At 68.4% G+C, this 56460-nt stretch carries 57 protein-coding genes (2 of these 57 running past the window's edge); 19 read left to right on the top strand and 38 right to left on the bottom strand.

Annotated features, from left to right (window positions below):
- Positions 1–924 carry the start of a translation elongation factor 4 gene (gene lepA / locus AU072_RS10285; RefSeq protein WP_120270994.1) on the bottom strand. 990 nt of this gene lie to the left of the window's left edge, so only the first 924 of its 1914 coding nucleotides appear in the window; its start codon is at positions 922–924; its stop codon lies off the left edge, out of view.
- 33 nt (positions 925–957) lie between these two features.
- On the opposite strand from lepA, the gene AU072_RS10280 reads away from it, so the two are divergent.
- Complete coding sequence (locus AU072_RS10280) at positions 958–1557, top strand: type II toxin-antitoxin system PemK/MazF family toxin (protein WP_064413680.1); 600 nt, start codon at positions 958–960, stop codon at positions 1555–1557.
- Positions 1558–1659: 102 nt separating this feature from the next.
- Here the strand turns inward: AU072_RS10280 and AU072_RS10275 are convergent, their stop codons facing one another.
- Positions 1660–2265, bottom strand: a complete 606-nt coding sequence (locus tag AU072_RS10275) for a GNAT family N-acetyltransferase (RefSeq protein ID WP_064413679.1) — start codon at positions 2263–2265, stop codon at positions 1660–1662.
- The gene (locus tag AU072_RS10270; protein WP_064413678.1) at positions 2258–2686 is read right to left on the bottom strand and encodes a CBS domain-containing protein; all 429 of its coding nucleotides are present in this window, start codon (positions 2684–2686) and stop codon (positions 2258–2260) included. The genes AU072_RS10275 and AU072_RS10270 overlap by 8 nt, the downstream gene beginning before the upstream one ends.
- A gap of 208 nt (positions 2687–2894) precedes the next feature.
- Here AU072_RS10270 and AU072_RS10265 point away from each other — a divergent pair, with 208 nt between their 5' ends.
- Positions 2895–3755, top strand: a complete 861-nt coding sequence (locus AU072_RS10265) for a ribonuclease Z (protein WP_064413677.1) — start codon at positions 2895–2897, stop codon at positions 3753–3755.
- Positions 3756–3759: 4 nt separating this feature from the next.
- Here AU072_RS10265 and AU072_RS10260 read toward each other — a convergent pair whose 3' ends face one another.
- Genes AU072_RS10260 through AU072_RS10250 form a run of 3 tightly spaced genes read right to left on the bottom strand, consistent with a single transcriptional unit; the run spans position 3760 to position 7267 of the window.
- Complete coding sequence (locus tag AU072_RS10260) at positions 3760–4599, bottom strand: transglutaminase family protein (RefSeq protein WP_064413676.1); 840 nt, start codon at positions 4597–4599, stop codon at positions 3760–3762.
- 34 nt (positions 4600–4633) lie between these two features.
- The gene (locus AU072_RS10255) at positions 4634–5605 is read right to left on the bottom strand and encodes an alpha-E domain-containing protein (RefSeq protein ID WP_064350437.1); all 972 of its coding nucleotides are present in this window, start codon (positions 5603–5605) and stop codon (positions 4634–4636) included.
- 15 nt (positions 5606–5620) lie between these two features.
- Positions 5621–7267, bottom strand: coding sequence for a circularly permuted type 2 ATP-grasp protein (locus tag AU072_RS10250; RefSeq protein ID WP_174523731.1), 1647 nt, complete (start codon positions 7265–7267; stop codon positions 5621–5623).
- Positions 7268–7415: 148 nt separating this feature from the next.
- Between AU072_RS10250 and rpsT the strand changes: the two genes are divergently transcribed.
- Entirely contained in the window at positions 7416–7676 is a 261-nt protein-coding gene (gene rpsT, locus AU072_RS10245; RefSeq protein ID WP_064350435.1) for a 30S ribosomal protein S20, read from the top strand.
- A 69-nt stretch (positions 7677–7745) separates the two neighbouring features.
- On the opposite strand, the gene holA is transcribed toward rpsT, so the two are convergent.
- The 3 genes from holA to AU072_RS10230 are packed head-to-tail and all read right to left on the bottom strand — an operon-like array spanning position 7746 to position 11073.
- Positions 7746–8705, bottom strand: coding sequence for a DNA polymerase III subunit delta (holA, locus tag AU072_RS10240; RefSeq protein ID WP_064413675.1), 960 nt, complete (start codon positions 8703–8705; stop codon positions 7746–7748).
- A complete protein-coding gene (locus AU072_RS10235; protein ID WP_064413704.1) occupies positions 8702–10246 on the bottom strand; it encodes a ComEC/Rec2 family competence protein in 1545 nt (514 codons plus the stop codon). The genes holA and AU072_RS10235 overlap by 4 nt, the downstream gene beginning before the upstream one ends.
- Positions 10247–10251: 5 nt before the next feature.
- The gene (locus AU072_RS10230) at positions 10252–11073 is read right to left on the bottom strand and encodes a ComEA family DNA-binding protein (protein WP_064413674.1); all 822 of its coding nucleotides are present in this window, start codon (positions 11071–11073) and stop codon (positions 10252–10254) included.
- 112 nt (positions 11074–11185) lie between these two features.
- Between AU072_RS10230 and AU072_RS10225 the strand changes: the two genes are divergently transcribed.
- The 3 genes from AU072_RS10225 to AU072_RS10215 are packed head-to-tail and all read left to right on the top strand — an operon-like array spanning position 11186 to position 13846.
- Positions 11186–11926, top strand: a complete 741-nt coding sequence (locus AU072_RS10225; protein ID WP_064413673.1) for a hypothetical protein — start codon at positions 11186–11188, stop codon at positions 11924–11926.
- Positions 11927–11963: 37 nt separating this feature from the next.
- The gene (locus AU072_RS10220; protein WP_235629841.1) at positions 11964–12770 is read left to right on the top strand and encodes an SDR family NAD(P)-dependent oxidoreductase; all 807 of its coding nucleotides are present in this window, start codon (positions 11964–11966) and stop codon (positions 12768–12770) included.
- A 23-nt stretch (positions 12771–12793) separates the two neighbouring features.
- Positions 12794–13846 carry an NAD(P)H-dependent amine dehydrogenase family protein gene (locus AU072_RS10215; RefSeq protein WP_064413672.1) on the top strand — a complete coding sequence of 351 codons (1053 nt, stop codon included), beginning with the start codon at positions 12794–12796 and terminating at the stop codon, positions 13844–13846.
- A gap of 81 nt (positions 13847–13927) precedes the next feature.
- Here the strand turns inward: AU072_RS10215 and AU072_RS10210 are convergent, their stop codons facing one another.
- From AU072_RS10210 to AU072_RS10160, 11 genes are all read right to left on the bottom strand, one after another.
- On the bottom strand, positions 13928–14536 hold the full coding sequence (locus tag AU072_RS10210; RefSeq protein WP_064413702.1) for a maleylpyruvate isomerase family mycothiol-dependent enzyme: 609 nt from the start codon (positions 14534–14536) through the stop codon (positions 13928–13930).
- An 8-nt stretch (positions 14537–14544) separates the two neighbouring features.
- Positions 14545–15030 carry an SRPBCC family protein gene (locus AU072_RS10205; RefSeq protein ID WP_064413671.1) on the bottom strand — a complete coding sequence of 162 codons (486 nt, stop codon included), beginning with the start codon at positions 15028–15030 and terminating at the stop codon, positions 14545–14547.
- The gene (locus AU072_RS10200; RefSeq protein ID WP_064413701.1) at positions 15027–15311 is read right to left on the bottom strand and encodes an ArsR/SmtB family transcription factor; all 285 of its coding nucleotides are present in this window, start codon (positions 15309–15311) and stop codon (positions 15027–15029) included. The genes AU072_RS10205 and AU072_RS10200 overlap by 4 nt, the downstream gene beginning before the upstream one ends.
- A gap of 97 nt (positions 15312–15408) precedes the next feature.
- Positions 15409–16245, bottom strand: a complete 837-nt coding sequence (locus AU072_RS10195) for a DegV family protein (protein WP_064413670.1) — start codon at positions 16243–16245, stop codon at positions 15409–15411.
- On the bottom strand, positions 16236–16958 hold the full coding sequence (gene octT, locus AU072_RS10190) for a diglucosylglycerate octanoyltransferase (protein ID WP_064413669.1): 723 nt from the start codon (positions 16956–16958) through the stop codon (positions 16236–16238). Before octT ends, AU072_RS10195 begins: the two co-directional genes overlap by 10 nt.
- Positions 16948–17607 (bottom strand): glucosyl-3-phosphoglycerate phosphatase, encoded by a 660-nt coding sequence (gene gpgP / locus AU072_RS10185; RefSeq protein WP_064413668.1) that lies wholly within the window; start codon positions 17605–17607, stop codon positions 16948–16950. The genes octT and gpgP overlap by 11 nt, the downstream gene beginning before the upstream one ends.
- Positions 17608–17627: 20 nt before the next feature.
- Positions 17628–18029 (bottom strand): ribosome silencing factor, encoded by a 402-nt coding sequence (gene rsfS, locus AU072_RS10180; RefSeq protein WP_064413667.1) that lies wholly within the window; start codon positions 18027–18029, stop codon positions 17628–17630.
- Positions 18026–18664 (bottom strand): nicotinate-nucleotide adenylyltransferase, encoded by a 639-nt coding sequence (gene nadD, locus AU072_RS10175; protein WP_082680759.1) that lies wholly within the window; start codon positions 18662–18664, stop codon positions 18026–18028. The genes rsfS and nadD overlap by 4 nt, the downstream gene beginning before the upstream one ends.
- Before the next feature lie 89 nt (positions 18665–18753).
- A complete protein-coding gene (locus AU072_RS10170; protein WP_064413665.1) occupies positions 18754–20202 on the bottom strand; it encodes a vWA domain-containing protein in 1449 nt (482 codons plus the stop codon).
- A gap of 1 nt (position 20203) precedes the next feature.
- Positions 20204–21079, bottom strand: a complete 876-nt coding sequence (locus AU072_RS10165; protein ID WP_064413664.1) for an AAA family ATPase — start codon at positions 21077–21079, stop codon at positions 20204–20206.
- Between the two features lie 48 nt (positions 21080–21127).
- Positions 21128–22384, bottom strand: a complete 1257-nt coding sequence (locus AU072_RS10160) for a glutamate-5-semialdehyde dehydrogenase (protein WP_064413663.1) — start codon at positions 22382–22384, stop codon at positions 21128–21130.
- A gap of 74 nt (positions 22385–22458) precedes the next feature.
- Between AU072_RS10160 and AU072_RS10155 the strand changes: the two genes are divergently transcribed.
- The 5 genes from AU072_RS10155 to AU072_RS10135 all read left to right on the top strand — a co-directional run bounded on the left by AU072_RS10155 (position 22459) and on the right by AU072_RS10135 (position 25855).
- The gene (locus tag AU072_RS10155) at positions 22459–23349 is read left to right on the top strand and encodes a PfkB family carbohydrate kinase (RefSeq protein WP_064413662.1); all 891 of its coding nucleotides are present in this window, start codon (positions 22459–22461) and stop codon (positions 23347–23349) included.
- On the top strand, positions 23346–24182 hold the full coding sequence (locus tag AU072_RS10150; protein WP_064413661.1) for an enoyl-CoA hydratase/isomerase family protein: 837 nt from the start codon (positions 23346–23348) through the stop codon (positions 24180–24182). Before AU072_RS10155 ends, AU072_RS10150 begins: the two co-directional genes overlap by 4 nt.
- A gap of 118 nt (positions 24183–24300) precedes the next feature.
- Positions 24301–24630, top strand: coding sequence for an ArsR/SmtB family transcription factor (locus AU072_RS10145; RefSeq protein ID WP_064413660.1), 330 nt, complete (start codon positions 24301–24303; stop codon positions 24628–24630).
- On the top strand, positions 24630–25241 hold the full coding sequence (locus tag AU072_RS10140; RefSeq protein WP_064413659.1) for a cation efflux transmembrane domain-containing protein: 612 nt from the start codon (positions 24630–24632) through the stop codon (positions 25239–25241). Before AU072_RS10145 ends, AU072_RS10140 begins: the two co-directional genes overlap by 1 nt.
- An 11-nt stretch (positions 25242–25252) precedes the next feature.
- Positions 25253–25855 carry a methyltransferase family protein gene (locus AU072_RS10135; RefSeq protein ID WP_064413658.1) on the top strand — a complete coding sequence of 201 codons (603 nt, stop codon included), beginning with the start codon at positions 25253–25255 and terminating at the stop codon, positions 25853–25855.
- Here AU072_RS10135 and AU072_RS10130 read toward each other — a convergent pair.
- Positions 25852–27906, bottom strand: coding sequence for an NAD(+) synthase (locus AU072_RS10130; protein WP_064413657.1), 2055 nt, complete (start codon positions 27904–27906; stop codon positions 25852–25854). The two genes, AU072_RS10135 and AU072_RS10130, sit on opposite strands and share 4 nt — an antisense overlap.
- Positions 27907–27949: 43 nt before the next feature.
- Here AU072_RS10130 and AU072_RS10125 point away from each other — a divergent pair, with 43 nt between their 5' ends.
- Positions 27950–28489, top strand: coding sequence for a cysteine hydrolase family protein (locus tag AU072_RS10125; protein ID WP_064413656.1), 540 nt, complete (start codon positions 27950–27952; stop codon positions 28487–28489).
- A gap of 117 nt (positions 28490–28606) precedes the next feature.
- Here AU072_RS10125 and AU072_RS10120 read toward each other — a convergent pair whose 3' ends face one another.
- Positions 28607–29014 (bottom strand): four-helix bundle copper-binding protein, encoded by a 408-nt coding sequence (locus tag AU072_RS10120; RefSeq protein ID WP_064413655.1) that lies wholly within the window; start codon positions 29012–29014, stop codon positions 28607–28609.
- Positions 29015–29222: 208 nt separating this feature from the next.
- On the opposite strand from AU072_RS10120, the gene AU072_RS10115 reads away from it, so the two are divergent.
- The 5 genes from AU072_RS10115 to AU072_RS10095 all read left to right on the top strand — a co-directional run bounded on the left by AU072_RS10115 (position 29223) and on the right by AU072_RS10095 (position 34174).
- A complete protein-coding gene (locus AU072_RS10115; RefSeq protein WP_064413654.1) occupies positions 29223–29726 on the top strand; it encodes a copper chaperone PCu(A)C domain-containing protein in 504 nt (167 codons plus the stop codon).
- Positions 29723–32065, top strand: coding sequence for a molybdopterin oxidoreductase family protein (locus tag AU072_RS10110; RefSeq protein ID WP_064413653.1), 2343 nt, complete (start codon positions 29723–29725; stop codon positions 32063–32065). The genes AU072_RS10115 and AU072_RS10110 overlap by 4 nt, the downstream gene beginning before the upstream one ends.
- Positions 32062–32541, top strand: coding sequence for a hypothetical protein (locus AU072_RS10105; RefSeq protein ID WP_064413652.1), 480 nt, complete (start codon positions 32062–32064; stop codon positions 32539–32541). Before AU072_RS10110 ends, AU072_RS10105 begins: the two co-directional genes overlap by 4 nt.
- 113 nt (positions 32542–32654) lie before the next feature.
- A complete protein-coding gene (locus tag AU072_RS10100) occupies positions 32655–33506 on the top strand; it encodes an NAD-dependent protein deacetylase (protein WP_064413651.1) in 852 nt (283 codons plus the stop codon).
- Complete coding sequence (locus AU072_RS10095; protein WP_064413650.1) at positions 33503–34174, top strand: hypothetical protein; 672 nt, start codon at positions 33503–33505, stop codon at positions 34172–34174. Before AU072_RS10100 ends, AU072_RS10095 begins: the two co-directional genes overlap by 4 nt.
- Before the next feature lie 9 nt (positions 34175–34183).
- Here the strand turns inward: AU072_RS10095 and proB are convergent, their stop codons facing one another.
- From proB to AU072_RS10040, 11 genes are all read right to left on the bottom strand, one after another.
- Positions 34184–35317: a glutamate 5-kinase gene (proB, locus tag AU072_RS10090; RefSeq protein WP_064413649.1), complete on the bottom strand. Its 1134-nt coding sequence runs from the start codon at positions 35315–35317 to the stop codon at positions 34184–34186.
- Positions 35314–36759: a GTPase ObgE gene (gene obgE / locus AU072_RS10085; protein WP_064413648.1), complete on the bottom strand. Its 1446-nt coding sequence runs from the start codon at positions 36757–36759 to the stop codon at positions 35314–35316. The genes proB and obgE overlap by 4 nt, the downstream gene beginning before the upstream one ends.
- Before the next feature lie 81 nt (positions 36760–36840).
- On the bottom strand, positions 36841–37107 hold the full coding sequence (rpmA, locus tag AU072_RS10080; protein WP_064350409.1) for a 50S ribosomal protein L27: 267 nt from the start codon (positions 37105–37107) through the stop codon (positions 36841–36843).
- 11 nt (positions 37108–37118) lie between these two features.
- Positions 37119–37430: a 50S ribosomal protein L21 gene (rplU, locus tag AU072_RS10075; RefSeq protein WP_064350408.1), complete on the bottom strand. Its 312-nt coding sequence runs from the start codon at positions 37428–37430 to the stop codon at positions 37119–37121.
- A gap of 180 nt (positions 37431–37610) precedes the next feature.
- Positions 37611–40487, bottom strand: coding sequence for a ribonuclease E (locus AU072_RS10070; RefSeq protein WP_064413647.1), 2877 nt, complete (start codon positions 40485–40487; stop codon positions 37611–37613).
- Positions 40488–40793: 306 nt separating this feature from the next.
- Positions 40794–41213, bottom strand: a complete 420-nt coding sequence (ndk, locus tag AU072_RS10065) for a nucleoside-diphosphate kinase (RefSeq protein ID WP_174523729.1) — start codon at positions 41211–41213, stop codon at positions 40794–40796.
- 27 nt (positions 41214–41240) lie between these two features.
- The gene (locus AU072_RS10060; RefSeq protein ID WP_064413646.1) at positions 41241–41636 is read right to left on the bottom strand and encodes a DUF4233 domain-containing protein; all 396 of its coding nucleotides are present in this window, start codon (positions 41634–41636) and stop codon (positions 41241–41243) included.
- Entirely contained in the window at positions 41633–43114 is a 1482-nt protein-coding gene (gene folC, locus AU072_RS10055; protein WP_082680757.1) for a bifunctional tetrahydrofolate synthase/dihydrofolate synthase, read from the bottom strand. The genes AU072_RS10060 and folC overlap by 4 nt, the downstream gene beginning before the upstream one ends.
- Entirely contained in the window at positions 43111–45771 is a 2661-nt protein-coding gene (locus tag AU072_RS10050) for a valine--tRNA ligase (RefSeq protein ID WP_064413645.1), read from the bottom strand. The genes folC and AU072_RS10050 overlap by 4 nt, the downstream gene beginning before the upstream one ends.
- 85 nt (positions 45772–45856) lie before the next feature.
- Complete coding sequence (locus AU072_RS10045; RefSeq protein WP_064413644.1) at positions 45857–47146, bottom strand: saccharopine dehydrogenase family protein; 1290 nt, start codon at positions 47144–47146, stop codon at positions 45857–45859.
- A 10-nt stretch (positions 47147–47156) separates the two neighbouring features.
- Positions 47157–49181, bottom strand: coding sequence for an alpha/beta hydrolase family protein (locus AU072_RS10040; RefSeq protein ID WP_064413643.1), 2025 nt, complete (start codon positions 49179–49181; stop codon positions 47157–47159).
- A 63-nt stretch (positions 49182–49244) separates the two neighbouring features.
- Between AU072_RS10040 and AU072_RS10035 the strand changes: the two genes are divergently transcribed.
- Positions 49245–50411, top strand: a complete 1167-nt coding sequence (locus tag AU072_RS10035; RefSeq protein ID WP_064413642.1) for an FAD-dependent oxidoreductase — start codon at positions 49245–49247, stop codon at positions 50409–50411.
- Positions 50408–50989: a VOC family protein gene (locus AU072_RS10030; RefSeq protein WP_064413641.1), complete on the top strand. Its 582-nt coding sequence runs from the start codon at positions 50408–50410 to the stop codon at positions 50987–50989. Before AU072_RS10035 ends, AU072_RS10030 begins: the two co-directional genes overlap by 4 nt.
- Here AU072_RS10030 and AU072_RS10025 read toward each other — a convergent pair.
- The 5 genes from AU072_RS10025 to AU072_RS10005 all read right to left on the bottom strand — a co-directional run.
- Complete coding sequence (locus tag AU072_RS10025) at positions 50955–51473, bottom strand: transglycosylase family protein (RefSeq protein WP_064413640.1); 519 nt, start codon at positions 51471–51473, stop codon at positions 50955–50957. The two genes, AU072_RS10030 and AU072_RS10025, sit on opposite strands and share 35 nt — an antisense overlap.
- 216 nt (positions 51474–51689) lie before the next feature.
- The gene (locus AU072_RS10020; RefSeq protein ID WP_064413639.1) at positions 51690–52016 is read right to left on the bottom strand and encodes a transglycosylase family protein; all 327 of its coding nucleotides are present in this window, start codon (positions 52014–52016) and stop codon (positions 51690–51692) included.
- 1007 nt (positions 52017–53023) lie between these two features.
- Positions 53024–53614, bottom strand: coding sequence for a molybdenum cofactor guanylyltransferase (mobA, locus tag AU072_RS10015; RefSeq protein WP_082680756.1), 591 nt, complete (start codon positions 53612–53614; stop codon positions 53024–53026).
- A gap of 10 nt (positions 53615–53624) precedes the next feature.
- Positions 53625–54695: a 2-oxoacid:ferredoxin oxidoreductase subunit beta gene (locus AU072_RS10010; protein ID WP_064413638.1), complete on the bottom strand. Its 1071-nt coding sequence runs from the start codon at positions 54693–54695 to the stop codon at positions 53625–53627.
- Positions 54692–56460 carry the 3' portion of a 2-oxoacid:acceptor oxidoreductase subunit alpha gene (locus AU072_RS10005; RefSeq protein ID WP_064413637.1) on the bottom strand. The gene runs 187 nt beyond the window's last position, so only the last 1769 of its 1956 coding nucleotides appear in the window; its start codon lies off the right edge, out of view — the gene reads right to left on this strand; its stop codon occupies positions 54692–54694. The genes AU072_RS10010 and AU072_RS10005 overlap by 4 nt, the downstream gene beginning before the upstream one ends.

Raw genomic sequence — 56460 nt, 5'->3', positions numbered from 1 at the left:
CGTCACCGTGTCACCGACCTTGGACTGGCGCACGTCTTTGACGCCGGTGATGAGGTAGCCGACCTCGCCGACCCCCAGACCGGCGGAGGCCTTGGGTTCGGGCGAGACGATGCCGACCTCGAGCAGTTCGTGGTGGGCGCCGGTGGACATCATCTTGATGCGTTCGCGGGGCACGATCCGGCCGTCGACGACGCGGACGTAGGTCACCACTCCGCGGTAGGTGTCGTAGACCGAGTCGAAGATCATCGCCCGGGCCGGTGCGTCGGCGTCGCCGACCGGCGGCGGGACCTCGCGCACGACGTGGTCGAGGAGGTCGGCCACGCCCGCGCCGGTCTTCCCGGAGACCCGCAGCACGTCGTCGGGTTCGCAACCGATGATGTGGGCGAGTTCGGCGGCGTACCGGTCGGGATCGGCCGCGGGCAGGTCGATCTTGTTGAGCACCGGGATGATGTGCAGATCGCGATCCAGGGCCAGATAGAGGTTCGCCAGCGTCTGCGCCTCGATCCCCTGGGCGGCGTCGACGAGCAGCACCGCACCTTCGCACGCCTCGAGCGCACGCGACACCTCGTAGGTGAAGTCGACGTGGCCGGGGGTGTCGATCAGGTGCAGGACGTAGTCCTCGTCCCCAAGCTTCCAGGGCAGCCGGACATTCTGCGCCTTGATCGTGATGCCGCGCTCGCGCTCGATGTCCATCCGGTCGAGGTACTGCGCGCGCATGTCACGATCGGCGACGACGCCGGTGAGTTGCAGCATCCGGTCGGCCAGCGTCGACTTGCCGTGATCGATGTGGGCGATGATGCAGAAGTTCCGGATCTGCGCCGGCGCCGTGAAGGTCTGATCGGCGAAAGTGCTGATGGGAATCTCCTGGTGAACGCGGACTTCGGGTGTCACCAGCGTATCCAGGCGGCGCCGTAAGCACACAATCGTGCTGGGCCGCGCTCGCTTATGCTCGGAAATATGCCTGCGCCCTGGAGACCACTGCAGACATTCCAGAGGATTGCCGAGAACCTGGTGTTCAACGAGGCGCCGAAGATCATCCGTCAGATCGGTCAGTCCGAGACCGTGCAGCGCGGTATCCAGCAGGGCATCAGGATCGGTCTGGAGGCGATCGCCGGCACATCGCGGGACGAGACACCGGCGATCACGACCGGACGCCCCGTCAGCCGTCACTTCGTGCCGACCGCCCACCGCGCCCGCAAGGTGGTGTACGCCCCCGACCTCGACGGCCGCGCCGACCCGGGCGAGATCGTGTGGACGTGGGTGGTCTACGAGGACGACCCGACGCAGGGCAAGGACCGACCGGTTCTGGTGGTGGGCCGCGACCGGTCCACGCTGCTCGGCCTGATGCTGTCCAGCCAAGACCACCACCGAGACGATCCGGACTGGGTGGGCATCGGCACCGGTACCTGGGATTACGAGGGGCGAGCCAGTTGGGTGCGGCTGGACCGGGTGCTCGACGTTCCCGAAGACGGAATCCGCCGCGAAGGGGCGATCCTGGCCCGCGAGAAGTTCGAAGTGGTCGCCGCGCGGCTACGCGCCGAATACTCCTGGAGCTGACCCCCCACCCCTCTTTTTCTTTTCCGCGAGTGACCGCGTCTGCCCCGCGACACGCCGCGCGCGCATGGCAATCGGCGGTCGCTCGCGGACGTTGGCGGGATGTCAGCGTGGCTGGCGCCACATGGGCCACATGGGCGGGCCGCCGTCGGGCAACGTGATCTCGCCGGTGACGTCGAACCCGAAACGCTGGTAGTAGCCGATGTTGTCGGGGTTGCTGGACTCGAGGTACGCGGGCGCGTGCTCGGCGTCGCAGCGGTCGAGGCGCGAGCGCATCAGGGCCTGTCCGTAGCCGGTGCCACGCACCGTCGGGTCGCTGCCGATCACCCCCAGGTACCAGTGCGGCTCCTCGGGGTGGTGCTGCTTCATCAGCTCGGCCATCGCCTGACCGCGCCGCACATTGGCTCCCATCGCCCGCATGAACGCCGGCATCATCCTCAGCTCCTGCAGCCCGCTCTGCCTCCACTCGCCCGGCGGGTCCCACAGCGCGGCGGCACCGATGCGCTGGCCGCCTGCGACCTCGACTCCCTCGGTGCGCAGGAAATGGTGGCGAATCATGGTGGCGAACACCCGCGCCAGGGCGCGCTCCCGCGCAGCGTCCTTCGGCAGCATCCACTTCATCACCGGGTCGTCGTAGAACGCGCGCGCCAGCACCGCAGACATCTGGCGCACATGCCGGCGCGCCGCCGGAGCGACCTCGACGTCAGCCACGGGTGATGTAGGCCTGCAGCTGCTCCTGCTGCGCTTCGAGCTCTTCCATCCGCGTCTTGACGACGTCGCCGATGCTCACGATGCCCACCAGACGGCCGTTCTCCATCACCGGCACGTGCCGGACCCGGTTCGTCGTCATCAGCGCGCTGAGGCTGTCCACCGAATCGTCGGGAGCGCAGGTCGCCACCAGCGTGGTCATGATCTCCGACACCGGTTTGGTGAGCAGTTCTCCCCCTCGGCGGTGCAGCGCCCGCACGACATCACGCTCGGAGACGATCCCCATCAGGCCGTCAGGCGACACCACGACCATCGCGCCGATGTTGTGCACCGCCAGCTCGGTGAGCAACCCCGAGACCGACGTCTCCGGAGTTATCGTGGCCACCGCGGCGCCCTTGTTCCGCAACACGTCCGCGATCCGCATCCTTGCCTCCGCTCGTGATCTTCCTCACAGGCTAGGTTGGACTGCCTCGGCGCGGAAGGCTTTGCGAGGTTGCAACCCGGTCACACTCGGGCCGCAAAGTCGCGAAATGGCATTCCAGCAGCGCAAAGTCGAGTACACACCTGCCGGAATGCCGTTTCGGCCCGTTTCGAAGCCCCCTTCGCCGCGCCCCTCGGGTATATGTGGGGCCATGATCGAGATCACACTGCTTGGCACCGGAAGCCCCATCCCCGACGCCCACCGCGCCGGACCGTCGACGCTCGTGCGCGCGGGCGGGCAGACGTTTCTGATCGACTGCGGTCGCGGCGTGCAGCAACGCCTGACGGCCGCGGGCGCGCCCGCCAACGGACTGTCCGCGCTGCTCTTAACGCATCTGCACAGCGACCACATCGCGGACCTGGGCGACGTGATCATCACCCGATGGGTGTCGACGTTCACGCCCGAGCAGCCCCCGCTGCAGATCATCGGACCGCCGGGCACCGCCGAGGTGGTCGAGCACACCCTCAAGGCGTTCGGCTTCGACATCGGATACCGGATCGCGCACCACGCCGACCTGACGGCGCCGCCCCCGGTGGAGGTACACGAGTACACCGAGGGTGAGGTGTGGAACCGCGACGACGTGACGATCCGGGTTGCGCCCACCGACCACCGCCCGGTCACCCCGACCATCGGCTTCCGCATCGAGCACGCCGACGCCTCGGTGGTGCTGGCCGGCGACACCGTTCCCTGCGAGAGCCTCGACGAACTCGCGGCGGGCGCAGGTGCGTTGGTGCACACCGTGATCCGCAAGGACCTGGTCGACAGGATGGCCATGCAGCGCATCCGCGACATCTGCGACTATCACTCCTCGGTCGAGCAGGCAGCCGAAACCGCGGCGCGCGCGGGGGTGGGCATCCTGGTCCTCACCCACTACGTGCCCGCGATCGAACCCGGGCAGGAAGACGACTGGCGCGCGCTGGCCGCGTCGGTCTTCGACCGGCAGATCGAACTCGGTGACGATCTGCTTCGCGTCGAGGTGCATCCCGGCATCTCCGCCAAGCCGACCGGGTGATCGGTCAGGCCAGGCGGGTGATCTCGACGACGACGTCGAGGTCGGTCGAGCCCTCACCGGAGTAGATCCCCTTCAGCGGGGTGACATCGGAGTAGTCCCGGCCGACACCCACGCTGATGTACTGCTCGTTGATCGGGGCGTCGTTGGTCGGGTCGTAGTTCCACCAGCCACCGGTCCACGCCTGCACCCAGGCGTGGCTCTGCCCGTCGATGGTGTCGGCGATCGCCGCTTTGCGGTTCGGGTGCAGATACCCCGACACGTAGCGGGCGGGAATGCCCATGGAGCGCAACAGGATCAGCGTCAGATGCGCGAAGTCCTGGCAGACGCCCTTGCCCTCGCGCAACGCGTCCAGCCCCGACGAGTGCACGCCGGTGGTGCCCGCGACGTACGCCAACTCGCTGCGCACCCACGACGCGGCCGCGGTGACGGCCTCGCACGGCGTGCGGTCCTTGATGATGCGCTGACCGACCCGGCGTATGCGCTTGCTCGCCGGCGTGTAGTGGGTGGGCGCGAGAACCTCGTCGAACCTGTCGACGACGGCCTCGGATTGCAGGTCCTCCCATGTCACTTCGCGTTCGGGCATCTGATCGGCGTCGGTCTCCACGACCGACGACGACGTCACCTCCAGTTCGGTGTGCGGTGCGTGCAGGTCGAACGCCGTGACCGCGGTCCCCCAGTAGTCGACGTAGCGGTAGTTGCGGGTGGCCGGCACGGTCTCCACGCGGTTGAGGATCACGTTCTGCCGCGAGTCCGACCGCGGCGTCAGCCGCGCCTCGTTGAACGACGCCGTCACCGGAGACTTGTATGCGTACCCGGTCGAGTGCACGACCCGCATCCGCCACATCACTGTCTCCTCATCGCTACGCAAGCGCTCATCGTCAGAGTTCACCTTCTTCGATGACGAGCGTGCCGTTGTGGCCCGCATCGTGCCATGCCACCCAGGGTGCGGAGTGAAAGTATTGCAGCGCCAACGCCTCTCCGACATCGAAGCAGGTCTTCTGCAGGTCGGCCAGCCGCTGTTCCAGCGACTCGAGCAGCACACCGGGACGCAGGAACTCCAACTCGCTGCGGGCCCGGCCGAGGAGTCGCTGCGCCTCGGCGGTGGCCCCGAGGCGGCTGTGGGGTCGGTTCATCAGCTCGTCGAGGCTGTGTTCGGCAAGTCGCAGCGAATAGAAGATGGAACGTGGGAAAAGCCGGTCCAGCAACATGAATTCGACGACGCGACCGGCGTCGAGCACGCCCCGATAGGTGCGCAGGTAGGTGTCGTGGGCACCCGCCGACCGCAGCAGCGTCACCCATGCCGGTGACGACGCGCTGTCCCCGACTCGCGAAAGCAGCAGCCGCACGGTCATGTCCACACGTTCGATGGCCCGGCCGAGCACCATGAAGCGGTAGCCGTCGTCGCGCGACAGCGTCGAGTCGGCCAGCCCGGCGAACATCGCGGCGCGGCCCTCGACGAACGAGAGGAATTCGTGCGGCCCAAGGCGTTTGGCGGCCCGTTCCCGCTCGGCCAGCGCGTTGTAGGTGGTGTTGAGGCACTCCCAGATTTCGGTGGACGTGACTTCCCGTGCGCCGCGGGCATTTTCGCGGGCCGCCGAAATGGCGTCGACGATCGACCCCTGGGTGCCGCGACTGAAGGCGACGATGTCGGTCAGCGACCACACGTCCAACGGCGCGTCGGGGGCCTCCATCCCCAGCACCCGCAGCAGCGTCCGCGAGGCCTGGTCGGGGTCAACGCTGGAGTCTTCGAGCAGTTGATGCACGGTCACGTCGAGGATGCGGGCGGTGTCGTCGGCGCGTTCGACGTACCGGCCGATCCAGTACAAGGATTCGGCGTTGCGGGCCAACATCAGCGCACCACCCCTTTACTGCTGCTGTTGCTGTTGGTCTTGGGTCTGCCCGTCGCTGCTCTCGGCCTTGGGCCCGCGCGCGGACTTGGGCAGCTTGCGCACCACTTCGGCGGCGCCGAGCTCGCGGTCGGCGACCGAGGTGCGCGAGGCCAGCACCCAGGTGTCCTTCGATCCGCCGCCCTGGCTGGAGTTGACCACCAGCGAACCCTCGGGCAGCGCGACGCGGGTCAGCCCGCCGGGCAGCACCCACACGTCGTCGCCGTCGTTGACCGCGAACGGGCGCAGATCGACGTGCCGCGGCACCAGCTGGTCCCCGATTTGGGTGGGCACGGTCGACAGCTGCATGACGGGCTGGGCGATCCAGCCGCGCGGATCGTTGCGGATCTTCTTGGCGACGGTGGCGAGCTCCTTCTCCGAGGCGTCCGGCCCGAACACGATGCCGTAGCCGCCCGAACCCTCGACCGGTTTGATGACGAGCTCGTCGATGCGGTCGAGCACTTCCTCGCGTTCCTCGTCGAGCCAGCATCGGAACGTGTCGACATTGGCCAGCAGCGGCTTCTCGCCGAGGTAGTACTCGATGATCGTCGGCACGTAGGTGTAGACGAGTTTGTCGTCGCCGACACCGTTGCCGACGGCGCTGGAGATGACGACGTTGCCCGCCCTGGCCGCGTTGAGCAGCCCGGCGACGCCGAGCACCGAGTCGGGCCGGAACTGCATCGGGTCGAGGAACGCGTCGTCGATGCGCCGGTAGATGACGTCGACCTGCCGCTCGCCCTCGGTGGTGCGCATGTAGACGGCGTTGTCGCGGCAGAACAGGTCGCGGCCCTCCACCAGCTCGACGCCCATCTGCCGGGCCAGAAGCGAATGCTCGAAGTACGCCGAGTTGTAGACACCAGGGGTGAGCACGACGACTGTGGGGTCGGCGACGTTGTTGGCCGCGGCATTGCGCAGCGCCCGAAGCAGATGCGACGAGTAGTCACCGACGGCGCGAACCCGGTGGGTGGCGAACAGGTTCGGAAACACCCGCGCCATCGTGCGGCGGTTCTCCATCACGTACGACACCCCGGACGGTGAGCGTAGGTTGTCCTCCAGCACCCGGAAGTCGCCCTTGGCGTCGCGGATCAGGTCGATGCCCGCGACATGGATGCGCACCCCGTTGGGCGGCACGATGCCGGCGGCCTCGCGGTGAAAGTGCTCACAGGAGGTGATCAGCCGACGCGGGATGACGCCGTCGCGCAGGATCTCCTGCTCGCCATAGATGTCGTCGAGGTAGAGCTCGAGCGCCTTGACGCGCTGGATGATGCCGCGTTCCAGGCGCGTCCACTCCGCCGCGGAGATGACGCGCGGAACCAGGTCGAGCGGGAAGGGACGTTCCTGGCCGGACAGCGAGAACGTGATGCCTTGGTCGATGAACGCGCGGCCGAGCGCGTCGGCGCGGGCTTCGAGCTCGGAGGCGTCCGACGGGGCGAGCTCGGCGTAGATGCCTTTGTAGGGGCCCCGCACGTTGCCTTGGGCGTCGAACATCTCGTCGAAGGCCTTGGCGTAGCTTGCGGGATCGCTGTAGCCGGAGAAGACGCCCTGGTAGCGCTTGGCCTGCTTACGTGGGCTCCGCGACGGTCGTGCGGACTCGGTCGGCAGGGTTCGCAGGCTCACCCCTGCCATGCTGCAACACTTCGGACATATCGGCAGGCCAGAGGACTCACTTTGGGCATTTACCCACTCCGCTGGTAACCTGAACCCTCGCTGCCCGCCTACCGGGCGCCTACCAGACTTTGGGAAACCCCTACAGGATTTACGAAGGACTACACGCGTGGCCAACATCAAGTCGCAGGAGAAGCGCAACCGGACCAACGAGCGCCGCAGGCTGCGCAACAAGTCGGTCAAGTCGTCGCTTCACACCGCGGTGCGTGGCTTCCGGGCGGCCGTGGAGGCCGGCGACAAGGACAAGGCCCAGGAGCTGCTGGCCTCGACCAGCCGTCAGCTGGACAAGGCCGCCAGCAAGGGCGTCATCCACAAGAACCAGGCCGCCAACCGCAAGTCGGCGCTGGCCTCCGCGTTCAACAAGCTCTGAGCGTTCAACAAGCTCTGAGCGTTCAACAAGCTCTGAGCGTTCAACAAGCTCTGAGCCCGCTCAGTCCGCTCAATCTTCGATGAGTTCGGCGACGCGCCGCACCGTCGCCTCCAGCGCGTAGTCCGCATCCGCCGCGGCCCCCTTCACATCCGCATTGAGCGCGGCCACCAACCGCATCGCCTCGGCGACGGTGGTGTTCGACCATCGCCGCGCCTGCTTCTGCGCCTTCTGCACGCGCCAGGGCGGCATCCCCAGCTCTGACGCCAGCCGGTAGGGGTCGCCCGACAACGGCCGCACCCGCGCGATGGTGTGCACCGCCTCGGCCAGGGCGTCGGCCAGCACGACGTGCGGTTCGCCGCGCATCATCGCCCACCGCAGCGCCTCAGCCGCCCCGGCCACATCCCCGACGACCGCCTTGTCGGCGACATCGAATCCCTTCACCTCGGCCTTGCCCGAGTGGTAGCGGCGCACCGCCTCCGCGTCGACCTCCCCGGCGGTGTCGGTGACCAACTGCGAGCAGGCCGCCGCCAACTCGCGAATGTCGGAGCCGATCGCGTCCAGCACCGCGGTGACGGTGTCCTCGCCGACCTTCACCTTCAACGCGCGGAACTCACGGCGGACGAAGTCGGCGCGGTCGGCGGCCTTGGTGATGCGCGCACACGGATGCACCTGCGCCCCGAGCTTCTTGAGCTGATCGGCCAGCGCCTTGGCGCGCCCGCCACCGGAGTGCACGACGACGAGCATGGTGCCCGGCGGCAGGTCCGCCGCGGAGTCGGCGATGAGCGCGGCCGCGTCCTTTCCGGCCTCGCCCGCCGACTCCAACACCACCACGCGCTCCTCGGCGAACAGCGACGGGCTCAGCAATTCGGCCAGTTCGCTGGTGCTGACCTCGCCGGCGCGCAGGCGATCGACCGGAATGTCGTGCATGCCAGCCTGTTTGCGGGCCTGTTTGAGAACCGCCGCTACCGCGCGTTCGACCAGCAGGTCCTCGTCCCCGAGCACCAGATGCAACTGCGACGCTTCGCTCACCCCCCGATCGTGTCACGCCCAGCCGACACCCCCGACACCGTCCACGCCAACAGGCACACCGCGGCGGCGCCCGCCGCGAGGCGCACAAGTCGGAAGCGCCACGCGAGCACCACCGCCGCTCCCACGGCCGCGGTCAGCATCACCCCCGCAAGCCCGGACGGCACCGACACCGAGGACCCCGGAACGCCCGCCGCCCAGTCGGCCACGTGCAGCAGCCACCACACTTCCGGCCCGGTGAACCGGATCAGCAGGTCGGCGCCGGCGGGCCAGACCCGACTCAGCGCGGCCGCGGCGGTGCCGAGCACGGTGATCGGTGGAATCATCGGGGCCACTGCAACATTGGCCGCGACCGATACGACGCTGAACGTCCCGGCCATCCCGGCCACAAGCGGAGCGGTGACCAGTTGCGCGGCGGCGGCCACGCTCAGCGCGTCAGCGGCCGGCTTGGGCCAGCCCCGCCCGACGAGGCGGCGCGACCACACCGGTGCCAGTACGACGAGGGCCGCCGTCGCCGACACCGACAGCGCGAACCCGACGTCGACGGCGAGCTCCGGGGTTCCGATCATCAACGCCAGCACGCTGGCCGACAACGCGGGAATGGCCTGCCGACGCCGGTGCGACAGCACCGCCAACAACGTGATCGCCCCCATCACCGCGGCGCGCAGCACGCTCGCACTCGGCTGCACGACAACCACGAACGCCAGCAGCGCAACCGCCGCCAGGCCGACCGCCGCCCGTGGCCCGATGAGCCCCGCGCTCAACAGCACCGCCCCGCACACGATCGTCACGTTCGCGCCGGAAACCGCGGTCAGGTGCGTCAATCCCGCCGTGCGGAAGTCGGCCGTCGTCTGACGCGGCACGGCCGAGGTGTCGCCGAGCACCAGCGCGGGCAGCATCGCGGCCTGATCGGCGGGCAGCGAGCGTCGCGCGGCATCGGCGAACCCGGCGCGAACCTCGGCGGCCGCACGTTGAACGGCGGACGCCTCGCCGTAGGTGGGATCACCGATGGCCGAGAGCACCGCCACGCTCAAATCGCGCCGCGTGGGCCGCCCGACGCGAGCCCGAAACGCCACCGGCGTGCCGGCGGTCAGCTCCCGAATGCGGGTGGTCGACGCGAAAACCACGATCCGGCCGGACATTTCCTGTCCGTCGAGCGCCACCAGGGAACCACGGAACATCGTCCGGTTGCCGCCCAGCGCACGCGGGCTTTCCGTCGGGGTGACCACGACGGCGGCGACCGTTCCGTAGCGCTGGGCGACCGGATGGCGGCGTACCTCGTCGACCCGCAAACCGATCGCGATCGCGAAGCCCGCCGCCACCAGCCCGACCGCCAGCACGCTCGCGCCGACCGCTTTCCCGTCGGCTCCCGCCCGGCGGCCACTACCCCACCACCCCAGCGCCGCGGTGCACGCCACCATCACGACGGCGGCGACCGCTGACCCGCCAACCGGCCACACGATCCCGGCGCCGGTCACCGCCCAGGCGGTCAGCGCCGCCGGGACCAGGCGCAGGTCCAATGGCGCCGCCTCGGCGTCCGCCACCGGAGTCACACATGCACGAGGTCGCGCAGCTTCTCCAACCGCGCCGGTCCGATGCCGTCGACGTCGCCGAGCTGGTCGACGCTGGTGAAACGACCGTTGGCATCGCGCCAGGCCACGATCGCCGCGGCGGTCACCGGCCCGATCCCGGGCAGCGTGTCGAGCTGCTCCACCGTCGCGGTGTTCAGGTCCACCGTCCCGCCCGGTGGCGCGCTGCCGTCCCCAGACGCCGGTGTGTTCGTCGACGCGGGCGCCGCGACGCCCGTGCTGACGGAGCTCCCCATGGCGGCCGGTTCACCCGCCGCAGGCGCGATGCCCACGACGATCTGTTCACCGTCGGCGATCCGTCTGGCCATGTTGAGCCCCACCAGGTCGGCGCCGTCCAGCGGCCCACCCGCCGCGGTGAGCGCGTCGGCGATCCGGGCGCCGTCGGCCAGTGTGACCAACCCCGGCTTGTGCACCAGGCCCACGACGCTGACGACGACGGGCCCTCCCGTCTCCGGCGGCGCGCCACCCGGCGTCGGGCTCGCCGACGAAACCATCTCCACCGGGGGCAGTTTGGCCGCTGCCACCGCTGGGCTGTCGTCGCGCAGCAGGACGAACACCGTGACCAGCACGGCGATGACACCGACGCCGCCGAGCGCCACGACGCCGGCTCGGCCGGGGTCTGCGCGCACCGCGGCGAGCCAACCGCCCGCGCCGTTGCCGGCGGACTCCGGCAGCCAGCGGGTCAATGAGGTGTCCGGTCGGCGGTCCTCATCGTCGCACCCGGGTTCCACTTCGGCCCCCAGCCTGCGCTGCGTGCGCTCGGCAGGCAATTCAGTTCGCATGCATGTGAAGTTAGGTGCGCACACCGACCGTGGACGACGCCAACGCCGGCCGGCGACTCGCCCTGTGGATCAAATGAGCGTTGGGGATAGGCCCGATGTCTACAGTGTTGCTGTGGATCGTCGAGTGCCGATGGTCGCGGCCATCGCGTTCGCGGTGCTGTACGCCGTTGCGCTGCTGATGGTTCCGGCGTTACCCGGGATCGATCGCCCGGGACTCGACATCGTCACCCATCTCAACGAGCACTCCGGCGCGATGCGGACCCAGGCGCTGTTGCTGGCGTTCGGTGCGCTGGCCCTGGTGGTGGTGCTCGGTCACGCCCGGGACCGACTCGCGGGACCGTACGCTTTCGTGTTCACCATCGGGTCGGCCGTCGTCGTGGTCCAGATCAGCATCGCGACCTGGTTCACCGCCGGGCTGTCGTTGCACGCCGCCGACCTGGGCTCCGGAACCGCGCGGGCGCTCGCCGACGTGGTCACGATGTGGGGACCCCTGCTGACCGTGGCCGACATCATGGTCGCCGCACCGATTCTGTTGGCCGCCAACGAGGGACGCTTCCCGCGCTGGCTCGGCATCGTCGCCGCGGTTTTCGCCGTCGAGCAGCTGATCGAGACCATCACGATCATCGGGCCGCCGGGCAGCTTCATCTCCCCGGGCGGTCCGATGAACATGTACCTCGGCGGGCCGTTGTTCATCCTGTTCTTCCTCGCACTCGGGGTGGCCCTCTCGCTGACCGACGAATCCGAAACCCCGGCGCTGCCGGCCGGCACCGACACCGTCACCGACCAGTCCGGCCCCGCCGACGGCGCCGATGCATCCGCCTCGGAAGACGCCGCCGAGCGCGGCCCTGAATAGCCCAGCCTGGCCCCACGTACGCACTAGCATTCCCCCGGTGGCAACGTTGCAGCGATTCACCGACCGTCGGGTACTGCTCACCGGAGGCGGATCCGGCATTGGCCAAGCAACGGTCCTGCGGATCCTCGACGAGGGTGGCACCGTGGTCGCCGCCGACGTCAGCGAGGCCGGACTGGCCGACACCGAGGCCAAGGCCGGTGAATCGGGAGCCCGGCTCACCACCGTGGTGATGGACGTCGGCAGCGAGGAATCGGTGATCGCCGGGGTCTCACACGCGGTCGCCACGATGGGTGGCCTCGACGCGCTCGTCAACGCCGCCGGAATCCTTCGATCGGCCCACTTCGCCGACACCACGCTCGCCGATTTCGAACAGGTTCTGCGGGTCAACCTCGTGGGGACGTTTCTGGTCACCCGCGAAGCCCTGCCCGCGCTGCGAACCGGCACCGCCCCGGCGGTGGTCAACTTCAGCTCGACATCGGCGAACTTCGCCCATCCCTACATGTCGGCCTATGCGGCGTCCAAGGGCGGCATCCAGGCCATGACACACACGTTGGCGCTGGAGTTCAGCAAGCAGGGAATCCGGTTCAACTGCGTGCAGCCCGGGTCGATCTCGTCGGGAATGACCGACGGCACAGGGCGATCCGGCCAGAGCGTCGGACCCGGGCTGCCGGAGGACGCCGACTACACGCTGTTCGGCAAGATCATGCCGACACTGCCCGTCGACGGTGACGGGATGTTCGCCAAACCCGACGCCGTGGCCGCTGTCGTCGCCATGCTCGCCGCGCCGGAGGCTTACTTCGTCACCGGCACCGAGGTCCGCGTCGACGGCGGCACCCACATGTAAATGGTTGACACCGAGGAGTTTTCGTGACGACACCTGACCGGCCGCTGCGCGTCATCCAGTGGACCACCGGCAACATCGGCCGCCGGTCGCTGCACGCGATCATCGGACGCGAGGATATGGAACTCGTCGGCGTCTACGCCCACGGCGCGGACAAGGTCGGTGTCGACGCAGCAGAACTGGCCGGCTGGCCTGAACCCACCGGAGTGACGGCCACCAACGACATCGATGCGCTGCTGGCCCAACGGCCCGACGCCTGCTGCTACAACCCGTTGTGGCCCGACATCGACGAGCTGACCCGGCTCCTGGAGGCGGGCGTCAACGTCTGCTCGAGCGCGGCGTGGATCACCGGCGGCAAGCAGACACCCGAGGACCTCGACCGAATCCGAAAGGCTTGCGAGAAGGGCAATTCGACGATCTTCGGCAGCGGTGCGCATCCCGGCATGAGCAACATGGTCGGGATGGTGCTCTCCGGCGCCTGCGAACGGGTCGACGAGATCCGCATCACCGAGTCGGTGGACTGCTCGACCTACGAGTCGGCGGGTACGCAGACCGCGATGGGCTTCTCGCAAGACCCCGACACTCCCGGACTCGCCGAAAGCGTGCGCCGCGAGAGCGAGGTGTTCGCCGAGTCGGCGGCCATGATGGCCGACGCGATCGGCGCCAAGCTCGACCGGATTACCTTCGACGTGGAGTTCACCGCGGCCACCGGCGATTCCGACCTCGGGTTCATGCGAATTCCGAAGGGCACCGTCGCCGGTGTCCACGGGTACCACCGCGGCTGGGTCGGTGAGAAGAACGTCGTCAGCGTCGGATTCAACTGGATCATGGGCGAACACGTCACCCCGCCGAAACCGCTCGAACACGGCCATGTCATCCAGGTGTTCGGGCTGCCCAACATGCGTACGGTGCTGCACTGCCTGCCGCCGAAGGACTGGACCGAACCCGGCTTCATGGGCCTGGGCATGATCTATACCGCCCTGCCGGTGACCAACGCGGTACCCGCGGTGGTCGCGGCGCCGGCGGGCATCGTGACGCTGAAGGACCTGCCCCCGGTCACCGGCCGCGCCGCGGTGTGACGGCGCCGAGCGCTCAGTGTTGGTACGGAAATCAGGGCGCAAGCCGTACAGGGATGAGCGCTCATCGGCAGAATTCGCCCCTCAGAGCCGCTGCGCCAGTGTCGCTTTCCCGGGTCCGTCGAGATCGCTGAGCGCAGCGCCTCGCCCAGCCATCGCCATCAGCAATGCCTCGCCGGTGCCGCGTACCTCCGGACCGCTGCCGTGGGTCCAGTCGAGATCGGTTGCGACGAGCCGCAACCCGCGCGCTCGCCACGCTCCCCGCAAGAAGGGCGCGTACTTGGTGAATTCCAATGCAATCGTCAGTCTTTCGGGCTCGATGACGCGAGGCATGTCGAGCGGTCGGCGGATGTCCTGTTGGTGGACCATCCCGTCGGTGAGCGCGATGCGTCCGTCGAAACCGGCGGTGCTGCCGCGGGGCGTGGCGTACTTGCGCATCAGCGCGGTGAGTTCGGACGGTGACTTGGCCGCGTTCACCGCGACGCCGATCGCGTTCGGATCCCGGTAGCGCAGTGCACCCCATGCCATCCGTGCCATTGCACGGGGCCTGCTCAGATCCTCGTAACTGATGACGTGAGCGACCACATCGCGAACCCGCCAGCCGGTACACAGACTCGGCTGATCCCATCGCTCCGGGGTCAATTGGTCGAGCAGCGCGGCGAACTCCTCGCGCTCCTCGCGCGCCATCTGCATCGGTGCGGTCACTGCGCCTCCCGCGCGAGCAGCTCACCGAACCGGCGCAGGTACAGCGGCCAACCCGCATCCCCGCCGACACCGGAGGCGACGGAGTCCCACCCGTCGCCGTGCCGTTCGATGTGGCGATGCTCGAGGATGACGCGCGTGCGGCCGTCCGCTTCGGCGGTGAACACCACCTCCACCTCGCTGCACCGCGTCGGATCCGATTCGATCTGCCAGGTCGGGCCGATGTCCCAGGAGAAGACGAGGCGGTGGGGCGGCTCGACGACGAGCACCCGCGCCCACGCGCACACGCTGCCGTCGACGCCGCGGTCGTAGATGCGCCCGCCGACGCGGGGTTCCAACACTGTCTCGGCGATCGGCACGCCCAGCAGGTTGTGTTCGCGCGGCTTGAACTCGCCGAATCTCTCGGTGAACACCCGAAACGCCCGCTCCAGCGGCGCGTTGACCGTGATGTCGTGGCGGATGACCGCCGACTGGGCTGAGGTCATTGGGGGTCTCCTTCGCTCTCGACCATCTCCTTGAAACCGGCCAGCGCCTGCGTCCAGAAGCGGTCGAGTTCGGCCCGCATCGCGGCCAAACCCGCCGGGTCCAGTTGGTAGACGCGTCGGGTGCCTTCAGCGCGGTCGCACACCAGCCCGGCGAGCTTGAGCACCTTCAGATGCTGGGACACCGCCGGCCGGCTGACCGGAAGTTCGCGGGCCAGCTGCCCCACCGCCATCGGCCGGTGCGCGAGACGTTCGACGATCGACCGCCGCGTGCGGTCCGCCATGGCCACCCACGCATCACCCTCTTGGTAAGCCAGCACGAACGGTAAGTTACCACTGACCAATATCGCGCTGCAAGGGTACGACGGCGCGACGAAGGGATTATTCGGCCAGTTGAACGACGACGCCGATCGCGCCGGCGCCGACATGGATTGCCAGCACCGGCCCCATGTCGGTGACGGTGAGTGACTCGAGCTGAGGGAGCCGATCGGTCAGCGCGGCGCCGACCTCATCGGCGCCGTCGTGGTTGTCGACATGATGCACGGCGATCGATGCCTGGCGCTCACCGACGAGGTCGGCGATGCGGTCCACCATCGCGGCGTGCGCCTTGGTGACCGTCCGGATTCGCTGGTCGAGTACGAGTCGACCGTCGAGATCGAGGCGCAGCAGCGGTTTGAGCGACAGCGCGGTCCCCAACCACGACGTCGCGGTGCCGATCCGCCCGCTCCGGCGCAGGTTGTCCAGCCGGTGTACCACGATGAAGGCGTGGGTGCGCTGAGCGGCCGAACGGGCCACGGCCTCAACCGAATCCAGGTCCGAGCCCGCCGCCGCGGCCTTGGCAGCCGCGACCGCGGTGAACCCCACCCCCATCGCCGCCGAACGCGAATTCACCACACGCACCGAGGATCCGAACTCGCGGGCCGCCTGAACCGCCGAACTGTAACTGCTCGACAGCGCCGACGACAGGTGCACGGCGACCACGCCGTCGCCTCCGCTGTCCCGCAGCGCTTGCCGGTAGGTGTCCGCGAGGTCGACGGGCGCCGCCCCGGCGGTGCTGGCGCGCGGCACGTCGTGGATGTCGTAGGGCACCTCGTCGATCCCGTCTCGCAGATCGATCACATCGACCAGCACGTGCAGCGGCACCTGCCGGATGTCCCACTGTTTCAACTCGTCGGGTGCCAACCGCGACGACGAGTCGGTCACCACGATCACCGACATGGCACGCCGGCTTCGGCGAGCGCCTTGAGCATCGAGTCCGCGACGGCCTGATGAGCTTCGAAGCTCCAGTGGATGCCGTCGGGGTTGCCTTGTCCGCTCATGACGTATTCCCCGACCGCCGCCTTGAGGTCGACGAGCGGAACATCGTGGCGCTCAGCCCATTCGGTGAGCGCCTTCACCGTACCGTCGCGGCCGTGGTGCGCCCTGCCGTAGGTGTCGGCGATGTGCACCGAAGGCAGGCACGCGACGACGGGGATGCCGGGCCGATTGAAGTCGATTGCGCCGCGGGTCATCTCCAGATACTCGGCGGACAGGTGTGGGGGCAGCGCCGGTCGCGCCACCGGCGACAGGCGCGGCTGCACCCAGCCGTACCCGTCGCGCACCCAGCGCCGCAGCCACGGCGGGCGCACGTAGCGGATGAGTTCGCGCAGCGCGGTCGGCAGCGGCGACGGCAGCGAATCCATTCCGCCCGTGGCAAAGACGACCGCACCGGCCCGCGGCAACGCCGCCCATGCCCGCGGATCCTGGATGGCCGCCCACCACACGTCGCGGCAGGTCCAACCGATTCGGCCGATCAGCTCGACATCCCAACCCAGTTGTGCCGCAACGATGTTGGGCCAGATTCGCGGATCGTCGGAGGGGAGCCCGCCGGTCGGGCCGTAATAGGACAGCGAGTCGCAGAAGACCAGCAGGGTCGGACGGTCAGAGGACATCGCCGGCAACCTGCGCTGAGGCGTTCCACACGTCGAGCCGCCACCGGACATCGCCGGGCGCGGCGTCGACGGCGCTGTGGCCGGCCAGCTGTACCCAGCTGGCGTTGCCCATTCCGCCGAGGATCGGCCAGTTGTCCACCGGCAGGCCGAGCAGCGAGGCGGTCAGCGCCGCGATCAACCCGCCGTGGGCGACCAGCACGACCGGTCGGTCCGGTCCGTCGCCAGCCTGGTCCAGCCCCCACTGTCCGTGTTCGCCGATGAGCTCGTCGACCAGCGGCCTGCTGCGCGCGGCGACGTCGACGCGGCTCTCCCCGCCCGGCGGCGCCCACCGCGAGTCGTCGCGCCACGCCAGCCGGGCTCCCGGAGCAATGGCGTCGACCTCCAGATGCGTCAACCCCTGCCACTCGCCTAGGTGGGTCTCCCGCAGGCGGAGGTCGGCGCTCACCGGCATTCCCGCATGCTCCCCCAGCACGACGGCGGTGTCGAGGGCGCGACGCAGATCCGACGACACGATCGCCAGCGGTCGGCGTTTGGCCAACACCTCCGCGGCGGCGACGGCCTGGTGACGTCCCAGATCACTCAGGTCGGTGTCGAGTTGGCCCTGCATCCGGCTACCCGCGTTGTACTCGGTCTGCCCGTGCCGGAGCATGACCAGTCGGCGGATCCTCCTCACTGCCCGTCGACCTCGTCGGCGGACGGTTGCGCGGCGGGCCCGTCGAGATCGACGGGAATGGTCGGGCAGTCTTTCCACAACCGGTCCAGCGCATAGAAGTTGCGCTCGTCCTGATGCTGGATGTGCACCACGATGTCGACGTAGTCCAGCAGCGTCCAGCGGCCCTCGCGGGCGCCTTCACGGCGGGCCGGTTTGTAGCCGGCGAGGCGCATCTTCTCCTCGACCTCGTCGACGATCGCGTTGACCTGACGCTCGTTGGAGGCCGAGGCGATCACGAAGCAGTCGGTGATGACGAGTTGACCCGACACGTCGATCACGACGACGTCGTCTGCCACTTTGGACGCGGCCGCCTTCGCGGCCACTCCTGCCATGCGAACGGCTTCGTCGGAGGCGCTCATTGATGCTTTCCTCGGGTTGTCATTGGTTGTCTCGCATAGAGTCTGCGCTTCGCCACGTACTGCACGACACCGTCGGGCACCAGATACCAGATCGGCCGGTTCTCCTCGGCGCGCTTGCGGCAGTCGGTCGAGGAGATGGCCAGCGCGGGCACCTCCACCAGTCGCAGCGCGTCGTCGGGCAGTTCCTTGATCGCCGCGGCGATGTGCTTGCCGTCCAATTCGTATCCGGGCCTGCTGACCCCGACGAAGCTGGCGATCGCGAACATGTCCTCCCAGTTCTGCCATGTCAGGATCGACGCCAGCGCGTCGGCCCCGGTGATGAAGAACAGGTCGGCGTCGGGGTTGAGCGCGTGCAGATCGAGCAATGTGTCCTTGGTGTAGGTCGGTCCGCCCCGGTCGATGTCGACCCGGCTGACGCTGAACCGGGGATTGGAGGCGGTGGCGATCACCGTCATCAGGTACCGGTCTTCGGCGGCGGTGACGTCGCGGTCCTTCTGCCAGGGCTGCCCGGTAGGGACGAACACGACCTCGTCGAGCCCGAACAGGTCGGCCACCTCGCTGGCGGCCACCAGGTGGCCGTTGTGGATGGGATCGAATGTCCCACCCATCACGCCGAGCCTGCGTCCAGAAGCCATGGAGAGCCAGCTTACTTCTCGCGCCGAGTGGGGGCTCGTGTCACGGTTCGGGCCGCCGGAGCGTGCGGGTAACCCACGTTCGGCGGTAGTCAGACCGGTAGCAACTGGTCGATCACCGAGGCGAGCTGCTTGGCCGAGCGGCATTCGTGCATGGTGATGACGTCGGAGTAGCGCGGTACCGCCGAGTCGCCGCTGCCCCACAGGTGTCGCGGTTCGGGGTTCAGCCAGTGCGCGTGCCTGCTCGAGTTGACCATGTGCGCCAGCAGCTCGATCTCCGGGTTGCGGTAGTTGTTGCGGGCGTCGCCGAGGATCAGCAGCGCGCTGCGCGGCGACAGCACGTTGGGCCAGCGGTCCATGAACGACACGAACGCGTGGCCGTAGTCGGAGTGCCCGTCGCGGGTGTACACCCCCGCCTCGCGGGTGATGCGCTGCACCGCGACCGCCAGGTCGGCATCCGGGCCGAACAGCTCGGTGACCTCGTCGGTGGTGTCGATGAAGGCAAAGACGCGAACCCTGCTGAACTGCTGGCGCAGCGCGTGCACCAGCAGCAGCGTGAAGTGGCTGAAGCCGGCGACCGATCCGGACACGTCGCACAACACCACCAGCTCGGGCCGCGCCGGATGGGGCTTCTTGAGCACGACGTCGATCGGCACCCCACCGGTGGACATGGATTTGCGCAGCGTCTTGCGCAGGTCGATCTCACCGGCCCGCGACCGCCGTCGCCGCGCGGCCAGCCGGGTCGCCAACGTGCGCGCGAGCGGCTGCACGACCTTGCGCATCTGGCGCAGTTGCTCACCCGAGGCGCGCAGGAACTCCACGTTCTCGGTCAGCTGAGGCACCCCGTACATCTGCACGTGGTCACGGCCGAGCTGCTCGGCGGTGCGCCGTTTGGTTTCGGCCTCGACCATCTTGCGTAGCTGGTTGATGCGCTGCGCGGCAAGGGCTTTGGCGATCTGCTCCTGGGTGGGCGTGGGCTCGTCGCCGTAGGGTGCGAGCAGGCCGGCCAGCAGCCGGCCCTCGAGGTCGTCGAGGTTCATCGACTTGAGCGCCTGATACGACGAATACGACGGGCCCCGACTGGAGTTGTACCGGCCGTACGCCTCGACGATCTGAGCGATCATCGCGGCCATCCGCTCGTCGAGGTTGGCCAGATCCTGGTTCTCGGCCAGCATGTCCAGCAGCGCCGCGCGCATCGCCTCGATGTCTTCGGGCGGCAGGCCCGGCTCGTCGGTGTCGGTGTCGTCGTCGTCCTCGACCAGGATCGTCCTGGCACCCAGCGCGGCGGGGAACCACAGGTCGAACATCGCGTCGTAGGTGTCGCGGTGGTCGGGACGGCGCAGTACCGCGCACGCGATGCCCTCGCGCAACGCGTCGCGGTCGGTCAACCCCAGCACCGAGAGCACCCGCCCGGCGTCGACGGTCTCCGACGGACCTACCGAGATACCCTGCGCCCGTAGCGCTTCGACGAACCCGACGAGATGACCGGGCAGGCCGTGCGGCGCCAGCGGCTGCGGCGGTCGGGTCCGGCGGACGGCCATGTCAGTTGAGCCTCAGCTCGCCGGACGCCTTGATCTGATCCGACTGATGTTTGAGCACCACCCCGAGGGTGGCCGCGATGGTCGCGTCGTCGATGGTGTCCAGGCCCAGCGCCAGGATCGTGCGTCCCCAGTCGATCGTCTCGGCCACCGAGGGCAGCTTCTTGAGCTGCATCCCGCGCAGCACGCCGATGATCTTGACCAGTTCGTCGGCCAGGCGCTCAGGCAACTCGGGCACCCGGGACAGCAGGATCCGCCGTTCCAGGTCGGGATCGGGAAAGTCGATGTGCAGGAACAGGCAGCGACGTTTGAGCGCCTCGGACAGCTCCCGGGTGGCGTTGGACGTCAGCACGACGAACGGCGGTCGCTCCGCGGAGATCGTGCCCAGCTCCGGGACGGTCACCGCGAAGTCCGAGAGCACCTCCAGCAGCAGGCCTTCGATCTCGATGTCGGCCTTGTCGGTCTCGTCGATCAGCAGCACGGTCGGCTCGGTGCGCCGGATCGCGGTCAGCAGCGGGCGCGAGAGCAGGAACTCCTCGGAGAACACGTCGTCGCGGGTCTGGTCCCAGTCGCCATGACCGGCTTGGATCCGCAGGATCTGCTTGGCGTGGTTCCACTCGTAGAGGGCACGGGCCTCGTCGACGCCTTCGTAGCACTGCAACCGCACCAGACCCGAACCCGTCGATTGCGCGACGGCGCGGGCCAGTTCGGTCTTGCCGACCCCGGCGGGCCCTTCCACCAACAACGGCTTGCCCAACCGGTCGGCCAGGAAAACCGCTGTGGCGGTTGCGGTGTCGGGAAGATAGCCGGTTTCTGCGAGTCGCCTGCCGACATCTTCGATGTCAGCGAAGAGCGGCGCTGGGCGCGCGGGGACACTCACAAGGCTTCAATTCTGTTCACGCAAGTGCTCATCGGGGAGTTCTCCTGCTCAGGCGGGGCGAGTGTGACCGTCGCCCCACACAATCCATTTCGTCGAGGTCAGTTCGGGCAGACCCATGGGTCCGCGGGCGTGCAGCTTCTGGGTGGAGATGCCGATCTCGGCGCCGAACCCGAACTGCTCGCCGTCGGTGAACGCCGTCGATGCGTTCACCATCACCGCGGCGGCATCGACGCGGTCGGTGAAGCGTTGTGCGGCAGCCAGATCGGTGGCGACGATGGCTTCGGTGTGTCCGGTGCCGTACTCGTTGATGTGGTCGATCGCGGCGTCGACACCTTCGACCACCGCCACCGCGATGTCCATCGACAGGAACTCCGCGCGCAACTCGTCGTCGGACGGGTCGTCGTGCACCGTCACACCGGCGTGCCGCAGCGCCTCGGTCAGCCGCGGCAACGCACGGTCGGCGATGGCCGCGTCGACCAGAACCGATTCGGCCGCGTTGCAGACGCTGGGTCGACGGGTCTTGGCGTTGAGCAGGATTCGTTCGGCGACGTCGAGGTCGGCCGATTCATGCACGTACACATGGCAATTGCCGACACCGGTCTCGATCGTCGGCACCGTCGCGTCACGGACGACGGCGTCGATGAGACCCGCGCCGCCGCGGGGGATGACGACATCGACAAGCCCGCGGGCCTGGATCAGGTGCGTCACGCTGGCACGGTCGGCGCTGGGCAGCAACTGCACGGCGTCGACCTCGAGCAGTTCGGTGGCCAGTGCCGCCCGCAGCGCGTTCACCAGTGCGGCGTTGGAGTTGGCCGCCGAGGAGCTACCGCGAAGCAGGACCGCGTTGCCGGATTTGAGCGTCAACCCGAACGCGTCGACCGTCACGTTGGGCCGGCCTTCGTAGACGATTCCGACGACGCCGAGCGGCACCCGCAACTGGCGCAGCTGCAAACCGTTGGGTAGCGTGCGGCCCTGCAACACCTCGCCGAGCGGATCGGGCAACCGGGACACCTGCCGCAGGCCGTCGGCGATGCCGTCGATCCGCTTCGGGTTCAGCGCGAGCCGATCGAGCATCGCCTCGGGTGTGCCTGCGGCACGGGCGACGTCGAGATCGCGCTCGTTGGCCTCGAGGATCCGGCTCGCCGACATCAGCACATGGTCGGCGGCCGTGTTCAGCGCACGGTTCTTGGTTTCCGAACTCAGGGTGGCCAGCGCGCGGGCCGCGGGGGGGGCCCGGCGGGCGGCGTCGTGCACCTGCTGGCGCAGATCGGCGCCCACAGCGCCGACGGGCGCCTGCACACTCATTTATCCAGGGTATCGAACGAGGTTCGGGCGTTCGACACGTGTCAGGCAGGAGCCCTGCATTAGCGTTGGGAGCCATGGCGCCGCGGGACTGCAGCCGGGTATGCGTGGTCGGCAGTGTCAACGCTGATCTGACTTTCACCGTTCGCACCCTGCCCCGACCCGGCCAGACGGTGCTGGCGTCGGGTCTGTCGATGGCTCCGGGCGGCAAGGGCGGCAACCAGGCGGTCGCGGCGGCCAGGGCGGGCGCAGAGGTGCGACTGGTCGCCGCGCTCGGAAACGACGGCTCGGCGGAGATGTTGCGCAACCACCTCAGCGCCAACGGCGTCGCACTCGACGGCGTCGTCACCGTGCCCGGACCGAGCGGGTCGGCCGTCATCACCGTGGACTCCTCGGCGGAGAACACGATCGTGGTCGCGCCGGGCGCCAACGGCGCCCTGTCCGTGGACTCCGCCGATGTCCGCGCCGTCATCGCCGACAGCGACGTGGTGTTGCTGCAGTTGGAGATCCCGATCGCGACCGCGATCGCCGCCGCGCAGACCGCGTCCGCCGCCGGCGCGGTCGTCGTCGTGAACGCCTCGCCGGCCGGGGCCCCGCCGCACGATCTGCTCGCCCTCTCCGAGTTGGCCGATGTGGTCGTGGTCAACGAGACCGAGGCCGGCGCGTGGCACTGGCCGGTCCCCCATCTCGTGATCACCCGCGGTGCCCGCGGAGCGAGCTACCTGGGCGACGGCGAACGCTTCAGCGTCCCCGCCCCCGCGGTGCGCCCCGTGGACACCACCGGTGCGGGTGATGTGTTCGCCGGCGTGCTCGCCACGCACTGGGTCGACGGCCACGAACTCGCCCTGCGACGAGCATGTGCCGCGGCGGCCCTGTCGACGCTCGTGGCGGGAGCCGGTGACTGCGCGCCCTACGCCGAAGCCATTGACGACGCTGTGTCCAACAGAGCAACAGAAAGGCAGTTATGACGACCACCCAGCCGAGCACCACCGACGCCCCGCGCCCTCCCGAAGGCGACTGGCTCGGCACCCCGTTCCTGAAGTTCACCCGCGAGGGCGCGTTCGGCGTGTGCCGGCTCGACCGCCCCGAGGCCCGCAACGCGATGACGCCCGCGATGTACTTCGGCATCAAGTACGCGGTCAAGCATGTCGAGAGCGACCCCGACCTCGCCGGGCTGCTGCTCACGGGCACCGGCGACGTCTTCGCCCCCGGCGGGGACATGGGCGGCGGCGGCGCCGACAACTGGATGACGTTCGGGCCCGCGCTGGGGATGGACGCGTTGCCGTTCGACACGCTGCGCCAGTCCGCCAAGCCCGTCGTCGCGGCGGTGAACGGGCTGTGCCAGGGCGGTGGGCTGCAGATCGCGCTGTGCGCCGACATCGCCGTGGTCAGCGAGCGGGCCACCTTCCGGGTACCCGAGCTGTACCGCGGAATCGCCGACACGTACTACAGCCACATGCTGGCCCGGCTGATCGGGCCGGTCCGCACCCGCGACCTGATGTTCACCGGTCGCACGCTGACCGCCGCCGAGGCACACGACTGGGGCATGGTGGCCCGGGTGGTGCCCCACGACGAGTTGGCTGAGACGGCTCGCGAGGTGCTGGCCCAATGCTGCCGCACCGCGCCTGCGGCCCGGACCGTCGTCAAGTCGAGCCTGGACAACTACATCGGCCTCTACGACCGCATCGGTATGCAGGCCAGCCTGGGCGCGCCCGAGTCGATCGAGGGCTTCATGGCGTTCAAGGAGCGCCGGTCCCCGGACTGGGTGCACCCGGATCTGCGCATCGACGGCCGCCTCTGAGGGTCGATTTGTGGAGCCGCACCGGCGGTGAGCGCCGGTGCCACTCCACAAATCGCAGAAGGGCGAGGGTTAGAGTTCAGCGTTGGCTGAATACAGCTTGTGATGTACTGTCTGCATCATGCAGACGGTGACTCGCAGCGATGCGCTGTCGCGGTTCGGTTGTGCCCTGTCCGATCCGACGCGGGCCGAGATCCTGCTGATCCTGCGCGACGGCCCCGGCTATCCGTCGGAGCTGGCCGACAAGATCGGCGTATCCCGCCAGATCCTGTCCAACCACCTGGCATGCCTGCGTGGTTGCGGTCTGGTGACCGCGCAGCCGGAGGGCCGGCGCAACCGCTACGACCTCGCCGATGAGCGCATCGCCCACGCGCTCGACGACCTGGTCGGTCTGGTGCTCGAGGTGGACCCGGCCTGCTGTCCGGCCGCCACCGACGACGCCTGCTGCTGATGGCCGCCCCGAGCGAAACCCGCCGCACGGTGCTGGCGCGCCGGATCCGCTGGCTCGTGGCGGCCACGATCACTTACAACGTCCTCGAGGCGATCGTCGCACTGGCCGAGGGCGCCCGGGTGTCGTCGTCGGCGCTGGTGGGGTTCGGCTTGGATTCGATCGTCGAGGTCTCCTCCGCGGCGGCCGTCGCATGGCAGTTCTCCGCACGCGATCCCGAGACGCGGGAGAAGCCCGCGCTGCGATTCATCGCGTTCTCGTTCTTCGCACTCGCCGCGTACGTCGCCGCCGACGCGGTGCTGACGTTGACCGGCCGGAGTGAGGCCGCGCCCTCCGTCGTCGGCATCGTGCTGGCCGCGCTGAGCCTGGTGATCATGCCGGTGCTGTCGTTGGCGCAGCGGCGGGCCGGTCGCGAGTTCGGGTCGACGTCTGCGGTCGCCGACTCCAAACAGACACTGCTGTGCGCGTATCTGTCGGCGATAGTGCTGGCCGGCCTGGTTCTCAACGGCCTGTTCGGCTGGTCGTGGGCCGACCCGGTCGCCGCCCTCGGGATCGCGGTGATCGCGGTCCGCGAAGGGGTCGAGGCGTGGCGCGGTGACCCCTGCTGCGGGTGAAGGGAATAACCATGCCGATCGTCGCCATCGCCCTGTTCGTGGTGTTCGCCGTCCTCGGATTCGGTTGGCGCAGTTGGCAACAGAAGCGCCGCACCGGATCGACCGGTTTTCGGGGCATCAGCGGCCGGCCGTTGTCACTCGAGTGGTTCGCCGGCGTGGGGTTCATCGTGTCGATGGGCGCCGCGGTGTTCGCCCCGATACTGCAACTGGTCGGCGTCATCGCTCCGTTGGCGCCGCTGGATCGAACGTGGGTGAACGTCGCCGGCATCGCGATCGCGGTGGCGGGCATTGCCGCAACGCTCTACGCGCAGATCGACATGGGTGACTCGTGGCGCATCGGGGTCGACGCCAGTGAGAGGACGGCGTTGGTGCGCCGCGGCGTATTCGGCCGGGTGCGCAACCCGATCTTCACCGCGATGATGGTCTTCGGCTTCGGAATCGCGCTGATCACACCGAATCTCGTCGCGGTGCTCGGTTTCGTACTGCTGATCGCGACTATCCAGACACAGGTTCGTGTCGTCGAGGAGCCGTATCTGCTCACCGTGCACGGCGACGCCTACCGCGACTACCTCGCAACCGTCGGCCGATTCCTCCCCGGCGTCGGACGGCGCTAGTCTTCGGGGATCTCGCGCTCGATCTCGTCGAGCCAGGTGCGGGCCGACATGTCCGAGGGCGCCCGCCAGTCACCGCGCGGCGAGAGCGATCCACCGTGCGACACCTTCGGCCCGTTCGGCACGGCCGACCGCTTGAACTGGGCGAACGAATAGTACCGCTGGGCGAACACCTGCAGCCAGTGCCGGATCTCCTTGAGCGAGTACGACGGTCGCTTGGATTCGGGGTACCCGGTCGGCCACTGGCCGCGTTGCGGATCGCTCCAGGCATGCCAGGCCAGAAACGCGACCTTCGACGGCCGGAACCCGAAGCGCAGCACCTGAAACAGCGAAAAGTCCTGCAGCACATAAGGGCCGACCTTGGACTCGCTGCTCTGGATCTCCTCGTCCTCACCGGCCGGCACCAGCTCCGGCGAAATCTCGGTGTCGAGCACCGACTGCAGCACCTCGTTGACCCTGTCGTCGAACTGCCCCGACGAGATCACCCAGCGAATGAGGTGCTGGATCAACGTCTTCGGAACACCACCGTTGACGTTGTAGTGCGACATCTGATCGCCCACGCCGTACGTCGACCACCCCAGCGCGAGTTCCGACAGGTCGCCGGTGCCCAACACGATTCCTCCGCGTTGATTGGCCAGGCGGAACAGGTAATCGGTGCGCAACCCGGCCTGCACGTTCTCGAACGTGACGTCGTAGACCTTCTCCCCGCGGCCGAACGGGTGGTCGATGTTCGTGAGCATCAACTCCGCTGTGGAACTGATGTCGAGTTCGGTGAACGTCACCCCCAGCGCCTCGGCCAACCGCTCGGCGTTGCCCTTGGTCCTCTCCCCTGTCGCGAATCCGGGCATCGTGAACGCGAGAATGTCACTGCGCGGGCGCTGTTCGCGGTCCATTGCCCGCGCGGCGACGATCAAGGCGTGCGTCGAGTCCAGTCCTCCGGACAGCCCGAGCACGATCTTGGGAAAGTCCAGGGCGCGCAGGCGTTGTTCGAGCCCGGCCACCTGGATGCTGTAGGCCTCGTAGCAATCCTGTTCCAGCCGTTCGGGATCCGACGGGACGAACGGGAAGCGCTCGATGTGGCGAAGCAGCCCGACGTCGCCGGTCGGTGGATCGAGCTGGAACTCCACCCGCCGGTAGGTGTCCGTCGATGCCGCGTGGTGCCTGCGGTTGTCGTCGAAGGTGCCCATCCGGAGGCGTTCGGAGCGCAGCAATTCCAGATCGACGTCGGCGACGGAGCGTCGTTCACCCTTGGGGAAGCGCTCGGATTGGGCAAGGCATTCGCCGTTCTCCCAGATCATCGTCTGGCCGTCCCAGGCCAGGTCGGTGGTCGACTCGCCCTCCCCGGCCGCGGCGTAGACATAGGCGGCCAGGCAGCGCGCCGATGCCGAGCGGGCCAACAGGCAGCGGTCTTCCGAGCGCCCGATCGTTATCGGGCTTCCCGAGAGGTTCGCCAACACCGTGGCGCCGGCAAGGGCCGCCGACGCGCTCGGCGGGATCGGCACGAACATGTCCTCGCAGATCTCGACGTGCAACACGAAACCGGGCAGGTCGGTCGCGGTGAACAACAGATCGGGCCCGAACGGAACGTCGGCCCACTCACCTCCGCGGCCCATCCGGATCGCGCCGCGCACATCGTCGCCGGGTGCCATCTGCCTGCGCTCGTAGAACTCGCGATACGTCGGCAGGTACGACTTGGGCACCACGCCGAGCACCCGGCCGCGGTGGATCACGACGGCCGTGTTGTAGATCCGGTGCCGGTAGCGCAGCGGAGCGCCGATCACCAGGACCGGCATCAGGTCGGCGGAGGCGACGACGATGTCGAGCACCGCGTCCTCGACCGCATCGAGCAGCGCATCCTGCATCACGATGTCCTCGATCGAATACCCCGACAGGGTCAGCTCGGGAAAGACCGCGAGCGCGACGCTGTCGTCGTGGCAGGCGCGCGCCAACCGCAGCACCGATTCGGCGTTGGCCCGGGGGTCGGCGAGCGCCGTGTGGTGCGTGCATGCGGCGACGCGGACGAAGCCGTGCCGGTACGCCGAGTAGAAATCCATGCCTCATTGTTGCCCGAAAACGGAACCGGGTATGCAAGTCCCCATGAGTGACACCGCAGTGCTGGTCATCGACATGATGAACACCTACCGCCATCCCGACGCCGAGAAGCTGGCCCCACACGTCGCCGATATCATCGATCCGCTGGCGGCCCTCGTGGCCGAGGCGCGCGACCGCGACGATGTCGACCTCATCTATGTCAACGACAACTACGGCGATTTCACCGCGGAGTTCAGCGACCTCGTGCAGTCGGCGCTACAAGGTGAGCGCCCGGACCTCGTCGAACCGGTCGTCCCGCAGACGGGCTGCCGGTTGATGACGAAGGTGCGCCACAGCGCCTTCTACGCGACCTCGCTCGCTTACCTGCTCGGTCAGCTCAAACCCGAACGGGTCATCCTCACCGGCCAGGTCACCGAGCAGTGCATCCTCTACACCGCGCTGGATGCCTATGTCCGGCACTTTCCCGTCGTCGTCCCGCCCGATGCGGTCGCCCACATCGACCCGGAGCTCAGCGACGCGGCGCTGACCATGATGAAAAGCAACATGAGCGCCGAGATCACGCCCGCGGCAAAGTGTCTGCAGTGATCACTCGGGCGCGACGTGCCGCTCGTAGCCGCGCGCCGAAGACTCACTCCTGACGCCGGCCAGTTCGCGCTGTGATGCACACGTGCCGGGTCCGGTGGTCAGTGCGCGCATCGCGCATCAGCCGAGTGCGGACAGAAGTTCGTCGCACATCCGTTCACACTGGCGGCATACGTCGGCACAGATGCGGCAGTGGTCGTGGTGTTCGGCATGACGGCCACACTCGTCGGCGCATGCGCGGCACGCGGTCACGCAGGATCGCAGCACCTCGGCCGTGAGGTTGGCGTCGTAGCCGGTATGCCGGGATAGCACTCGGGCGGTAGTCGCACAGACATCGGCGCAGTCGGCGTTTGTTCTGATGCACTTGGTCAGTTCCGCGACCGACTCTTCGCTGAGGCAGGCGTCTGCACACGCGGTGCACGCCTGCGCACATTCCAGACAGGCTTCAATGCATGCCACAAGCTTCCCGCGGTCGACACCGCCCAAGTCCTTCGGATAGGTCTCGAGCATCCTGGCCGCAACGCTCATGCCGTCCTCCTTGGTTGTCGACGATCCCCCGTCGCGTACCCGCGGTCGTATCGTGGAAACGGGACAACAGCAGGGTCTTCAGTGCCATCCGACCGACTCGCGCGGCCACGGCGGCCAACGCGAACGCCCCACGCCTACCCCGTGGAACCGGCGCAAACGGGCGCCGGTTCGACGTTTGGCGCCGCTAAGAGCGGGTAGGTCCGCTTCGGTGACGAAATCCAAACGGTGCGAACCCGGTCCCGTCGCGACGGTCCTGCTTGCCGCGCTCCTGGTGGCCGGCTGCGGTAGCTACACCACCGGTGAATCGACCAACCGTGGTTCCGGATCGGAGACCACGGAGACAACAGTCGAAAACGCGTTCGTGGTGCCCCGCTATCTGCCCGGATCGTGCGCCATCCAGGTCGGGAGCACAGCGGAGCTGCGGTTCACGATCACCAACAACCGGCCGGCGGAAACCGAGCGGCTCGAGGGTATTTCGACACCAGCCGCCGAGACCGTCCGTATCACTCCGAACCCGCCTATCGAGGTGGCTGCCGGCACCTCGATGGCCGCCGGGCAACCCGTCGCACCGGGTCGTCCGTTCACGGTGACGCTCGAAGGGACCAAAGACAGCGTCCAGCCCGCGCACAACGTCGACGTGACATTCCGCTTCGAGAAATCCGGGGAACTGACCATGCTCGCGCCCGTCGAAGCCTGCCCGGCCCAGCAATGAGCAACGGCAGGCGCGATCGCATTGCCGAACCGTGGGGAACGCGAACCCCCTACGCCAAGGGCGGACAGTGGCCGAAACGCGTCGACATGTTCCTCGCTGACGAATTGGAACCCGAAAACGTCGACCGCTGGGTGCAGTCGGCCTCGGTTCTGCATTCCAACGGTGACGGGCTCGACATCGCGGTCAAGGACGGTCGGATCGTGGGTGTGCGGGGCCGCGACGACGACCGCGTCAACCACGGTCGGCTCGACCCCAAAGATTTCTACGGGTGGCAGGCCAACGCCTCGCCCGATCGGCTGAGGACACCGATGATCCGCGTCAACGGCGAACTCACCGAATGCGATTGGGACACGGCGATGGATCAGGTGGTGCGCCACAGCAAGCGGCTGCTCGACCGGTATGGGCCGTCGGCGTTCGGTTTCTACACATCGGGTCAGCTGTTTCTCGAGGAGTACTACACCCTCGGTGTCATCGCCCACGGCGCGATCGGCACCAACCACGTCGACGGCAACACCCGGTTGTGCACCGCGACGGCCGCCGAGGCGCTGAAGGAGTCGTTCGGCTGCGACGGTCAGCCAGGGTCCTACACCGACGTCGATCACGCCGACGTCATCGCGCTCTACGGCCACAACGTCGCCGAGACCCAAACCGTGCTGTGGATGCGGATTCTGGACCGCCTCGCCGGACCGGACCCGCCGGCGATCCTGTGCGTTGATCCGCGCAGGACGCCTGTGGCCGAACACGCGACGGTGCACCTCGCCCCGCTGCCCGGTACCAACGTCGCGTTGATGAACGGGCTCCTGCACGAGATCGTGCTCAACGGCTGGGTTGACACCGATTACGTCCGGACCCACGCCGTCGGTTTCGAGGAGTTGCGCAAACGCGTCGCCGAGTTCCCGCCCGAACGTGCCGCCGAGATCTGCGGGGTGTCCGCCGACGACATCCGCTCGGCGGCACGGCTTCTGGGCACCGCGGAACGACTGCTGTCGACGGTGCTGCAGGGCTTCTACCAGTCCCATCAGGCGTCCGCCGCGGCGGTGCAGGTCAACAACATCCACATCCTGCGCGGCATGCTCGGCCAGCCCGGATGTGGGCTGCTGCAGATGAATGGCCAACCCACGGCCGAGAACACGCGCGAATGCGGTGCCGACGGCGATTTGGCCGGCTTCCGAAACTGGTCCAACGACAGCCACATCCGCGAGTTGGCCGACCTGTGGAACCTGGACATGATGCAGATTCCGCACTATGCGCCACCGACGCATGTGATGCAGATGCTTCGATACGCCGAACAGGGCACGCTGCGCCTGCTGTGGGTCAGCGCGACCAATCCGGCGGTGTCACTACCCGAGCTCCGCCGCATCCGCAGCATCCTTAGCCAGCAGCGGCTGTTTCTCGTCGTACAAGACATCTTCCCCACGGAGACGACGGAACTCGCCGACGTGGTGCTGCCCGCGGCCACGTGGGCGGAGAAGACGGGCACGTTCACCAACACCGACAGGACCGTGCACCTGTCGGAGAAAGCGGTGGATCCACCCGGTCAGGCGCGGCCCGATCTCGACATCTTCCTCGATTACGCCCGCCGCATGGATTTTCGTGACCGCGACGGTAATCCGCTGCCGTCGTGGACCGATCCGGAATCGGCCTTCGCCGCGTGGCAGCGATGCAGCGCAGGACGCCCGTGCGATTACACCGGGCTGAGCTACGACAAGCTGCGCGGCAGCCGAGGGATTCAATGGCCCTGCAACGCAGGGAATCCCGAGGGCACCGAACGTCTGTACTCCGACGGGCGGTTCTGGGCCGACCCCGACTATTGCGAGGCCTACGGCAAGGACCTGATCACCGGTGCGCCGCTGGAGCCGACCGAGTACCGGGCGATGAACCCGCACGGGAAGGCGATCATCAAGGCGGCCGAGTATCTGCCGCCGCACGAAACTCCGAGCGACGACTATCCGTTCGCATTGATCACCGGAAGGACCGTGTACCAGTTCCACACCAGGACCAAGACCGGCCGCGTACCCGAGCTTGCCGCGGCCGCTCCGGAGGTGTGGGTCGAGGTGTCCGAGGCCGATGCTCGCCGGGTCGGCATCCAAGAGGGTGATCTTGCCGACATCGAGACACCACGCGGGCGTGTGCGGGCCAAGGCGCGTATCACCGGCATCCGCACCGGCGTGCTGTTCCTGCCGTTTCACTACGGCTACTGGGACACCGAGGCAGCCGAGTGCGATCGGGCCGCCAATGAGCTGACACTGACCGACTGGGATCCGGTCTCCAAGCAGCCGATCTTCAAGACCGCGGCGGCCCGGCTGGCCGTCGCGTCGACCGGAGCGGAGTCATCATGAAACTCGGCTTGTCGCTACGTGAACTGCACCGCTCCGAACTGCGGCTGGCGCGCTCACTCGATGCGATCGCCGCGCGCCACCACAACGACCACGGCATCCATCACGTCGCCAATGACCTCACCGTCTGGTCGCGCGAACACGTCGAACTGATCGCGCAGATCGGTCCCCGCTATGGCGTCCGGTTGCGTGCGCATCCGCGAACCAAGGCCGTCACCGAGACGGCCCAGCAGTGGATCAGCGACCGCCTCGGCCGCCGACCCGAGCCCGCCCTTCTGCTGTTGGCGGACTTGAGGCGGCTGCACCGGCTGGCGGCCGGAGTTTCGCTCGACTGGGAACTGCTGGCCCAGGGCGCACAAGCCGCCAAGGACGAGCGGCTGCTAGAACTCACCCAGCGGTGCCATCCGCAAGCTCTGCGGCAGATGTGGTGGGCGAATGCGATGCTCAAGGAGTTGTCGCCACAGGCGCTGGCGAACTGACCGGAGACCTGATGCGCGCGGGACATGCGCTAAAGGGGTTGATCGCGCGCATGTGGTGCGTGCGATCAACCCCTTAAGCACCGGATGTCCTGGGAGCGCCTACCCTCGATCAGGTGGACGCACCCGAACTCGTCGCCCTGCTGCGCAACCGGCGGATCGCGGTGCTCACCGGCGCGGGGATGTCCACCGACTCGGGAATCCCCGACTACCGCGGCCCGGAATCGCCGCCGAGCAACCCCATGACGATCCGCCAGTTCACCTCCGACCCCGTCTTCCGGCAGCGCTACTGGGCGCGTAACCACCTCGGCTGGCGCCATATGGACGCCACGCTGCCCAACGCCGGCCATCGGGCCCTGGCCGCGCTCGAGGCGGCGGGTGTGGTGTCGGCGCTGATCACGCAGAACGTCGACCTGCTGCACAGCAAGGCGGGCAGCGCCAACGTCGTCAACCTCCACGGCACCTACGCGCAGGTGATCTGCCTCGACTGTGCGCACACGATGACGCGGGCCGCCCTGGCCGAACTGCTGGAGGCGGCCAACCCCGGGTTCGCCCAGCGGGTCGCGGAGTCGGTGGGCGGCATCGCGGTCGCTCCGGACGCCGATGCCGTCGTCGGCGAGACCACATCGTTTCGCGTCGTCGACTGCCCCCGGTGTGGCGGCATGCTCAAACCCGACATCGTCTATTTCGGCGAGAGTGTCCCGAAAGAGCGCGTGGCTCAGGCGTATTCGATGGTCGATGCGGCCGACGTCCTGCTGGTGGCCGGGTCGTCGCTGACGGTGTACTCGGGCTACCGGTTCGTGCGCCACGCCGCGGCGGCCGGAATGCCGATCGCGATCGTCAACCGCGGACCCACCCGCGGGGATGCGCTGGCGACGGTCAAGGTCGACAACGGGTGCTCCCCCATGCTGGCGTTGTTGGCCGACGAGCTGCCCGGCGTTGCGACTTCGGTGGGAATGACGGCGTGACGGAGACATCCGAGGACGCTTCGTGGCTGCGTGAGCTGATCGACCGGCATCGACCTGATCCCGGGCCAGTCACCGGCCGGTGGGCACTGGGCATCGGCGACGTGATCGCCGAGCATTCGCTGACCCCGGACAAGCTGCGGTGGCTGGTGCGCAAGCTCAACCACTTCGGCGGCGTGGCCATCAGCGAGGACTCGGTCGAATTCGACGGGGACACCGTCGAATGGGAGCAGGTCGAAGAGGTCCGGACCCGCAGCCTGATCGAGTACCTGTTCACGGGCGGAGTGGACAAGCAGATCGACAAGCTGCCCCTGCCGTGGTTCCCGTTCCGGCGCAAGGTGCTCGGCGCGGTTTCCCGTGCGGCGCTGACGCTTCTGCTGGCCGCGGCCAAACAGCAACTCGAAGGCGGCGCGCTGGAGATTCGGATCCCGGCAGAGGTGCGCTACGACGGCCTGCTGCGCACTCGCGAACTCACACCGGGAATGCTGGCGGCGGTGATCCTGGCCGATCCGGTGGTCCGCGACTGCTTCGAGGCGACCGCGGAGGCCAACGACGTGACGGTGCAACCCGCCGATGACGACGTCATGGCCAGCGCCGACGAGCGCGCCGACCAGATCAAGGCGGTGCTCGAGGGGATCTCGGCGCGCATCCGATCGCTGGGCGATCACTAGCGCACCGACTCAGACGGCCACCAGGTCGTCGGCGTGCACGGCGGGTCGGCGCAGCTCCGGAGCCAGATCCGACGTCGAGCGGCCCAACATCGTGGTAAGCTCGCCGCGGTCGTAGGCGACGACGCCGCGCGCCACCATCGTCCCGTCCTGGGCGCGCAACTCCACGACGTCGCCGCCGTAGAAGCGCCCCGACACCGCGGTGATACCGGCGGGCAGCAGCGAGCGTCGCTGCGTGACCACCGCGCGCACCGCTCCGTCGTCGAGCGTCAGCGCACCTGCGGCCTCGGCGGCGTAGCGCACCCAGAACCGGCGCGCCGACATCCGCTCGGGCCGCGGCGCGAACACCGTGCCGACGGACGCGTCGGCCAGCGCGGTCGCCGCATCCGAGGCCGCCGCCAACAACACCGGCACCCCCGCGTCGGCGGCCAGCAACGCCGACGACAGCTTCGAGGCCATCCCGCCGGTACCCAGATGGCTGCCCGTGCCGGCCACCACGCCGTCGAGGTCGTCGGGCCCCGCGACCTCGGAGATCAAGCGCGCCCCGCCTGTTTCGCGCTTTCGCGGATCCGAGTCGTACAGACCGTCGATGTCGGACAGCAGGATCAGCGCATCGGCCCCGACGAGGTGGGCGACCAGCGCCGAAAGTCGGTCGTTGTCGCCGAACCGGATCTCGTTGGTGGCCACGGTGTCGTTCTCGTTGACGATCGCCACCGCGTGCAGCGCCCGCAACCGGTCGAGCGTGCGCTGGGCGTTGGTGTGCTGCACCCGCATCGAGATGTCGTGCGCAGTCAACAGCACCTGGCCCACGGTGCGGTCATAGCGCGCGAAGGCCGCGCTCCACGCGTTGACCAGTGCGACCTGACCGACGCTGGCGGCCGCCTGTTTGGTGGCCAGGTCGGCGGGACGTCTGTTCAGCCGCAGCGGTTCGATGCCCGCCGCGATCGCTCCCGACGACACGATCACCACGTCCGAACCGGCCCGCATCCGGCCCTCGATGGCCTCGACCAGCACCGCGAGCCTGCTGGCGTCGAACACGCCCGCCGGTGTGGTCAGCGCGGTGGTGCCGATTTTCACGACGATGCTGCGCGCGGTGCGGACCGCTTCCCGGTGCGCGGAGTCCGCGGCGCGCGGCGAAGCCGTCATGATTCGCCGCCGGGGCGCCGCCGTTCCCGCCGCGCGGCTTTGCGTTCGGCGGCCCCGACGCGATCGGTCTGCTCGAGCCGCTGATCCGTGCCGCGACCCGACATCGGCACGTCGATCCCGGCCGGTGTCTGTGGCTCCCAGTCGAAGGTGACGTCACCGATGGTCACCGCGCATCCGGGCCGCGCGCCCAGCTTCAACAGCTCGTCCTCGACACCCAGGCGCGCCAGCCGGTCACCGAGGTAGCCGACCGCCTCGTCGTTGTCGAAATCGGTTTGGGCGACCCAGCGTTCGGGCCGGACGCCGTGTACGACGAAGCCGCCGTGTCCGTCCGGCTCGACGGTGAAACCGCTCTCGTCCACGGGGACGGGACGGATGACGGGTCGACGCGGCACCACCGGCGGTTGCGCATCGCGGTAGGCCGACACCATCTCCCACAGCGCGAACGTCAACGGCCGCAACCCTTCCCGGGTCACGGTGGACACCTCGAAGACGGGCCAGCCGTAGCGGCGCCCGATCTCCTCGCGGACGAATTCGGCCAACTCCCGGGCATCGGGCACGTCGATCTTGTTCAACACCACCGCACGCGGACGTTCGGCGAGGTCACCCAGCGTCGAATCGCCTTGCAGCGTCGGGGTGTACGCGGCGAGCTCGGCTTCCAGCGCGTCGATGTCGGAGACGGGATCGCGCCCGGGTTCCATCGTCGCGCAGTCGACCACGTGCACCAGCACCGCGCAGCGTTCGATGTGCCGCAGGAAGTCCAGTCCCAGCCCACGCCCCTGCGAGGCGCCGGGGATGAGGCCGGGCACGTCGGCGACGGTGAAGGTGTTGCCGCCCGCGGACACCACCCCGAGGTTGGGCGCCAGCGTCGTGAACGGATAGTCGGCGATCTTGGGTTTGGCCGCCGAGATCACCGACACCAGGGAGGACTTGCCCGCGGAGGGGAAGCCGACGAGTCCGACGTCGGCGACGGTCTTGAGTTCCAGCGTCAGGTCGCGGACCTGACCCTTCTCCCCGAGCAGCGCGAAGCCCGGCGCCTTGCGTGCGCGCGATGCCAGCGCGGCGTTGCCCAGGCCTCCGCGGCCACCGGCGGCCGCTTCGAAGCGGGTGCCCGCGCCGACGAGGTCGGCGAGCAGACGGCCGTCCTCGTCGAGCACCACCGTGCCGTCGGGAACCTTGACCTCGAGGTCGGCGCCCGCTGCCCCGTCCCGGTTGCCGCCCGCACCCTGCTTGCCCGAGGGTGCGACGACGTGGGGATGGAAGTGGAAATCGAGCAGCGTGTGCACCTGCGGGTCGACGACGAAAATCACGCTGCCGCCTCGGCCCCCGTTACCGCCGTCGGGGCCGCCGAGGGGTTTGAACTTCTCACGGTGGACCGAGGCGCAACCGTTGCCGCCGTTGCCGGCCCGCGCATGGATGACGACGCGGTCGACGAAGCGAGGCATCGGTCCTTCCTTTCCGTGAGGTGTGAGCTACTGCCAGCTTCAGCCGGGAAGTCGCAGCAGCATCACATTCGCGGCAGGAAGTCAGGCCTCCTGCGGCGCCGGTCGAACGACGCTGACGGTCTTGCGACCACGCTTGGAGCCGAACTCGACGGCACCGGGGGCGGTGGCGAACAGGGTGTCGTCACCGCCGCGGCCGACGTTGGTGCCGGGATGGAAATGGGTACCGCGCTGCCGCACCAGGATTTCGCCGGCCTTGACGATCTGGCCGCCGAACCGCTTGACCCCGAGCCGCTGTGCGGCGGAGTCGCGACCGTTACGCGAGCTTGAAGCGCCCTTCTTGTGTGCCATGTCTGGTTCCTCTACTTGATCCCGGTGACCTTGAGGACGGTCAGCTGCTGACGGTGACCCTGCCGCTTGTGGTAGCCGGTCTTGTTCTTGAACTTGTGGATGCGGATCTTCGGGCCCTTGGTGTGCTCGAGGATCTCACCGGTGACGGCGACCTTCTCCAGCGACTTGGCATCGGAAGTCACCTTCGACCCGTCGACGACGAGGGCCACGGGCAACGAGACGCTGGCGCCGGGCTCGGACTCGAGCTTCTCGACCTTCACCACGTCGCCGACGGCGACCTTGTACTGCTTGCCGCCGGTCTTGACGATTGCGTACGTGGCCATCGTGCTTGCTACTCCTACGTCGTTCACTGGGCGCGCGCGATTTCCCGCTGCGCTGGTCTGGGTTTGCGACTGTCGCCGACTCGCATGGTCCAGCCTGGCGACAACTGCTCAAGGCTACTTGAGCCGCCGCATGAGGGTCAAATCACCGCAGGTCACGGCTCGTCGGCGCCCGGCGCCAGCTCAGCCGTCGCGGCGCGGTGGGCCCGCAGGTCGTGCGGCCGCGCGGCGCCGGTGCCGCCCTCCGGAGACGGCCGCGGATCCGACGCTCCTGGTGTCGTAGTCATCGGACTCGTCGTCCTCGTCTGAATCCTCGTCGTCCTCGTCGGCGTCGTCATCGGAGTCGTCGGCGCCGATGACCTCGATGTCGTCGTCGATGTCGTCTTCGTCGTCGTCGGAATCCAGGTCGATCTCGTCTTCGTCCTCATCGGAATCCTCGTCGGACTCCTCGTCCTCATCGGAATCCTCGTCGAAGTCCTCGTCCTCGAGGTCTTCGATATCGTCCTCGCCCGACTCGATCACCGCGGTCCGGATGGCCTCCGAGTGAGCTTCCGCTTCGGTCTCGGCGGCCTCCTCCGGCTTCTGCTCCCCGCGCTCGTCGTCGGTGGTCTCGTCCTCGTCTGCGTCGTGGCGACCGTTGGCGGCCGCCATCGCCTTGAACATCGGGTGCTCGCCCGCGGGATGCGGCGGGACCTTGGCCACGGCGACGTCGTCGGACTTGCCGCCGCGCTTGCCGCGTTTACCGCGCCGGCCGCCGGTGTCGGACTTGCGCCCGCTGCTCGAGGCCGAATCGACCGGGTCGCCGTGCAACACGATCCCCCGTCCGGCGCAGTGGGTACACGGCGTCGAGAACGCCTCCACCAGACCGGTTCCGAGCCGCTTGCGCGTCAACTGGACCAGGCCCAGCGAGGTCACCTCGGAGACCTGATGGCGGGTCCGGTCGCGGGCCAGCGCCTCGGTCAGCCGCCGCAGCACCAGGTCGCGGTTGGACTCGAGCACCATGTCGATGAAGTCGATCACCACGATGCCGCCGATGTCGCGCAGTCTGAGCTGACGCACGATCTCCTCGGCCGCCTCGAGGTTGTTGCGGGTGACGGTCTGCTCGAGGTTGCCGCCCGACCCGGTGAACTTGCCGGTGTTGACGTCGACGACGGTCATGGCCTCGGTGCGGTCGATGACGAGCGTGCCGCCCGACGGTAGCCACACCTTGCGGTCCATCGCCTTGGTCAGCTGCTCGTCGATGCGGTGCACCGCGAACACGTCGGGACCGTCGGGGGAAGCGGGCTCGTACTTCGTCAACCGCGGAAGAAGTTCGGGCGCAACCGAATTCACATAGTCGTTGATGGTCTTCCAGGCGTCGTCACCGGAGACCGTCAACCCCGTGAAGTCCTCGTTGAACAAGTCGCGGATCACCTTGACCAACACGTCGGGTTCCTCGTAGAGCGCGACTGCCGCACCGGCCTTCTTGGCGGTGATGTCGGCGGCTTTGGCCTCGATCTCGGACCAGCGTTTGGCGAGGCGTTCGACGTCGTTGCGGATGTCTTCTTCTTTGACGCCCTCGGACGCGGTGCGGATGATCACCCCGGCGTCGGGCGGCACGACCTCACGCAGGATCTCCTTGAGACGCTGCCGCTCCGTGTCGGGCAGTTTGCGGCTGATGCCGGTCGACGAGGCGCCGGGCACGTAGACCAGGTACCGGCCCGCCAGCGACACCTGCGTCGTCAACCGGGCGCCCTTGTGCCCGACGGGGTCCTTGCTGACCTGGACGACGACGTAGTCGCCCGGCTTGAGCGCCTGTTCGATCTTGCGTGATGCGCCGCCGAGTCCGGCGGCTTCCCAGTTGACCTCGCCGGCGTAGAGGACACCGTTGCGCCCGCGGCCGATGTCGACGAAGGCCGCCTCCATCGAAGGCAGCACGTTCTGCACGATGCCGAGGTAGATGTTGCCGACCAGGGAGGCAGACGCCGCCGAGGTCACGAAGTGCTCGACGACGACGCCGTCCTCGAGCACCGCGATCTGGGTGTAGCGGGCACCCTCGTGCGGAGGTTCGGTGCGGACCTTGTCGCGGACCACCATCATCCGTTCGACGGCCTCGCGCCTGGCCAGGAATTCGGCCTCGCTCAGGATGGGCGGGCGGCGCCTGCCGGCGTCTCGGCCGTCGCGCCTGCGTTGCCGTTTGGCCTCCAGCCGGGTCGACCCGCTGATGCCCTGGATCTCGCTGTCACCGCTGCCAGACTTGTCGTTCCTGGTCGACTTCCGCGGTTCGCGCTCGTGCACGACGGTGTTGGGCGGGTCGTCCGGCGAGGCCGCGTCGCTGTCATCCCCCGATCCCGACTTGCGACGACGGCGACGGCGACGACGGCGGGTGGCGCCATCGGTGCCGGTGCTCTCGTCGTCGCCGTTGTCCTCGTCGGAGTCGTCCGACTCGTCGCCGTCCTGGTCGCCGCCCTGAGAACCGCCCTGACTGGCGTCGACGTCGCCGTCGCTGTCGTCACCGTTCTGCTCACCGCGGCCGCGGCCCCGGCCGCGCCTGCCGCGGCGGCGACGGCGACCGGAGGGACGCTCGGACTGGTCGTCCTCGCCGTCCTGGCCGTCGTCATCGTCGTCGTCGTCGTTGTCGTCATCATCGTCGTCGGCGTCGTACTCGAATCGGACCGGCTGCGGCGCGACGAACAACGGCATGTATTCGGCGCGCTCCGGCGCCTCCTCGGGGGTCTCAAGAATCAGCCGGGACTCCGGCTCGTCTCCGTTGCTTGGTTCCGCGGCATCTGCGGGTTGGGCGGCGCCCGTCGGTTCGCCGGCGGCATCCGCGGCTTGAGGCGTCTGCGCTGTGTCGGCACCGTCGGCGAGCGCTTCACGCACGCGCTGCGCCTCGTCCTGCGCGACCGCGGATTCGGCGGTGCGAGGGCGGCCGTCCAACTCGGTCAGCGCCTGAAGAACCCGCTCGCTGGTGGTGCCCAGCACCTGGGCCAGCGAATCGACCCTCAACGATTCGGGCTGAGAGTCCTGCGCTTCTCGCGTGTCTTCAGATAGGTCTTCGGTTGGGGCATCTTCGGCCACGTAGTCTCCTTAAGCCCCCGGGCGCGTCATGTTTGACGCGGCCACGCGAGGGCTTCCGCTATGGACCCGGGTGAGTTCGCCCGAGCTTGTTGTGGTCTCGCTCCGAGGGGCCCACTGGGGGCCATCCCGGTGCCGGTCTGAATGATGGCTGGACGGTCGGCGCCGCATCACGCGTGGCGATGGTCGCGCACGTCTAAGTCTTCATTCGGGTGTCCGGTCCCGGTTGGCGGCCGGTCACCCGAGTCGAGTATCCCACATCACGACGCCCCGCCCGACCAGGCTGGGCGAGACAGGTCAGGAAACCCCTTACTTGCTGGGGAACCAGAGATCGATCTCGCGCGCGGCGGACTCCGCGGAATCCGAGCCGTGGACGAGATTGTCCTGGGTGATCAGGGCCAGGTCACCGCGGATGGTGCCCGGGGCGGCCTTCTCCACGGGGTCGGTTCCGCCGGCGATCTGGCGGAACGCCGCGATTGCACGTGGACCCTCCACGACCGCCGCCACAACGGGGCCCGATGTGATGAACGCGAGCAGGGAATCGAAGAACGGCTTGCCCTCGTGCTCGGCGTAATGCCTGCGGGCCAGCTCGTCGCTGACGGTCACCAGCTTCAGCTCGGCGATCGCCAGCCCTTTGCGTTCGACCCGGGAGAGAATCTCACCGACAAGACGCCGCTTGACGCCGTCGGGCTTGACCAACACGAGGGTCCGTTCAATCGGCTCAGTCACGGCCGACAGAATAGCCGCCGAAATGGACTATTCCGGCGGACGCTGTTGACCAGGCAGAAGTCCCCGCTTCTGGCGGCGCAGCACCTCGGCGCGCAGACGGGCGATGAGCAGCCACACCACCAGGAAGATCACCCCGACGAACGCGATCGCCCCGTCGAGCACGACGCCCGCGATCAACACGACCTGCAGGCCCACGTTCACCCAGATCGCCCACGGTCTGCCCTGCACTCCGGCCAACAGCACCAGGACCACCGCCATCCCGATCAGGAAGCCGCCGGTGGCCGCGGTCAGCCCGCCCCCGATGTTGGCCACCACCGGCAGTGCCAGCAGCACGACGATGGCTTCGAGGATCAGCGTGCCGGCCATCACCCCGCGGAAGCTCTTCCAGGGATCGGGCTGCTGCCCGGGCGCCGGCTCGGTCATTGCGGATCCTTTCCGAACAGCGTGCGTGCCGCTCCCGCGGTGACGACCGAGCCGGTGATCACGATCCCCGCGCCGCCCAACAGCTCACCCTCGATCGCCGACTCCTCGACGATCGCGGTGGCGGTCTCGATCGCGTCGGGCAGTGTCGCCGCGGTGACCACCCGTTCGGGGCCGAATCTCTGCTCGGCCAGCAGCGCCAACGCCTCCACGTCGAGCGCGCGCGGTGATCCGTTGTGGGTGATGACGACCTGGTCGAACACCGGTTCCAGGGCGGCCAGGATGCCGTCGACGTCTTTGTCACCCATGACCGAGACGACGCCGACCAGAAAGCGGAAGTCGAACTCCTCCTGCAGCGCCTGCGCCAACGCCGCGGCCCCCGCCGGGTTGTGCGCGGCGTCGATGAAAACCGTTGGCGCGCTGCGCATTCTCTCCAGGCGGCCGGGACTCGTCACCGCGGCGAAGCCCGCTCGCACCGCGTCGATGTCCAGCTGGCGCTGCGCCCCCGCGCCGAAGAACGCCTCGACGGCCGCCAGCGCCAGCGCGGCGTTGTGCGCCTGGTGTTCTCCGTGCAGCGGCAGGAAAATCTCCGAGTAGAGGCCGCCGAGCCCCTGCAGTTCGAGCAATTGCCCGCCCACGGCGACCTGCCTGCCGAGCACCGCGAACTCCGAGTCCTCACGCGCGACCGCGGCGTCGGCGCGCACGGCCTGGGCCAGCAGCGCTTCCATCGCCTCGGGCGCCTGCCTGCCGATGATCGCGACCGTATCGGTCGGCACCAGGTCGTCTTCCTGTTTGCCGATGATCCCGGCCTTCTCCGCGGCGATCTCGGCGAGGGTGTCGCCCAGGTACTCGGCGTGGTCCACCCCGATCGGGGTGATCACCGTGACGGGTGCGTTCACCACGTTGGTGGCGTCCCAGCGACCACCGAGGCCGACCTCGACCACGGCGACGTCGATCGGCGCGTCGGCGAAGGCGGCGAACGCCATCGCGGTCACCACCTCGAACTTGCTCATGGCGGGGCCGGCGTTTCCGAGAGCGCCGGCCTCGGACTGCTGGTCGACCAGCTGCACGAACGGCTCGATCTCGCGATAGGTGTCGACGTAGGTCGCGGGGCTGATCGGTTTGCCGTCGATCGAGATGCGCTCGACGGCCGATTGCAGGTGCGGGCTGGTGGTGCGGCCGGTGCGACGGTGCAGCGCGGTCAACAGCGCATCGACCATCCGCGCGACCGACGTCTTACCGTTGGTGCCCGCGATGTGGATCGACGGGTACCCGCGCTGGGGCGAACCGAGCAGTTCCAGCAGCGCCGAGATGCGCGCGGTGCTGGGTTCGAGTTTGGTTTCGGGCCAACGTTGGTCGAGTAGGTGCTCGACTTGCAGAAGCGCCGCGATCTCATCCGGTGAGGGTTCGCGATCCGGAGGTGGGCGCCCGGGCGACTCCGGGTCGAGATACGGCTGGTCGTCCGGCTCCGGGTCGGTCATCGCAGCGCGGCCAGCCTCGCGGTGATGCGGTCGACTTCCTCTTGGGCGATCTGCTGGCGCCCACGGATCTTGTCAACGACCTCTGCAGGTGCCTTCGCCAAGAACGCCTCGTTTCCGAGTTTCCCTGTGGTGCCGGCCAATTCCTTCTGTGCCGCTGCGAGGTCCTTCTCCAGCCGGCGCCGCTCGGCGGCCACGTCGACGGTGCCCGAGGTGTCGACCTCGACGGTCACGGTGCCACCCGACAGCCGCACCTCGATGGCCGCGGTCGGGGCGAAGCCGTCGCCGTCGGTGGTCAGCCAGGCCAGCGAGCGCACCGCGGGCACCTGCGCCTGCAGGTCCGCGCCGGCGATGTCCGACAACCGCGCAGGCACCTTCTGCCGGTCGTTGAGTCCCTGATCGCTGCGGAAGCGACGCACCTCGGTGATCAGCCTCTGCATATCGGCGACCCGTTGCGCGGCAACAGGATCGAGTGCGAAACCCGAAGGCGTGGGCCAGTCGGCGATCACCAGCGACTCGCCCCCAGTCAGCGTCTTCCACAACACCTCGGTGACGAACGGCATCACCGGATGCAGCAGCTTCAGAAGCGTGTCGAGCACCGCTGCCAGCACGGCCGTCGTGTGCGTGATCCCCTCGGCGAGCTGTACCTTGGCCAGCTCGACGTACCAGTCACAGAACTCGTCCCAGGCGAAGTGGTAGAGCGACTCGCACGCACGGCTGAACTCGTAGGCGTCGAACGCCGAATCCACTTCCGCGCGAACCTGTTCCACGCGGCCCAGGATCCACCGGTCGGCGTCGGTCAGCTCGGCGGTGTCGGGCAGCGGAGCGGGCGCGGCCCCGTTCATCAACGCGAACCGGGTGGCGTTGAACAGCTTCGTGGCGAAGTTGCGTGACGCTCGGGCGTGATCCTCGCCGATGGACAGGTCACCGCCGGGGCTCGCCCCGCGGGCCAGCGTGAACCGCAACGCGTCGGCGCCGAACATCTCCACCCAGTCCAGCGGGTCGATCCCGTTACCGCGCGACTTGCTCATCTTGCGGCCGTGCTCGTCGCGGATCAGCCCGTGCAGGAAGACGTTTTCAAAAGGAACCTGCGGACGTGACTTCTTCGCATCTCCGTCTCCGGTGATCGCGGGGTCGTCGGCGACGAACGTGCCGAACATCATCATCCGCGCCACCCAGAAGAACAGGATGTCGTAGCCGGTGACCAGCACTGTCGTCGGATAGAACTTGGCGAGGTCGGGCGTGCGGTCCGGCCAGCCCATGGTGGAGAACGGCCACAACGCCGAACTGAACCACGTGTCGAGTACGTCGGGGTCCTGCTCCCAGCCCTCGGGCGGCGTCTCGTCGGGCCCGACGCAGACGGTCTCGCCGCCGGGGCCGTGCCAGATCGGGATGCGGTGGCCCCACCACAGCTGGCGCGAGATGCACCAGTCGTGCATGTTGTCCACCCACGCGAACCACCGCGGCTCGAGACTCGGCGGGTGAATCACGGTGTCGCCGTTGCGGACCGCGTCACCAGCGGCCTTGGCCAGCGCCTCGACCTTGACCCACCACTGCAGCGACAGCCTGGGCTCGATCGGCTCACCGCTGCGTTCGGAGTGCCCGACGCTGTGCACGTACGGCCGCTTCTCCGCGACGATGCGGCCTTGCGACGCCAGCGCCTCGCGGACCTTGACCCGGGCCTCGAAGCGGTCCTGGCCGTCGAATTCGGTTCCGGTGCCGGCGATTCGGCCCTTGGTGTCCATGATGGACGGCATCGGTAGCTGGTGGCGCAGGCCGATCTCGAAGTCGTTCGGGTCATGGGCCGGGGTCACCTTGACGGCGCCCGTGCCGAATTCGGGGTCGACGTGCTCGTCGGCGACGATCACGATGTCGCGGTCGATGAAGGGGTGCGCCAGCGTCTTGCCGACCAGGTCGCGGTAGCGCTCGTCGTCGGGGTGCACCGCGATCGCCGTGTCGCCCAGCATCGTCTCCACGCGGGTGGTGGCTACGACGATGTGCGGTTCGTGGTCGTCCAGTGAGCCGTACCGGAACGACACCAACTCGCCCTCGATGTCCTCGTATTTGACCTCGAGATCGGAGATCGCGGTCTCAAGCACCGGCGACCAGTTGACCAGTCGCTCGGCCTGGTAGATCAGACCCGCGTCGAAGAGTCGCTTGAAGATCGTGCGCACCGCGCGCGACAGACCCTCGTCCATGGTGAACCGTTCGCGGCTCCAGTCGACGCCGTCACCGAGGCGACGCATCTGCGCGCCGATGGTGCCACCGGATTGCCGCTTCCAATCCCAGACCTTGTCGATGAACAGGTCACGGCCGAAGTCCTCTTTGGTCTTGCCGTCGACCGCGAGTTGCTTCTCGACGACCGACTGCGTGGCGATGCCGGCATGATCCATACCCGGCAGCCACAACACCTCGAAGCCCTGCATCCGCTTGCGGCGGGTCAGCGCATCCATCAGCGTGTGGTCCAGCGCGTGGCCCATGTGCAGATTGCCGGTGACGTTCGGCGGGGGCAGCACGATCGAGTAGGCGGGCTTGCTGCTGGTGGCGTCGGCGGTGAAGTAGCCGGCCTTGACCCAGCCCTCGTAGAGATCGCTCTCCACCGCGGCCGGGTCCCAGGACTTGGGCAGGGCTTCGGCAGAGGAGCGGGGGCTGGCGGTCACCCCGCAATTCTAGGAACGCAGCGCGCGGCGTCGCTAACTGCCCCGAACAGAGCGGTTTTTCGCTTCCGACCCGGTGTGACGTGCACTACCCCGGCAGGCGCGTCGTCTCCAGCGTCACCCCCGCGGCGGGCAACCGGGTGAGCAACGCGTCGCCCATCGCCGCGGCGGGCGTGAGTACGCCGCGAAGGTCGGAGAGCTTGTCGCGGTCCAACGCCAGCGCCAACGCGCTTTCCCCCAGCAGCACCGCCGTCGCCTTGTAGCCCGGATCGCCCTTCTGCGCCATGACGGCGCGATACCGGGCGCCCGTGGAGGTCGTGGCATACGTTTCGACGGTGTAGTGGCCGCTTTCGCGGACCTTCTCGCTGGGGCCGGTGCCCGGTTTCGGCAGCACCCGCTCGATCAGCTTGCCGGGCACCCGGTCGAAGTAGCGGCTGCCCAAGGCCATCGTCGCGGCGTTACCGGCCGCGGCCACCGCCGATGCGACCGGCGCGAGCACCGACTTGCCCATGCTCATCTGTTCGCCGTACTCGAGTCGCCGACCGTAGGCGTAGTCGAGTAATGCGTTGCTGCGCCGCACGATACGGGTATTGACCGCGGCCATCACGAAAGGCGCCACCCAATACCCGTCGAGTTCGGGTGCGATCTCCCCGCCGCGCCGCCACCGCAGATCGGGTTGGCCGCCCAACTCGGGTTCGGCGGCGCGGTCCGGGGTGAGCGTGTAGGGGTCGTTCATCACCCGGCGGGCCTCGGCGTCCGACGATGCCGCCCGCATGACCTCGATCATCGAGGCGGCCGTGCCACCGGACACGCCGCCCTTGAAGGACCGCACCACCAGGTTGGTGTCGGTGAGTTCGCCCGCATCGTCGCGCTGGGCCCGCCGGTACAACGCGAACACTGTGAGATCCGAAGGCACGGAGTCGAATCCGCACGAGTGCACGATCCGCGCACCGGTGTCGGTGGCCTGTTTGTGGTACTGGTCGATGCTGTCGCGGATGAACAGCGACTCCCCCGTCAGGTCCGCGTAGTCGGTGCCGGCCGCCGCGCACGCCGCGACCAGCGGCAGGCCGTACTTCGCATAGGGCCCCACCGTGGTGACCACGACGCGCGCCTGTGCAGCCATCGCGTTCAGTGTCGACGGCTGCGAGGCGTCCGCGGTGATCAGCGGCCACGAGCGGGCCGCATCACCCAGGGACTCTCGGACCGCGATCAGCTTGTCGTGCGATCGGCCGGCGAGCGCGATCCGGGCCCCCGAAGCCGTCCTGGCCAGATATTCGGCGGTGAGTTTCCCGACGAACCCGGTGGCCCCGTACACGACGATGTCGAATTCCCGCTCGGATGTCGAAGGTCGCCGGCCGTCCGGCTCCGGTGCGCTCATGGTCGCGACGCTACCCGAGCGTCTCGGGCACCTCGGTGTCCTCACCGAGCACGTGCCGGGCCAGGAACCCGATCACCACCTGGTACCAGATCTTGGCGTGTTGCGGAGTGAGCACCCAGTGGTTCTCCGACGGGAAATACAGAAACCGGTGCGGGCTGTCGCCGTCGGCATCGGCGGGCAGCGCGGAGTGGGTGAGCAACTCGTACCAGAGCCGCAGCGCCTGGCCGACCGGCACTCGGTAGTCCTTGTCGCCGTGGATGACCAGCATGGGCGTACGGATTTCGCCGACGTGGTGATGCGGCGAGTTGGCCGCCGCCATGTCGCGCGTCATCTCCCGTAGCCAGTAGTACGACGAGTCGGTGGTGGCGCCGAACTGATCGAGCGCCCAGAGGCTGGCATGGGTGACGATCGCGTCGAACCTGTCGGTGTGGCCGGCGACCCAGTTGGCCATGTAGCCACCGAACGACCCACCCATCGCCGCGGTACGCGACGCGTCGATGCGGGGATGCGCGCACGCGGCGTCGGTGATGGCCATCAGATCCTCGAAAGGGGCACCGCCCCAGGCGCCCCAGCCCCGCGCGATGAAGTCCTGCCCGTATCCGGTGGAGATCCCGGGATCGGGCAGCAGCACCGCATACCCGCGAGCCGCCAGCAGCCACGGATTCCACCGCCACGACCACACGTTCCAGCTGGCCAACGGACCGCCGTGGATCCACAACAGCAGCGGCGCCTTTCCGTCACCGGCCGGGAGCACGAGCCACGAACGCACCGGCGTGCCGTCGCCGGACGTCGTCTCGAGTTCGGTCAGCGTCCCCGGAAGCGGCGGCAGCGCCGCACACGGAAGCACGGTGACGCCGCCGTCGGGGTCGATGCGCACCGGGTGAGGCGGCGCCGCGTAAGAGCTTCGCAACGCGAACAGCACACCATCCGCAGCGGCCACCACATCGGAGTAGCAGTGATCATCGAACGTCAGCTGGGTTACCGCACCGTCGGCGAGGCCGACCCGGAAAACCGGTGCCCTGCCGTCCTGATCGGCGGTGACGATAACCGCCGAGCCGTCCCGCAGCCACGTCACCGATGCCGGCCACCGGTCCCAATCACCGGCGAGCACGCGTGGGCTCTCGCCGAACCGGATGCATCCCAGCGTGATTCGCGGCGGCGTGTCGGGTGTGGAGAAGGTCTCGCGGAGGTAGACGACGGTGGTGCCGTCCGGTGAGATGGCCGGACTCCACACGTCGGCGTCGGGCTCGGCCACCACCACCGAGCGTTCGCCGGTGTCCAGGTCGATCCGCATCAGCACCGAATGCCGGGACGCACCGGGCGCGGGCCGTTGCCACGTGGTGACCAGGAACCGCCCGTCGGAACTGATGTCGAAGTCGGACTCGCGCAACGCGCCGCCCGGCGCGGCGGTCAGGTCGCGCACCTCTTCACCGCACGCGGAATCGTCGGTCAGCGCGACGCCGAGCAGGTGTGGCTCGCCCGGTCCGAGGTCGGAATCCCAGTGCCGAATGGGGTAGCCGGTGTGCAGGATCGCGGTGATCTTGTTGTCCTTGCGCAGGTCTCGAAGCCGGCGGTCCTCGGCGATGGTCCGTGCGGAGGGCATCAACGGTGAGCGCACCACCGCCACGTCGGCTTCGCGGGCGGTGCGCACCGCCTCGACGCCGCCGGGCAGTGACAGCACCTGCGCCGCCTCACCGCCGGTCGCCGGGAGTCGCCACAGCGCGGCGGGTGGCTCGTCGTCGTCCGCGCTCGGGCGGACTGCGACGAACAGCAGATCGCCGTTGGCCGCGAACGCGGGGGCCGACTCGCCCTTGGTCCCCCGCGTCAGCCGGCGCGCCGGTTGGGCGCCGGTGGGGTCGAGCTCCCAGACCGCGCTGACGTATTCGGTTCTCTTGTCGTTGAGTTGAGCGACGGTGGTCACCAACCGGGTTCCGTCCGGCGACAGCGCCAGTCCCGAGACGCGGGGTAACGCCACGTACTCGTCGAGGTCGTCGAAGGGTGCGCGGGACGGGGCGTCGAGGGCCGTCGCGGTCATGCCCCCGTTGGTAGCACACCCCGGGGACCCTCCCCGCGACGTGCTGCGCGCTACGTTCGACGCATGCCGAAGCGGATCGTAGTCGTCGGGGCGGGCATCTCCGGGTTGGCGACCGCTGTGGCCCTGCAACAGCGCGGACACGACATCACACTTGTCGAGGAGCGCACCGACACGTCCTCGGGAGCCGGAATCAGCATCTGGCCCAACGCTTTGGCCGCGCTCGACGACATCGGCCTCGGCGACCCCGTGCGTGAGGCCGGCGGCCGGGTCACGGCAGGTGCGGCGCGCTGGCGTGACGGCAGCTGGTTGCGGCGACCCGAACGGCAACGCCTCATCAAGGCGCTCGGCGAACCTCTTGTCGTCATCCGCCGTTCGGCATTGACATCGATTCTGGCCGGGGCGCTCGCCGACGGCACCGTGCGGGCCGGTGTGGCGGTGGAGGCGCTGGCGGTGACCGGCGACGGCATCCGAGTCACGTTGGCCGACTCCGCGGTGCTGGAGGCCGACGCCGTCGTGGGTGCCGACGGCACGCATTCGATGGTCGCCCGTCATCTCAACGGACCGCTGCACAACCGCTATGTCGGCTACACCGCGTGGCGCGGGGTGGCCGACTGCAGAATCGATCCCGAGCTCGCGGGCGAGACTCTCGGCCCAGCGTGCGAGTTCGGCCACGTGCCGCTCGGGCAGGACCACACGTATTGGTTTGCCACCGAACGCGTGCCCGAGGCGACGACGGCGCCGCAGGGTGAACTGGCCTACCTTCGGGAGCGGTTCGCGTCGTGGGCCCCGCCCATCCCCGAGATCCTGGCCGCCACGGATCCCGCCGCCGTCTTGCGCAACGACCTCTATGACCGCGACGAGGCGCGGCAGTGGTCGCGGGGTTCCATCGTGACGGTCGGTGACGCCGCGCATCCGATGCGTCCGCACCTGGGACAGGGCGGCTGTCAGGGGCTGGAGGACGCCGCGATCCTGGCGCGGTTCCTCGATGGCGACGACGACGTCGGTGCGGCGTTCGCGCGGTTCGTGGCGTTTCGCCGTCCGCGGGTCCGCTCGCTGGTCCGCGAATCGCGGTTCATCGGGCGCGTCATGAACCTGCCGCCGGCGCTCAGTGCGCTCGTGAGCCGGGCGACGGTGCTGGGACCCGAAGCCCTGATCGCCGGTCACCTGGCCGGTGTGGCGGCACGGTCGGCGTTCAAGCCGCCCACCGACCGCGACGTGTCCGCGGCGTGAGCGTGCGGCTGGGCCCGCTGGTCGTCGACGCGGCCGACCCGCCCGCGTTGTCCGCCTTCTGGGCGGCAGTCCTCGGGGTCGACACACAGCGCCGGCTACTGGTCTTTCGACCGCAGGACCGCGCGAAGACGGTGAAGAACCGCGTACACGTGGACCTCGACGTCCGCGACATCGCGGTGCTCCTCGACCTCGGCGCCCGTGTGCTCGCCGAGCACCCCGGGTGGACGACGCTCGCTGACATCGAGGGCAACGAATTCTGCGCGTTCCCCCGAAAGCGGGATGGAGACCCTCCCGCCCGCCTGTTCGCCGTCTGCACGGACAGCGACCGCCCCGAAGAGCTCGCCGCCTGGTGGGCGCCGCGGGTCGGGGCCGAGCTGCGCGACGGCCCCGACGGGACGCCGCGGTGGCTCTACGGGTCATCCGGCTGGGAGGACCTCATTTGGAAGTTCATCCGCGTCGACGACCGCCGTGTCGTTCCGAACCGCTGGCAGTGGAGCGTCGACTCGGCCCCCGACGGGCTGACGGACCCGCAGGGCAACGAGTTCAGCGTGCTCCGGCGATCGTCCCGATCGGGTTGAGCAGCGCGGTGCACATCTGACGCGGATTGACGAAGCCGAACAGGCCGCTGGACGGCATCGCCGCGCAACCGGTCGCGGTGGCGGGCACGGTCCGTGCGGTCGGCGCGGACGGACCCGACGGCGTGGTCCACACCGCGGGCGTGGCACCGCGGGGCCCGCACTTGGGCCACGCCTTCAGGCCCTGGGTGCGCAGGACGTTCTCGGCCACGCGGATCTGCTCGGCGCGCGATGCGGTCGCCGGGTTGCCGACACCGCCGTTGGAGGCCCAGGTGGCCTGCTTGAACTGCAGTCCTCCGTAGTGGCCGTTGCCCGTGTTGGTGGCCCAGTTGCCGCCGGATTCGCATTCGGCGATGGCGTCCCAGTTCACCGAATCGGCGTTGGCGGTGGCCAACGACGACTCGGACAGTGCCATCGGCACCATCGCCAGCGCTCCGGAGATCGCCGCGGCCAAAAGGCCCTTGCCAACTGCGGTACGAACGTTCATCTCTGCGGTCCTTCCCCGACCGTTTTTCACAAGGCCCGCATCCGAGAACCCCTCGATCTCCGCTGCGGTTATCCGGTGTGTCGGGTGATGAACGTCACGTGTTACGCGAGGGTCAAAAGTTTTATTCGTTACTTAATTGGCGTAAGAGCCTTCTGAGAAAGTAGGGGCGGTGCCGGGTAATCCCGGCACCGCCCCTGATAAGACGAAAACGCGTGCTTAGCCGCGACCGCCGCAGGTCGGCCATGCGCCGATGCCCTGCGACTGCAGCACGTTCTCGGCGACGCGGATCTGCTCCTCGCGGCTGGCGTTGTGCGGGGAGCCGCTGCCGCCGTTCGATTGCCACGTGCCCATGGTGAACTGCAGGCCGCCGTAGTAGCCGTTGCCGGTGTTGATGGACCAGTTACCGCCCGACTCGCACGCCGCGACGGCGTCCCAGTCCACACCGCTGTCCGCATTGGCAGTGCCGGTGGCCAGAGCCATGGGCGCCACTGCGAGCGCGCCGGCAAAGGTCGCCAGGCCAAGTGTCTTGCGGATGTTCTTCAACTTCTATCCTTTCGCCACGCGCGCGCCAACACACGCCCGCGCAGATCGCACGGGGTGGGCATGCCTGTCGACCAGGCCAGGAGTTGGGCCGCACCGTCTCGGTCGGGTGCGACAGCGGGAGGCCGGAAGTGCCTCGCCGGGCCTTCGCGCCGGCGGCCGCCGGAGACCGTTGGCCTCCTACAGCCCCACTCACACACAGGTTCGTGGTTTTCAAATTGTTTGCTCCGGGTAGAGCCATTGGGGACCGTACAAAATGAGTTCCGCCGTCGTCATATCGAGCGAAGGTGTGTCGCGGCAAGATCACGAAACGATTACGGCAGAGGTCTCCGTGCGTAATCCCTGGTAGTACGGCGGTTTGACGGAGACGCCAAAACTCGTGTTCGCCCCGGTTCTCGTGAGCCATCTCACGGCTATTTTGTGAGCTGGGCCACGGCTATGCTCGGTCGTGCCTCAGCTCGGGCGGCGAAAACCGCAGTGGCGTGGACAAAACGACCGCAGCGGGCGCGATCGTTGCCCGTGACCGTGGTGACTTCGCTGGCCCGTCGACCCAGTCCGACAGCCGAAACATCGTGCGCATCAGCGACTCACGAGAACAACCCGAACGCACCTGCACGATGGCATCCCACAGCCGTTCCGGCAGCCCGTGACGGACTCCGTTATGCCAGCGGGCTTTTCGGCGTTGGGCACCGACACTCGGCACATCTCAAACGGCGAACCGGCCGTGAGCACCCCGCGCATGGCCCTTTTGGAAGCGAACGTTCCAGCCGTCGCGGCCTGCCTTTTCCGGGCGCCACGCACCGAATCAGGCCGCACGAAGGCCGAATTCACCCACTGACCCGTCGAAAGCCGTTGGGAGCTCGGACCATTCGACTACCGACTTCGCCTTCCGACGCAGAAGCGATTTCGGCATGTAGGTGCGCTTTATCACGACGGAATGCGAACTAATTCACTGGCGCGAATTCAATTCACACCTTCACGAATAGCAGGTATTTCAGTCGGTGAATTTGCTAGGCGATTTGCACGTCGCGGATGGCGGCGAGATCGGCGGCGGTGTTGACGTTGGTCAGCGCACGCTGTTCGGGCATGACGATCCGCTGGGTGTCGACCCGGTCCACGAGCGCGCGCATGCTTCGCTCCCCCGCGGCGATCAGTTCGTCCACACGCCCGGCCAGCGCGGTGCGATAGACACCGGCGAGGTAGTGGTCACGGCCGTCCCATGGCAACACCACGTCGGCCTCCACGCGAACCGCCGGGGCCACCAATTCGTCGATCAGCTCGACGGTCAACAGCGGCATGTCCACCGCGGAGACGAACGCGAGTTCCGACCCGGCCTCGGCCGCAGCCCGCAGCCCCCGGCCGGTCGCCAACAGCGGGCCGACGCCACGCACCTCGTCGCGCAGAACCTCGGCGTCGAGCGCCGGCAGTGCCTGCCCGGGGGCGGCGATGACGAAGATCGGCGCGCACCGCGGCGCCAGGATGCTCACCATCCGCTCGACGAGCGTGGTGCCTTCATACGGCAACGTGGCCTTGTCGCGGCCCATGCGGCGGGAAGCCCCGCCCGCCAGGATGATTCCGGCCAGCGGAACGGTGGTCGTCATGACCGTGACGTTAGTCGACAGTCCAGGTGTCTTTGCCCCGAAGCAGTGACTGAAGTGCGGCCGTGTCGTGCGCCTTCTCGGAGCGGGCCGCCGCGATCTGCCGGCGGGCCGCGTCGTCGTAGGTCGGCTTGCTCACCTGACGGAAGATGCCCATCACCATGTGTTCGAGGCTCTGGTCCGACAGCCGCGACAACGCGAACGCGTAGGCCGGGTCCTCGAGGTTGGCGTCGTGGACGACGATCTCGTCGGCCGACACATCGGCGGTCTTGGCGATCTCGAGCCCGTAGCCGGACTTCACCACGCAGTACTCGCCGTCGGCGCCGAACGTGACCGGCTCGCCGTGGGTGAGGTTGATCAGCCGCTCCTCGGCACCTTCCTTGCGCAGGGCGTCGAACGAGCCGTCGTTGAAGATCGGGCAGTCCTGCAAAATCTCGACCAGGGCCGCACCGCGGTGAGCGGCGGCGGCGCGCAGCACCTCGGAGAGCCCCTTGCGGTCGGAGTCCAGCGCACGGCCGACGAACGTCGCGTCGGCGCCGAGCGCCAGCGACACCGGGTTGAACGGGTAGTCCAGCGAGCCCATCGGAGTGGACTTGGTGACCTTGCCGACCTCCGACGTCGGGGAGTACTGGCCCTTGGTCAGCCCGTAGATCCGGTTGTTGAAAAGCAGGATCGTGATGTTGATGTTGCGGCGCAGCGCGTGGATCAGGTGGTTGCCGCCGATCGACAGCGCGTCGCCGTCACCGGTGACAACCCACACCGACAGATCCTCGCGGGCCAGCGCCAGGCCCGTCGCGATCGTCGGGGCGCGGCCGTGGATCGAGTGGAACCCGTAGGTCTCCAGGTAGTACGGGAAGCGACTCGAGCAGCCGATACCGCTGACGAACGCGATGTTCTCGCGGCGCAACCCCAGCTCGGGCAGGAAGTTGCGGATCGTGTTGAGGATGACGTAGTCACCGCAACCGGGGCACCAGCGGACCTCCTGGTCGCTGGTGAAGTCCTTCGACTTCTGCGGCTGATCGGTCGTCGGCACTCGGCTGGTGCCTGCGGTCAACCCGAGATCTGCTCCGATCAAGTCGGTCATACGTTCGCTCCCACACCGCTCACGCCGACTTCGACGGTGGCCGCCGCCAGTCGTGCGAACTTCACTTTGTCACTTTCCTTCTCGCCCAACGTTCCGTCCAGTGCCGCATCAATGATGCCCTCGACCTCGTCGGCCAGGAAGGCCATACCTTCCACCTTGGTGACCGACTGGACGTCGACCAGGTACTTGCCCCGCAGCAGCAGAGCAAGCTGGCCGAGGTTCATCTCCGGGCACACCACGGTCGGATACCGCCGCAGCACCTCACCGAGGTTGGCCGGGAACGGATTGAGGTTGCGCAGGTGTGCCTGGGCGACCTTGATGCCCTTGCGACGCGCCCGCCGGCACGCCTCGCCGATCGGCCCGAAGCTCGAACCCCAGCCGAGCATCAGCAGATCCGCATCACCGGTCGGGTCGTCGACCTCGAGATCGGGCACAGCGATGCCGTCGACCTTGGCCTGCCGCAGCCGGACCATCAGATCGTGGTTCTTGGGCTCATAGGAGATGTTCCCCGAGCCGTTGGCCGCTTCCAGGCCGCCGATCCGGTGCTCGAGGCCGGGCGTACCCGGAATCGCGAACTGGCGCGCCAGGGTCTCGGGATCACGGGCATACGGCTGGAACGGCTCGCCGGACTTGGCGAACGTGTGCTCGATGGCCGGATAGCTGCTGACGTCCGGAATGCGCCATGGCTCAGAGCCGTTGGCGATCGCGCCGTCGGAGAGGATGACCACCGGCGTGTGGTAGTTGACCGCGATGCGGGCGGCCTCCACGGCGACGTCGAAGCAGTCCGACGGCGAGCGGGGTGCGATCACCGCGACCGGCGACTCGCCGTTGCGGCCATACATCACCTGCAGCAGGTCCGCCTGCTCGGTCTTGGTCGGCAGACCGGTGGACGGCCCACCGCGCTGCACGTCGATGATGATCAGCGGCAGTTCGGTCATCACCGCCAGACCGATCGCCTCGGACTTCAGCGAGATGCCCGGGCCCGAGGTGCTGGTGACACCGAGGGCGCCGCCATAGGACGCGCCGATGGCCGCACCGATGCCGGCGATCTCGTCTTCGGCCTGGAAGGTCAGCACGTTGAAGTTCTTGTGCTTGGACAGCTCGTGCAGGATGTCGGACGCCGGGGTGATCGGGTAGGTGCCGAGCACGACCTGCAGGTCGGCGAGTTGACCGGCGGTCACGATTCCGTAGGCCAGTGCGGTGTTACCGGAAATCTGGCGGTACTCACCGGTTTTGAGCTTGGCGGGCGCGACCTCGTAGGTGCTGGCGAACGCCTCGGTGGTCTCGCCGTAGTTCCAGCCGGCCTTGAGTGCGAGCACGTTGGCCTCGGCGACGTCGGGCTTGCGCGCGAACTTCTCGCGGATGAACGCCTCGCTGTGCTTGAGTTCGCGGCCGTACATCCACGACAGGAGACCGAGCGCGAACATGTTCTTCGCGCGCTGGCCGTCCTTCTTGGACGCGCCGATGGGCTCGACCGCGCCGAGCGTCAGGGTCGTCATCGGCACGGCCTGCACGACGTAGTCGGACAGTTCGTCGGTCTCCAACGGGTTGGCTTCGTAGCCGACCTTGGCGAGGTTGCGCTTGGTGAACTCGTCGGAGTTGGCGATGATCAGCCCGCCGCGAGGCAGGTCGGAGACGTTGGCCTTCAGCGCCGCCGGGTTCATCGCGACGAGCACATCGGGGCGGTCGCCCGCGGTGAGGATGTCGTAGTCGGCGATCTGGATCTGGAACGACGACACACCGGGCAGCGTGCCCTGCGGCGCGC

It is taken from the genome of Mycolicibacterium novocastrense (assembly GCF_001499835.1).
In the GTDB taxonomy this organism is placed as follows: domain Bacteria; phylum Actinomycetota; class Actinomycetes; order Mycobacteriales; family Mycobacteriaceae; genus Mycobacterium; species Mycobacterium novocastrense.
This window is presented reverse-complemented; position numbering and strand designations above follow the sequence as displayed.

Coding starts and splice junctions, on each gene's coding strand:
- AU072_RS10255 (WP_064350437.1), bottom strand. CDS start 5,605: ATGTTGGCCCGCAACGCCGAATCCTTGTACTGGATCGGCCGGTACGTC.
- AU072_RS10155 (WP_064413662.1), top strand. CDS start 22,459: ATGGCGCCGCGGGACTGCAGCCGGGTATGCGTGGTCGGCAGTGTCAAC.
- nadD (WP_082680759.1), bottom strand. CDS start 18,664: ATGGCTTCTGGACGCAGGCTCGGCGTGATGGGTGGGACATTCGATCCC.
- AU072_RS10160 (WP_064413663.1), bottom strand. CDS start 22,384: ATGAGTGTGCAGGCGCCCGTCGGCGCTGTGGGCGCCGATCTGCGCCAG.
- AU072_RS10265 (WP_064413677.1), top strand. CDS start 2,895: ATGATCGAGATCACACTGCTTGGCACCGGAAGCCCCATCCCCGACGCC.
- AU072_RS10105 (WP_064413652.1), top strand. CDS start 32,062: ATGAAACTCGGCTTGTCGCTACGTGAACTGCACCGCTCCGAACTGCGG.
- mobA (WP_082680756.1), bottom strand. CDS start 53,614: ATGACGACCACCGTTCCGCTGGCCGGAATCATCCTGGCGGGCGGGGCT.
- gpgP (WP_064413668.1), bottom strand. CDS start 17,607: ATGCTCCGGCACGGGCAGACCGAGTACAACGCGGGTAGCCGGATGCAG.
- AU072_RS10150 (WP_064413661.1), top strand. CDS start 23,346: ATGACGACCACCCAGCCGAGCACCACCGACGCCCCGCGCCCTCCCGAA.
- AU072_RS10200 (WP_064413701.1), bottom strand. CDS start 15,311: ATGGCGGACCGCACGCGGCGGTCGATCGTCGAACGTCTCGCGCACCGG.
- rplU (WP_064350408.1), bottom strand. CDS start 37,430: ATGGCCACGTACGCAATCGTCAAGACCGGCGGCAAGCAGTACAAGGTC.
- octT (WP_064413669.1), bottom strand. CDS start 16,958: ATGTCCTCTGACCGTCCGACCCTGCTGGTCTTCTGCGACTCGCTGTCC.
- AU072_RS10145 (WP_064413660.1), top strand. CDS start 24,301: ATGCAGACGGTGACTCGCAGCGATGCGCTGTCGCGGTTCGGTTGTGCC.
- AU072_RS10010 (WP_064413638.1), bottom strand. CDS start 54,695: ATGACCGACTTGATCGGAGCAGATCTCGGGTTGACCGCAGGCACCAGC.
- proB (WP_064413649.1), bottom strand. CDS start 35,317: ATGACGGCTTCGCCGCGCGCCGCGGACTCCGCGCACCGGGAAGCGGTC.
- AU072_RS10270 (WP_064413678.1), bottom strand. CDS start 2,686: ATGCGGATCGCGGACGTGTTGCGGAACAAGGGCGCCGCGGTGGCCACG.
- AU072_RS10130 (WP_064413657.1), bottom strand. CDS start 27,906: ATGGATTTCTACTCGGCGTACCGGCACGGCTTCGTCCGCGTCGCCGCA.
- AU072_RS10205 (WP_064413671.1), bottom strand. CDS start 15,030: ATGACCTCAGCCCAGTCGGCGGTCATCCGCCACGACATCACGGTCAAC.
- folC (WP_082680757.1), bottom strand. CDS start 43,114: ATGACCGACCCGGAGCCGGACGACCAGCCGTATCTCGACCCGGAGTCG.
- obgE (WP_064413648.1), bottom strand. CDS start 36,759: ATGCCTCGCTTCGTCGACCGCGTCGTCATCCATGCGCGGGCCGGCAAC.
- AU072_RS10280 (WP_064413680.1), top strand. CDS start 958: ATGCCTGCGCCCTGGAGACCACTGCAGACATTCCAGAGGATTGCCGAG.
- AU072_RS10025 (WP_064413640.1), bottom strand. CDS start 51,473: ATGAACGTTCGTACCGCAGTTGGCAAGGGCCTTTTGGCCGCGGCGATC.
- rsfS (WP_064413667.1), bottom strand. CDS start 18,029: ATGAGCGCCTCCGACGAAGCCGTTCGCATGGCAGGAGTGGCCGCGAAG.
- AU072_RS10045 (WP_064413644.1), bottom strand. CDS start 47,146: ATGAGCGCACCGGAGCCGGACGGCCGGCGACCTTCGACATCCGAGCGG.
- AU072_RS10040 (WP_064413643.1), bottom strand. CDS start 49,181: ATGACCGCGACGGCCCTCGACGCCCCGTCCCGCGCACCCTTCGACGAC.
- AU072_RS10250 (WP_174523731.1), bottom strand. CDS start 7,267: ATGGCAGGGGTGAGCCTGCGAACCCTGCCGACCGAGTCCGCACGACCG.
- AU072_RS10140 (WP_064413659.1), top strand. CDS start 24,630: ATGGCCGCCCCGAGCGAAACCCGCCGCACGGTGCTGGCGCGCCGGATC.
- AU072_RS10125 (WP_064413656.1), top strand. CDS start 27,950: ATGAGTGACACCGCAGTGCTGGTCATCGACATGATGAACACCTACCGC.
- AU072_RS10110 (WP_064413653.1), top strand. CDS start 29,723: ATGAGCAACGGCAGGCGCGATCGCATTGCCGAACCGTGGGGAACGCGA.
- AU072_RS10260 (WP_064413676.1), bottom strand. CDS start 4,599: ATGTGGCGGATGCGGGTCGTGCACTCGACCGGGTACGCATACAAGTCT.
- AU072_RS10135 (WP_064413658.1), top strand. CDS start 25,253: ATGCCGATCGTCGCCATCGCCCTGTTCGTGGTGTTCGCCGTCCTCGGA.
- AU072_RS10120 (WP_064413655.1), bottom strand. CDS start 29,014: ATGAGCGTTGCGGCCAGGATGCTCGAGACCTATCCGAAGGACTTGGGC.
- AU072_RS10035 (WP_064413642.1), top strand. CDS start 49,245: ATGCCGAAGCGGATCGTAGTCGTCGGGGCGGGCATCTCCGGGTTGGCG.
- AU072_RS10170 (WP_064413665.1), bottom strand. CDS start 20,202: ATGGCCGTCCGCCGGACCCGACCGCCGCAGCCGCTGGCGCCGCACGGC.
- AU072_RS10060 (WP_064413646.1), bottom strand. CDS start 41,636: ATGACCGAGCCGGCGCCCGGGCAGCAGCCCGATCCCTGGAAGAGCTTC.
- AU072_RS10210 (WP_064413702.1), bottom strand. CDS start 14,536: ATGCAGATGGCGCGCGAGGAGCGCGAGGAGTTCGCCGCGCTGCTCGAC.
- AU072_RS10195 (WP_064413670.1), bottom strand. CDS start 16,245: ATGTCGGTGATCGTGGTGACCGACTCGTCGTCGCGGTTGGCACCCGAC.
- rpmA (WP_064350409.1), bottom strand. CDS start 37,107: ATGGCACACAAGAAGGGCGCTTCAAGCTCGCGTAACGGTCGCGACTCC.
- AU072_RS10230 (WP_064413674.1), bottom strand. CDS start 11,073: ATGCGAACTGAATTGCCTGCCGAGCGCACGCAGCGCAGGCTGGGGGCC.